Source organism: Ruminococcus sp. 8Y-12 (assembly GCF_058119865.1).
Genome location: NZ_CM176623.1, coordinates 173,014 through 230,684 on the forward strand (window position 1 = coordinate 173,014; position 57,671 = coordinate 230,684).

Genomic DNA, 57,671 nt, shown 5'->3' on the forward strand with positions numbered 1-57,671 from the left:
TGCCGATGTCTGTGATCATGGCGATCTCCCCCTTCAGGTATGCTGCCTTAATCTCATTGACCCGGATGTTTACAGCCCGGCTTCCGGTATACATGTAATCCTTTTCATACAGGGAGCGTATGGTTTGCAGTGTTTTTCGAATCTCATCACTTTCCGGAGACAGACTGCCATCCATATACTGGGAATAGGAGGCTGTATTTTGACAGAGGGATAGCAGTCCATTTCGGTACAGCCAGCCCCCGTGGCCCATATTGGCAGCATTTGCAAAGGGATATACACCTGTGCTTTTTACCTTTTCACATGCCATTTCAAATGCCGTATAATCCCACTCCTGCGGAATCACCACACCTGCCTTTTCCAAAAGCCTCCTGTTTGCAAGTATAACCGGGAAATTGTATTCCCAGGGTATGGCCTTGATTTCGCCATGAACGGTTCCTTCCTTGAGTGCTGCCTTATTGAAGCTGCTCTTCCAGTCCGGGTCCTCCTCCACATAGGGGGTCAGATCCATAGCCAGCCCCTCCAGCTTTTCCAGCCTGTTCATCGGAACGATCAGTACATCGCAGGGATCACCGGAGATAATCTGCATCTGAATTTCATTTTCTATGTTTTCCCAGTCTACCGGTTCTGCCTCTATCTCATATTCATCCGCGAACTCTTTTTGGAGAGCATCGAGCATTTCTCCAGTGGAGGTATATTCCTTGACTTGCCCATAAAACCTGAGTTTAGAAGGCACGTTCTCCTCTCTTACCTCCTTTTTTACTACAGGTGTACAGCCGGACATCAATAGCAGCGCCAGAAAAAGTCCTGTTATCCCCAATTTCTTTTTAAACAGTTTTTCCATCATCGCCTCCCCCTTCCGAAGACCGGGGTATCCTTACAAATACCCTGGCGCCCTCCCCTGGTCTGGAATAAAATGAAATTCCATATACCGCTCCGTACTTCATCCGTATTCTTTCCTGGATATTTCTCAGAGCAAAAGCTCCTCTCTCTTCCCCCTCCCCGTCCAGTATAAGGGATATCCGCTCTCCGTCGGTACCAAGGCCGTTGTCCTCCACCAGGTAGACCAAATCTGCCCCCTCGCAAAAGATGCGGACCTGTACCCAGCCGCCGCCCACCTTTTTCTCCAGTCCGTGTACATACGCATTTTCCACCAGAGGCTGGAGGATCAGCTTTAATACTTTGCACTTCTCTGCTTCCGGTTCCACATGAATCGATATCTGAATCTTATCCCCAAACCGGTTCTTCTGGATCAGAACATAATTCTGCAAATGTTCCACCTCCTGCTTTACGGTCACGATCTCTTTCCCCTTGTTCAGGGCATGGCGGAAGATATCGGAGAGTGCCTCAATCTGCTGTGCGATCTCGCCCTGACCTGCCACCACGGCCATCCACCGGATGGAATCCAGCGTGTTGTAAAGAAAGTGTGGGTTGATCTGGCTCTGCATATACTTCAGCTGGATCTCCTTTTGGCGTATCTCACTCTTGTACTGGTTCTGAATCAGATCCTGGATATAGTCCACCATTCCGGAAAGATTCCTGTTTAGCACCCCAATCTCATTCTCCCCATTGTCATAAATATGAATACAAAAGCAATCATCCCGAAACTCTTTTGTCTCTTTTGAAAGCAGCTCTATGGGCTGTATAATACTCTTCCTTTGGATCAGCACAAAGATAACGCCAAACAGGAGCACAAGCAGTACCGATCCGGCCATTACAAGATAAACTGCTCTGCTGCTCTGAAAAAGAGCCGCCGCTGAATCTGTCTTCACCATACACCAGGGCACCTGATCCAGCCAGTAGTAAGTGACAATATGCTTTCCACGCTGAAAATAACCTGCTCTCCCGTTCCTGATACCGCTTTCCTCCCATGAGGGATAGCCCAGTCCCACCTTTCTCTCATCCGTGGCTGAGAGAATCTGTCCTTCTTCATTGACAATGCAGATTTCTCCCTCTTCATCAGCCATACCTTCAAACAAGCTGCGCAGGTAGTATCCGTCTATGGTGATCCTCTCATATGCAATCGTCTCCAGGGTATAGATATCATTGACTGCTCTGTACAGGTGCAGCATATTACGTGTCCCGGAGTTTGCACCGTTCTCCTCCACATCAGCCAGGCACCAAAGAGGCATTCCCCCTAATCTGTGCAGGCTGGGAAGCAGACTCTCGTCCTCTTTTGCCGCATAATATCCGTACCGCAAAAATACCTGTTCCGGCTGAAATAAAGAGAAACCCGTAAGTTTATTTTTCAGACCTGCTCCTTCTGTAAGCCTGCTGTTCAGCGACCCTTTTATCAGCTCTATTTCCTGCGGATCTCCCTCCTCCAACTGCAGATGGATCAGTTCTTGAATATCCGGGTCTGCTGCTGTGCGGACAGACTTGTACTCTACCTCTGCCGTAAAGTCCTCCACCCCCGCCTTTGTCTGCTTCAGGATTTCCAGGTTTATATCACATGCCTTTGTATCCAGTCGCCTCTGCAGCCCAATGCCAACGCCAAGCAGTAAGATCAGCATGGGCAGCAGCAGAAACACAGTAAGGCTGAGCAAAAACTTCTGACTGATCTTTAGATCTTTGAGCCTTCTCTTCATTGCAGTCCCTTTTTCCTCCTGTATTCCGTGGGTGTGCATCCCTCAATCTTTTTAAAGACAGCGGAGAAATACTTTTCATCCCGAAATCCCACTTTTCCGGCGATCTCCCCGCTTAAATCCACGGACACTTCCAACAGCTTTTTGGCCTGCTCAACGCGGTACCTGTTTAAATATTCGGTAAAAGGCATCCCCATCTCCTGCTTAAACAGAGTGCTGAAATAGTTTCTGGACTTTCTTACTCTGGTGGAGAGTATATCCACTGTGATCTCCTCCTGATAATGCCCGTCAATATATACCAATGCACTCAGAATGACATTGCTGATCCCCTCCCTGTTCAGGCCTTTGGATAGGTGAAGAAGTTCCCTGTACTGTTCCTGTATCCACTGCTGGTATTGTCCTAAAAGAAGGAATTCAGGAATTTCCCTGATATAATTTTCTTTGACCCCAAGCAGCCTGCTCTCATCCATCCCCATCGTGGACAGAGTATCCACGAGTATCTGCATAAGGTTTATACAGATGCCCCTTACCAGACTGTAGGATGTGATCTCTTCCTGCTGCATGTGCACAAACAGTGTTTGTATAAAGGCCTCCGCCTTTTCAAGACAGTATCCGGACACATATCTCCTCAATTCCTGCAGCTGCTCCAGACTCAGGACTGTTTCCTGAATATCTGCATTCGACTCCAGTGTTCCGTCAACCCAAATGGCCCTCCCTCTGCACAGTCTGAAATGCAAAAGGGCTTCCGTTTCCTTTACAAGGCGGGGGAGTGATTCCAGTTTATCCAGTCTGCCTGCCGCTGCCGAGAGTGTGTACAGCCCTTTTTCTCTTCTGCGTGTGTTCTCTTCCGACAGAGCCTTCTGAACTTCAAGCAGAACCTGGTCTCTGGAATGGAGCATGTCCATGACAAAACACCATGCAAAAACCCGGCCCTTTTTCAGTACAAATCCTTTTTCCCTGCTCAAAAGCCAGTCCAGCACCTGTTCCTCCTGGCTGCATATCTGGTGAAGAAAAGAGGTGTCAAGCCCCAGCACTACGCAGAGGACTATTTCCCTGGGCCCTGCATTTGTAAACTCCGCAAGAGTTCTTATCAACTCCTCCCCGCCATCCCCGGAAACCAGCCAGAGCTCCAGCTCTCTCGCCTGCATCCTTCTGCGCTCCTCCTTTTTCTCCGACTCCTCCTCCCGAATTTCCCCTGCAATCCGGTCCACCAGTCCGGTCAGCTCCTTCACCTTAATAGGCTTCAGCAGATATTCCACCACACCGATATTGATTGCTTCTCTGGCATACTCAAACTCTGAGTACCCGCTGAGCAGAATCACACGGATCTCCTCCTGGACCTCCTTTGCCTTTTTGGCAAACTCCAGTCCAGTCATCCCCGGCATCCGGATATCTGTAATGAGAATATGAATTTTCTGCTCCCGAAGAAGCGTAAGCCCCTCCACCGGGTCCTCTGCGGTAAACACTTGTGTGACACCGTGGTCTGACCATGGAATCCCCTGCTCAATCCCACGTCTTATCTGTACCTCATCATCCACAATCAGAAGATAAAATCCCATTTTTCATCCCCCCTTGAGCGCCAATACAAAGTAAACCGTTATCCTACCATACTTATTCAGATAAAAGGCATCTGTATACAGAACGGGAATAATATTGGCAAATGCAATCTTATCACTTTTCAGTGTAATCTTCAGCCATCCAAATGTGTTGTTCCCTGTATTGATGGGATGAACATTCTCCCATCAATTTACACTTTCCCTTTGACGGATAATCCCATTTAGACACGTCCAGTACTCCAACTGAAGCAAAAAGCCTTTCCCGATAGCTCATATTCATATGCTGGGGAAATATAGTGAGGGATAGTTCCAGCAGGTGGATTAGGGCAATCCACAGGTAATTCAACTTCCAGCTTTTCATTCCAATCCTCTTTATTTATGTATTGGTACATTACAATGTCTTCATTATAACACAGGAATTGCCAAAAACAGAATCATGATTTTATTTGTTTCTCCCATTCCAAAGCTCTCTGCTGTTCTGCCCTGGGACAATTTCAGATTTTTCCATATTTTCCTTCTGAATCTTTTCTATACTCTGTGACTTGTCAGACGCAATTACATGGAACCGCGTAATTAAGATTGCAAAGCACAATAGGATTGTCAGAATCCTCATGTGTACTTTCTTTTTCATCCTCTCTCCCCAATCTTTCTCTCTGTTAGGCCTTGTATTTTCAATCAATAACCATAGAGAGTGTTATGGAACTGTTACGTGACTTTACCGCTCGTATTATTCACAGACGCAGATGCAGATCCTAGCCCGAAACTTTTCCTGCCTGCAAAAAAATATGTTAAAATCCTCCGTCAGAGTAGATTTTGTCACACTCCTCTTTCTTTTTTTTCATATACTGTTACAAATCCTAATTAAGGAGTATCCTAAAATGACTAATTATATAGTATTATCTTTAGAAACACATTTATTTTTTGCTAGGATAATGAAAGAACACGCCCTGTTTTTGATGGCTGGATTTCCCTGCAAAAATCAATCGTATATAGAGAAAGCTGACTGGTTTCGCATAGAGTTTGAATCCCTTCTCCAGGATGTAGTGTATTTCAGTAACGGGCGTATCAGCCGTGGTATCCTGGAATCTGATGAACTGGTCACCAGCTTTACAATACCCACGGAAGAGAGGACCGCCTGCCTGAGCGGAATCCCTATTGACACAGAGCTCTCCCAGCAGGAGCACAATCTGAACTACGGCTGTATGAGAGGAGAAAGCAGGGAATTATATCAAAAAGTCTATTGGATAAATGAGCGGGCCTTTAAGCTCCTGAACGGGCTCATAGAATTTAAGGAGGACCTTCTCAAAAATGTATGTAGCGGAAACCTTTTCACCTCAAACTACCCACTGCTGATTGAACACATCTTACGTGAAGCCAGACTATACCGTGATACCGTGCGGGAACTGATGCAAAACAGGAAGGTCTCCTATCAATGCCTCTACAGAAAAGAAGAATTTTGGAACCGCATTATGATGGAACACGCTTTGTTTATACGTGGTTTGCTGGACCCCTCTGAAGAACAGCTGATACACACAGCCGACGATTTCGCCAGCGAGTATAGAGAACTTTTAGAATTGGCAAAGCTTCAGGATTGCCGGGCTATGGAGAATCTGACAAAAAAATCACTGAAGGAAACATTAAAATACCGTGATTTTAAAGCAGCGGGCACAGAAGGTATTCTGAATTGTAAAATTTCTTCCATCATACTTCCCCTCCTGGCAGATCACGTTCTGCGAGAGGCAAATCACTATATACGCCTACTGAATAATGAATCTGTGCAAAGGAGAAATAATAATGGAATTATGTAATTATCCAAGCTTGGAAGCGACACGTTTCTATGAGATCGAGGCCATACAGATTCCAATCGTCTATAACAAATATGGAGATCATGATCCTGACGGTATTCTGTATGTATTGAAAAAAGACGCGGACAGAATCCGGGAAGGTGCGATACGCAACTATTCTCAAACAATACCCCAGCCCTATGAAGAGGTTAAACCGCTTGTCATCAGAGCGAATGTTGGTGAAAAAATTATGATTTGTTTCTCACATTCTCTCAATCGCTCCCTCTCCATTCACGTTCAGGGCCTACCTTATGATGTGCAGACATCCGATGGTTCAAGTGTGGGATTCAACAGAGATTCTACCACAATGCATCAAATCACTTACACCTGGTATGCGGCATGCGAAGGAGTGTATCTTTTCCATGATATGGGGGATACGAGGAGCAGTGAAGAGGGAACTAATATTCACGGACTTTTTGGAGCTATAATAGTCGAGGAGGCAGAGTCCACATGGCTGAATCCCGAAACAGGAGAAGAACTGGAAAGCGGCCTGTTTGCAGATATTTACCATCCGGCAAAACCTGCTTTCAGAGAGTATGCCGTATTCTTCCACGATGAATTGGAAATAAAAAATAAAGATGGAGCTCCCCCTGTTGATCCGCATACTGGTCTTTTGGCAGCCACCACTGGGATAAGTTACCGGTCTGAGCCTATGAGAAACCGTGTGCCCCTTACCGGGGACCACGCAGACAGCGGTGAAGATATTTCCATGAGTTCATGGACGTATGGTGATCCCGCACCCCCCATATTGCGGGCGTATGTTGGTGACCCTGCAAAAATCCGTCTCATTCACGGCGGTGTCAAGGAAACGCATATATTTCATCTGCACAACCATCAGTGGCGGCTCGAAGATTTAAATCCAAACTCTGCCATCATAGACTCTATATGGCTAAGTCCCCAAGAATGCCATACGCTAAACATTCTCCACGGTGCAGGCAGCCTGACTGAGACATTTGGAGATGTTATTTTCCACTGCCATCTCTATCCTCACTTCCACGAGGGAATGTGGACCCTGTGGCGGATTCACGACCGCCTTGAGGACGGCACCGGCAAACTGCCTGACGGAACTGAGATTCCCCCGCTGATTCCGCTGAAAGACAGAATTCCACCCAGTGCTAAGGATGCCCAGCACCCTGGTTATCCCAATTTTATAAACGGCGAATTTGGGGAACGTCCACTGCAGCCGCCTCTGGGAATCTTAAATTCGGATGGTTCCAATAAAATAACTCCGACTCCGTTAGAGCAAGAAAACTTTACCGACAATTTTACACCGGGTGCACTTTATGCAGAGACCTGTCCCTGTCACACTGTCTGCTGTAAGGAGACAAACGATACTTGCGAATGTGATGTAAAGGTTTTCGAGATTGCCCTTGTTCAAGCCAAAATCATATACAATCGCTACGGGTGGAATGATCCTCAGGGACGCTTCTTTGTGCTCAAAGATGAATTAGAGAGACATGGAGGACTTGATTCCTACGTGGAAAAAGTTTCTTCAGGACAGATCAATGTGGAGCCTCTTGTCATCCGGGCAAATGCCGGAGATTGCATTGAGATCCGACTTACCAATCTTCTTCCTGAATATTTGGAGGAAAGCCCTTTCCAACTTCGAACAACAACAGATATTGTGGGATATCATATTCACCTTGTAAAGTTTGACACCATTGTTTCGGACGGTGCAGCCAATGGATGGAACAATATAGCCGGAGCCAGAAAATATGAAACCTTGATAGAACGCTTTTTCGCCAATACAGAACTCCACACCGTATTTTTCCATGATCATTTATTCGCCAATTCCCACCAACAGCACGGTGTATTCGGGGCACTGCTCATTGAGGAAGCTGGCGCAACCTTCCATGATATTCGGACCGGTGAAAGCCTTGAGAGCGGCTCAAAAGCAGTCATCAGGAGAAAGGACGGTACGTCAGTGCGTGAGTTTGCTCTGTTTGTACACGATTTTGCTCTGCTGTTTGACAAAAATGGAGAGCCTCTCAATCCGCCGGTGGTTCCGGGATCACATGATGATCCGGGTGTGATGGGAATCAATTATCGCTCTGAGCCAATGCGCGAACGCCTCATCAACGGAAATGACCCAGCTTATGTATTCAGTTCCCATGTCCACGGTGACCCCGCCACCCCTCTTATAGAGACTTACCCTGGGGATGAAATGGTAATACGTCTGCTGGATGGTGCTCATGAAGAACAGCATGCCTTCAATTTAACCGGGATGTCCTGGAAGCGTGAAATAGACGATGCCTCTTCCCCTTTGGTTGCCTCCCAGACAATTGGCATTTCTGAGGTATTTAACATTCGCATTGATAAGCCCTATGCTCCAGGAGATTATCTCTATTATTTCGGGGGCATTGATGACGCCTGGCTTGGGCTCTGGGGAATTATTCGGGCCTACGACCGCCCCCAGGAACATCTCAAGCCTCTCTGTAAAGGAAAAGACCGTATACTTCCTCTGCCACCATGCCCTGGTAAAGACGCAGTAATCCGTAGATATGAAGTGGCTGCAATCCAGAAAAACATTCCCTACAACCAATATGGCGATCATGACCCTGACGGTTTAATGTTTATACCTTTGGAGGATTACGAGCTTGCTCTGTACAATAAAAATTATCAGCCAAAGCCCTTGATTCTGAGAGCCAATGCAGGTGATTGGATTGAAATCACTCTCCACAATCTGTTTCAGCTTCAAAAACCGATTCCCTATTTTGACTATCCGAGAGTACCGCTGGACTACGAGCATACACCTTCCATGCGCGTATCACTTAATCCGCAATTTTTAAACTATGATCCGGTTCGTGATTCCGGAGTCAATGTAGGGTACAACAATCATGAACAGACAGTAGGACCCGGCGAGAGTAAAAAGTATATCTGGCATGCAGACAGGGAATATGGTGCATGTATCATTCAATCATTTGGCGATATGAGGAACCATAGATATCACGGCTTATTCGGGGCAATCATAATCGAGCCTGCCGGATCGTTATGGTATCGCAATTTTTCATTTGCTAAATCAATTTATGATGAGGAAGCTGTCATCACAGCTCCGGGCATAGAGAGCTTCCGGGAATGCGTAGTCATGGTGCAAAATGGCATCCGCATGCTTGATGCCAATGGTGAGCTGGTGAAAACAGCTGTTAGCGACGAGGGAGAAATATTGGATGCGGAGGATACCGGAGAGAAGGGATACAACTACCGTTCTGAGCGTTTCGCAAACCGTCTAAGGAGAGACCGGCGCATTTCAAAGATTTTTAGCAGCAGAATACACGGTGATCCGGCAACGCCTGTATTTCAGGCTTACGCAGGGGAACGAGTTATATTCCGCACCATGATGCCTGCTGATAAACCCAGAAATGTGGGCTTCTGTATTCATGACAACGCGTGGAAAGAACAGCCGGATGACCCTTATTCCAGGGTAGTTCCTCTTCAGGGCGGTATCAGTATAGGAAATACGTTCAATATGGAACTCAAAAACCAAGCCCCCTGTCCGGGTGATTATCTCTACCGTTCTGGCAGTCTGAAATGGGATCTTGAGTCCGGTATGTGGGGAATCTTCCGAGTGTTGAAACAAGGCATCGGCTGTAAATGTAAAAACCTATGCCAAAAATTTATGGGATGTATGGGCACCAGGAAATAAATGGTTTGGCAGACAGCACACTTCTTAAAATGTGCTGTCTGCCTCAATAGATGCTATCTACTCTTTTACCGCGCCTCCGGTGACCCCTTCTATTATCTTATTTGCCAAAAACAGATACAAAATAAATGTGGGAAGGAACACAATCACAACCCCTGCAAACAGCCCTGCCCAGTCTCCGGAGTATTTCATGGATTGCACAATGGTCTGCAGCCCCACAGACACGGTTCTCAACTCCGTCTTATTTGCAAAAATCAATGCCATAAAATACTCATTCCAGATGTTGATAAAGTTGAAAATAGCCAGCGTAACCACCCCAGGCTGTGCCAGCGGAAACATCACCTTCCAGAATGCCTTGTCCGGTGAACAGCCGTCAATCACAGCGGCCTCCTCCAGAGCTTTTGGCAGGGACATGAAAAATCCGGTCAGGAAGTACACGCCAAAGGGAACGTTGATACAGATGTACAGCAGGATCAGAACCCACCTGGAACCGGTCAGCTGCATGGAAACTGCCATTTTATAGAGAGGCAGTATCAGCATTACCACTGGTATGGACAATGCTGTCACAAAGCTGTTGGTCAGCATCTTTTTCCCTTTAAAAGTGAATCTTCCCAGTATGTATGCGGCCGGCGCTGCAATCAGAGTCACTCCAATACACCCTGCACCACTGTAAATCAGGCTGTTTCCAAAATACACACCCAGCTTATGTTTTTCAAGAACTCTGAGGTAGTTTTCAAAATGAAACCCGCTTTTTAGCAGATCACCGCTGAAGATTTCCCCTGTGGTGCTAAACGATGCGATTATGATCCAGCCGATCACGACGATTGTAAAAGTCAGCCACAGCCCCAGACATAAATAGCTAGGAATTGATTTTGCACGAAATTTATTGTGCTCTCTGTATTTTTTCTTCATATGCATCCCCTCCTAATTTTTTTCGCTCTTGATCAGTTTATCCAGAACAAGATTTACAATCAATACCACCAGTGTGACAATCACTCCCACAGCCGCACCCATACCCACATTCAGCTCCGTGGACGAGGCGGACAGAGATGATCCAAAGACATTTTCATACATATATACAATCGGCGTCACAGTGGACAGCTCCATACGGAGTGAAAAGAGGGAAGAGTAGACGAAAAATCCCAAAGCCCCTGCTGTGTACAGCACAATGCTCCTCTTGATCGTATCTTTTAGCAGAGGTACCGTAATCTTTAAAAATTTCGTGATGGCCCCCGCACCGTCGATGGTGGCAGCCTCGTAATAGTCCTTTGAAATTCCGTCAATCCCAGCCACAAAGATCAGTACATAAAAGCCTACGCTGCCGAAGGTAAAGGCTATCATCATAGACAGGAAAAGATGATCCGGGCTGGTCCATTGAAACTGCGCCATCTTATCCCAATGCAGGGTTTCAAAAAGTGTTTTGAATAAACCGTACTGATTATTGAACACATACTGAAGCCACATGGTAACCAATGCCACTGCGCTGATCACGCTGGGCAGATATAGAACTGCTTTCCAGAACTGCTTTCCTTTGATATTAGATGTGAGCATAACGGAAAAGAGCATCGCCAAGCCCAATATGGCAGCACCTGCTCCGATCCATATTTTCAACACATTGATCAGAGAGCGGATAAATACCGGGCTTGCAAACAGTGTCTTGAAATTTTCCAGACCTGTAAACGTCCATTCACTCATACTGTCGGTCACAAATTCCACTTTATGAACACTCATCATGAGGGTTCTGATACACGGATATAGAAAAATTGCCAAAAAAACTAATACTGCCGGCGCCAAAAAACGCACCATAAACCATTTCTGTTTTTTCATGTAAGACTCCTTTTCTCAAATATTCTATAACTGTTCCGTACCTTCACAGTTACATGCAAAAATCCATTAAAAATCACCCTCGGTGATGAGATTTTTGCACTCCAGAATCATTTTCTTATAAGAAAAGACCCACTGGCGTGAGTCTTTTCTTTTTCATGGAACGCACGTAACTATTTTGTAGTTGCAGATACCATAGCCTCTACAAACTCATCCGCACTGCTCTCTCCGGCAACTAATTTTACGAAATTCTCTGCAAGAACAGGTGTCAGGTCCACATTTGACTCAATGTTTCCGCCTGGTTTGATTGCGCTTGTCACACTCTCGAAGGCCGGCTTTACAGCCTGCATGTCCTCTGACCATGTACCGCCCGGTATAGCTGAGATGTGTCCGGCAACCTGTACGAACTCCTCGTCATTCTCAGGAGTGAAGAAGCTGGATACGAATTCCATCGCCAAATCCGGATTCTCACATTTACTGTTTACGGAAATCATTCCAGAGCCTGCAACCCCCTCTGTCTCAAATTTGTTTTCACCCTCTGCTACATCCGGGAAGTTAAAAGCTCCCCATCGAAAGTCCTCTCCCGCTATATCTGCCACTTCATTGGGCAGCCATGTTCCGTTGTAGTAAATCGCTGCTTTTCCATTGGCTACATCGGCCTGTCCTGCAGGATAAACGTTGCCGGCTACATTTGCATCAAAGTAGCCTTTTCCTGCAAAGTCTTCAAACGCTTTTGCCATCTTTACAACCGCTTCGTCTTTCCACATCTCTCCGGTTGTGTCGCTTGCAAGCTCCGTAACCCAGTCCTGTCCTTTTTCCCGTGATAAGTACAGCCCGGGAAGCCAGTGTGCATACGCGCTGTCCATTGTGATGGGAGAATATCCAGCCTCTTTGATTTTTGCACAGACTGCATCGAACTCTTCCCATGTAGTGGGCACCTCAAGACTCAGTTCATCAAAAATACCCTGGTTATACATGAACAAGGTCATAAACGGCTGATATCCCACTGCAACCAGCTTATCCCCAATCCCTGTCTGAAGTCCCGGTGTAGACAGCAGCATTGGAAGAACGCTCTCCTCCAATGTTTTTCCGCCTAAAGCTGCATATGGTTTATTCACATAATCCTTTAAATCCAGACAGTAATCTTTGAGCTGATCACTGTACTGTGACGGATAATCGAAGATATCAATCTGCTCCCCGCCCTCAAGCGCAGGTTTTAATGTCTTACTCAAGTCACGTCCGTTCCACTGGATCTCGACTTCACACCCCGGATGTTTTTCCATAAAATCATCGGCAATTTTTTGAATCACCTCTCCCTGGGTCTCTGTCTCTGACCACAGTGACCAGTACACTAATTTTGCATCCTCCGCTTTTGCATCCTCCGCATCACCTGGTGTCTCTGCTGGTGTCTCAGCCTTTGTCTGGGCTGTTGTCTCTGCCTTGCCTTTTGTCTCAGTCTCACCTGTTGCTCCTGCATCCTTTGATGCTCCTGCCCCACAGCCTCCCAATACGAGACTTGCCGCAACTGCCATCGCAGCCATCGCTTTTAATTTCTTCATTCTGGTTTCCTCCTTGAATAGAATATTGTGAAGAAGTTCTCTTCGTTTGTTCTGACAATATTGTATTCCAGAAGGCCTTCTTTTCAAATGCAATTTCATATACTGTTCTTTTGGAAAATCATAAACACTCCTATTTTATCTGCCATTTAAAAGAAATATCCCACTTCTCAAGGGCTTCCATAGGGGTGATTACCCCAGCATATACCTCCTGCTGATAATCCCAGTAATCACTCCAGTCAATATCCGGAATCGTGTTCTGTAAGGAGGGCACTGTGCGTTTTGGCACAATATATTCATTCTGCAAAAACTGCTGATATTTAGTCAGTTTCTGGTTTTGATCAACGAAAACAGGCATATAGCTCCATCCCTCTGTAAAGACATCCATATTTTCCGGTTGGGAGAGCCACTCCAAAAAAACAGCCGCTTCAGCGCTATGTCTGGAATCCTTAAAAACTGAAAACTGACCTCCCCCCTCTATTATGGTCAGTACATCTTTCCCATAGGGAACCGGAAATACCATCAGGTCAATCTCCGGATTCAGGGTCTGTACCTCCTGAATGAAAAAGCCTCCCATGATATACATAGCCGCCTCCCCATGTGCCATTGCATTGGTGGCACTGGTATAGGTTGCATCCATATAATCTACATTTGTATATCCATCTTCCCTCAAATCCCTCATATCCTGCAAAATCTGTTCAAACTCCCCCACCTCACTCCATTTGAGCTTACCTGTTCTCAATTCCTCCCATACTTTCTCCGACACCAACTGAGGTGCTGTGATATTAAAGGGTACCTGGACTGTCCAGGAATCTTTATCGGAAGCGAACAGAGGAATGATTCCTCTTGCCTTCAGTTTTCGGCAGACTTCCCGGAATTCTTCCATATTCTTTGGAATCTCCAGATGATTAGCCTCAAATATTTCCCGATTGTAGACTACTCCCATTGCCGGTCCGGATTCCACAGGAAGACCATACAGTTTCCCATCCAGCATTTTACTCTCCCGCTGTTCCAGAATGACCCTGTCAAACCAGGATGCCTCCTCTGTCATCTCCACAAAGTGTTCCACCCCCACCTCCTTTATCACGGATTTTTCAATCCGGATTATATCCGGCGTCTCACGCACCTGTACCTTAGTCTTTACAACCTCCGTCCATGTATTATCCGGAATCACCTGGGGATCGATCTGAATATCCGGATGATCCTCTTCAAATTTTTTGATCAGCTGAATAAAAAAGTCCTTGTAATGCGTCTGCGGAAGCATCATTGTCAATACCACTGCCTCTTTGGGTTCACTGCCCTTCCCCTCCTTTGGCAGACCCATAACGATAAGCGAAAAGATAATCACCAAAATCAAACCACATGATAGATACACCATATTCTTCTTCATACATTCCCACCCTGCCTTCTACCAATATTCAAGCATGCCTCATCATGCCTGTTTCCTTTTATTATAATCCGACTCATTTCGAAAGCCAATTAAAAAATAGTAAACCATGTGTTGTAATATTTTAATCTGGCCTTTTAAAGATTGAATTTTTCTTTTCATATTGATAAACTTGTATCAGGAAGGGGTGAGTTACTGTGAACGTGTGAACAATAACAGGGAGGAAAACGTCAAATGAAAAAACCGCGAAATTATCCGCAAAAATTATTTTTAGCATATTCCTGTATTTATATGACTGCTCTTTTAATCTTCTTCCTGATTGTCCTGGGACTCTTTTACCAGCAGCAATACAAAAAAACTCAGGAAAATCAGAGTCAGATTGTTTCTAAAATATCCGAGCAGATTGATGTCTCTCTTCAAAATATGGACCAGATTGCAAACGGACTTTTATTTAATAATACCTTTCTGGAGCTGATGAAAAATTCAACTACCCAGCAGCGCTATAATGAGGCGAGCAAGCAGATTCTGAATACCTTCACCGCGCTGGATGCCCCGCTGTTTTCCACCCACCGCATTATCGCATTCAATGATTTCTATTACTACAATCTCTCAAAATCCGGTGAGAACCAGAGCTATATGAAACTGGCCATAGCAAACTGGCCATGGGCAGAATCACTTTGGGAGCATTCGGGCAAAAAGATTTTCATTCCGCCGCACCAGGACACCTTTGACGACCTTCCCTGCTATGTGTACTCGGTAGCGCGTCCTGTGAGTGTCGGCAGTGTCAATTACGGGACCATTGAAATCCAAAAGGATTATACTGAGCTGGAAAAGCTCTGCTCTTTGAACACCCAGTATGGGCAGATTGTGGTATATTCTCCGGATGGTCAGATCATTTACCCCCTAAGTGCGGGCTCGGAGAACACAGGATTTTTCAATCAGCTTTTTACCTCCTTGAAATCCGTGACTGAGACAATGTCCTCCAACACAGTGGCTCAAACCTATTATGAAAAAAATCATATTTCCTTATTGTACTCTGAGTATTCCGGCTGGATCACCGCACTCTACTGTCCAACTGCCCAGATGGTGCCGAATACCCCCCAATGGCTGCTGACCATCCTGATGCTGTTCCTTCTCTTTGCCATCAGCTTTATGGTTGCCATCCACATTGTTACTGACCGAATGACCGCCCCTCTGACCCATTTAAATGAGGCGCTCAAAGAGGTCTCTCTTAACAATCTGTCTATTGAACTGCCTCAGCAGTATGGCATTGTGGAGATCGAAAATATAAATCACTCTTTTCTCGTGATGTTTGAGCACCTGAAAAAATCCATTGCGGAGAATATACAGTCCCGTGCAAATGAGGAGCGGGCAAATTACCTTGCCCTGCAAAGCCAGATGAACCCGCACACTATCTACAACACCATCGGTATGATAGAGTCTGTCAGCTATATGAATGGGGATGAGGAGGTTTCCCGGCTTTGTATCTGCTTTTCACATATGCTGCGCTATATCTCTGATTTTAAACAGCAGCAGTACCTTGTGAGAGATGAGCTGAAGCATCTGGAAAATTACGCTGTCCTGATCCAGACCCGTTATGGAGACCGTCTGAAAATCACCACGGAAGCAGAAGAAGAGCTGCTTGATCAGGCCATTCCAAAGTTTACTCTGCAGCCGCTGGTGGAAAACGCAGTGAAGCATGGTTTCTCCCATACCCACTCACACCTCTCCATTCAGATTGTGATAAAAAGAGATGGATGCGGATGGTATATCCTGATCAGAGACAATGGCTGTGGTATGACACTGGAACGCCTCACAGAAATTTATGAACAGCTTTCCCATTGCGATGAGTGTCTGTCCACTAACCAGGATGTACTGAATATGAGGATCGGCAATCTAACACTCAGCAATATCTATATCCGCTGGCGTATCATGTTTGGCTCCCGCCTGCAGTTTACCATAGCCAACAATGAGGATTCCTGTGGCTGTTTCATCCAGCTCACAGTCAAAGAGGAGGAAATATACCATGATTAAAGTTTTTCTAGTAGAAGATGAAATGATTGCCCTTCAGGCTCTGGAGTGTAAGGTAACCCGTCTCGGCGCGCCATATAAGGTAATCGGCACAGCAATCAATGGAATCGACGCTCTGGAGCAACTGCAGGATTTAAGTCCTGACATTCTCATTGCAGATATCTGTATGCCTGAAATGGACGGGATCGCACTCCTTGAGCGTCTTTCCACAGATCGCCCTGAGATAATTACCGTAATCCTAAGTGGATACCAGGAGTTTGAGTATGCCAAGCAGGCAATGCGCTTTGGGACAAAAGATTACCTTCTGAAGCCCATTTCGGTGGAAGACCTGCAGAACTGTCTGGATGACTGCCGTAAAAGACTGGAGCAGAGAAAGAATCAGAATCTTGTGTCCCTGCTGATCGGTGAGAATACCTACTCTTTTTCCACGGATCACACTACAGATAAGTTTGCCGCAGCATACCTGATACTCTCCAATGCACTTTCCACCCTAAACAGCATCACTCATCCAGATGTCCCCTACATTACCAGCAAAAGCCTGGAAGAATACCTCTGCGGACTTCTCCCGGACAGTTTGGAGGTTCACTGTTTTGACGGTATCTTCTCCAATGAAAAAGCGCTTATTTTTTCCGGGGCCCACCTCAGTGAAACAAGACTCCTGCAGCTGCTCACCGGAATTCTCCCGAAGCTGGAGGCATTCTGCCAAAATTATTTGACGATGTATTTTTCATGTGTGGAAAATGCCGCATCGCTGAACAAGGTAGTATTCTCCGCCCGCTCTGAGGCTGTTCGGTGTATTATTTTGGGAAGGACACAGCTTTGCAGTAAACCGGCTGACAAGGAAACCCGCTGGCCCGGACTGCAAAGCCAGGCAGAGCTGTTTTTACTGCTTCTGAATCAGAACCAATTGTCATCACTTCATTCCCATATCCTGCAGCTCTTCCACGAATGGGCTGCTGCGAACCGGACTGCAATGTCCATTCAAAATGATTTACAATTTTTACTGGAATACTTCCGGCACAATGGTTCCTGTGACCCCTCTCTTAGCAGTGTGTTTTTAGCGGAGAACCTCTTATGCTTTTACCAGGATGAGGAGACTTTTGCAGAGAGCTTTTATCAGCTGCTCTTTCACTTTTCCAGTTCTGGACAGTCATCCGATTTCCGTTCTGCCTCAGAATTGGTTAAGGACATCGACCGTTATTTACAGGAACATCTTTCACGCCCACTGTCCCTGCAGGTCCTCTCTGACGAGTTTAATGTCTCCAAGGTTTATCTGTGCCGCATTTTTAAAAAATATAAAAACATGACACCAATCGACTACTTTAACCGTCTTAAAATATCCCGCGCGAAGCTGCTGCTCGTACAATTCCCGGATATGCCTCTGCGTGAGATAGCAGCTCTGCTGGGATTTAACGACATGTACTATTTCAGCAAAGTGTTTAAAAAAATCACTGGAAAATCCCCATCGGAAATCCGAAGTGAATCGTCTGCTGACTAGTACTGCATCCACGAAATAAACGCCCCATGCACTAGCCGCCAACCTGGTTGCCCGCAACAAGAAAGAAGAATATCCCCATCAGGAAAACACAATGCTCTTAATCATTGATTCCTGTGGGGATGTTCTCGTTTACCGGCTGTGACGGTTTACGCCATCACAGTACCTGTTATTTTATTTTTGCATATTTCTTATTGCTATACTTGGTGTAAACCTTCTCTTTGTCTATTGTCTTGTAAGCTCTCACGCGTACATAGCAGGTTCTTCTGCTCTTCAGCCTCTTGATCATCCTGGTCACTGTTGCTTCTTTCCGGATCGTAAGCCTCTTTGCTTTCTTAAACTTGCTGTTGTCTGCGTACTGAATTTCATAGCCGTGTGCACCCGCCAGCCTTTTCCAGGTTATCTTTACCTGTTTCTTCTTCGTACTCTTAACAGACTTCAGGTTTACCTTTTTGGCCTGGAATCTCTCTCTCACAAGCAGCTCTTTTGCTTCCTGCTTTGCATTCTCCGCCTCTTTGCGGGACACTTCCGCCAGCTTCTGGGCATCCTCGGAGGATTTTTTTGCTGCCTCCGACGCAATCTGGGCTGCCTCCGACGCTTTCCTGGCTGCCTCCGCCTCTGCTGCCAGTCTCTCCAGCTCTGCCCTCTGAGCTGCTGTCTGTCTGCGCTCTTCCTCCAGCTGCTTTTTAAGTTCCTCCAATTTTTCTCTGGCTTCTTCCGCAGCCTTCCTTGATTCCTCTGCTTTCTCAGCGGCCAGCTTTGCCTCCTGCTTTGACAGGTCTGCCGCTTCCTTTGCCGCGTCGGCTGATGCCTGGGCTTCCTCCGCAATCTTCTTTGCTGCCGCGATTTCAGCCTTGGCCTCTTCCTGCGCCTTCACTGCTTCGGCCCGGGCCTTTTCGGCTGCTTTCATGGAATCCTCCGCCTTCTCCTGTGCTGCCTGGGACGCCTCCTTAGCCGCCTGGGCCTCTCTCTGGGCAGTCTGTGCTGCCTTCTTGGCTTCTTCCATCTCCACCAGCATGTTGTCCAACTGCTCTTTTTGTTTCTCTAGCTCTTCTCTTTCCAGTTCCAGGTCTTTAGAGGCCTCCTCAAATTCTGCCTTGGCATCCTCTGCCGCCTTTTTTGCCTCATCAGCTGCCTTCTCGGCTTCCTCCGCCTTTTGCTTTGCTTCCTCCGCTTTCCTCTGTGCTGCTGCTGCCTCATCCCGGGCTGCCTGGGCCTCTTTTCCGGCTTTATCCGCCTCCGACTGGGCCTTATCCGCCGCTGCCTGAGCCGCTGCTGCTGCCTTCTGTGCTGTCTCTGCCGTCTCCTGGTTCTTAGCTGCCGCCTGCATTGCCCCCTCAGCCACTTCTCTCGCCGCATCCGCCGCTTTCTGGGCTGCCTTTGCCGCTGCCTCCAGGTCTGTCGTATCCAGCACCAGCCCGGCGGCTGCCTTCATGATCGCTGCTGCTGCCTCCTGGAACTGTTCTGTTGTGGCATCCGCCTGATTTTTCAGTTTCTCAGCCGCTGCAAGGGCTTCTGCAAGGGCCATTGCGCTGTCCTCTGTGTACACTGTGGTGTCCAGATTCTGGTATGCCCTGTAAGTAATCTCAAATAATTCCGGTACCTCCGGCTCAGGGGTATCGGACCCGCCCACTTCTTCTACCAGAATGTCATCCAGTACAATGGGGGCGGGATTATCCATAACCGCAACAGACACATTCTGGCGGTGGATACCAAACCACAGCTCATCAGACTCTGCCGTAAACTCATGGGCATATACTTTCGTCTGGGACGTTGGCTCTAGTGTCTCCCTGTAAATCAGGTTGGAGGGGTTTGCTCTCTCTGAAGAAGTCAGCCCGGTAGCTCCCACTCCCAACACAAACTGGTAGTCATCCACTGGCTGTGTCTGATACTTAAAGGTCACTCGGTAGGTCTTTCCCGGTGTGAATCGGATGGTCTGGGGCAAAGTCTGTACTGCGATTCCCTTTGCACCGATTCCAATGACCTTAATGGCCCTGTCCCCATTTAATGTGTCATCCACATCCACGGTAGTTGGGTCCCACTTTTTTGTTCCATTGTTGGTGTATGGTGCATGTCCCAGCTGGATGGATACCCGTGTCTCATGGATTCCTCTTGCACCGCCTAGGTTAAACGGATAATACCCCTCATAGGTAGGTTTATATTTGTTTAAGTCATAGTCATTTAAGCTGTACGTCCCCTGGTTCTCTGCCAGTTCGAAATCTTGATAAAAGACTACCTTATCTGCGGCGTAACCTTTCTCCGGATTGGGCAGCTCGGTTTCAAATACCCGCACGTTGTCAAAACGCACTTTGCCTTCCCCCGCCTCTGCATGCAGCTTTAAGGTAACACGGTCTTTTCCCTGCGGAACTTCAAAGTTAACACGCATTCTCAGCATGTAAGTACCAATCTTCGAATCATACTCATCGAAGTCCAACAGGATGGATTTATCCGCATAGTTGTCAAAGATCTCTTCCCCGTTATCAATGATAATTGAAGCTTTTCTCTGCTTGCCCTGCTGGATTTCCACCATGACAGAAGCCGCATAGGTTCCGGGTTTTAAGCCCTTTATTTCCTGGCTCACCTGGGTCTCGTCGCTTCCGCTCATCACAAGCTCATAATTTCTCTGCTGTCCAAATGCAACATTTCTTCCCCAGCCCACCAGCTTTCCTACTTCTGTATTGTCGAACTCTGTATCATTTTTCCGGACTTGTGGAGTTCCCTTATCAACTGTCCAGCTTCTTAGATCCCCATAGTTAAATCCCGGATCTTTTACACAGCTGCCGTTTCCATACGCAACGTCCTCTTCCTTGGCGGCCTCGCCTTTGTAGATTACGTAGGCTGTCTTTGCCTGTATATCAGAGAGGGTGATGCTTCCGTCCACTACATGGATCTCCTGCTGTTCCACTTTTCCCAGGTCGGTCAGACGATACAGGTATACTGTCTCCACGCCACTCCAGCTGTTCGGAATTTCCCAGGTAGTAGTTCCTCCATTTTTATTCCAGTGATAAAGCTTTATTTCCTTCTCTTCTGTATCGGGATTGTTTATCTCTCCCTCATCCCATGGAATCAGATAGCTATCCTCATTATAAATGACTTTTCCGTCCTTTTTAATGGTACGTTTATTGCCATTATCCGCATCCCGGAACACTTCCACATTATCTTCAAACCAGATGTGCGTTGCCCAGCCTGCATCGTCCTTTTCCATACGCAGTATCGGAAAATGCTGCATATATTTAGACGGAAGATTGTTGTCAAATACAGCCTGCATTGCTGTATCGAACCCGTTATTTGTAAGTTTCTGGGGCCACCCTTCATATGTGGTCGTATCCGCACCCATGAGCAGGTTTGCGCTGTTGGGATGACGATCCTTGCAGCCGCCCTTTTCCTCCTCTGATGCAAAATTGTCCCAGCGGTCCTTTGTATGGTTGAAAATAAATCTTGCAATATCGGATGCGTAGGCTTTAAGATTTGTGGGACTGTATGATTTCTCTACCGCCCAGTGGGACCAGACGGCCTCAGCCTCATTCTGATATGGCCACTCTACAAAGTAGGCAAAGCCTGCTGCCTTGTAATCCTCTGCCAATCTTCTGCCCTTCCAACCACCGCCTGAGAATACATCGCTGTAAACAAACCCTAAGCTCGGTACTGCCTCCTTAAATCCCACGAGATCTTTTTGCCGCTCCAAGGTAAGGGCATTAAACTGTACATCCGGTATATACACCTGCTGCAGCCAGTGACCGTAAGCGGTATATCCTCCTCCTACAGGAGTGATGCCGTCAGACTGCATCATAATCTTCTCCGGGCGGAAGGATCTGGCTTTTCCATAGATTTCGGTAAAGTTTGTATGTACACCCACCCAGGAATTGTATTTGTTGGCTGCCTCATCTACATATTTCTTAAAATCTTTATAACCGCCCAGCTTGTCGTCATAGTAACCTAAATCAGCCCAGTTCCCTTCATTGTGGTATTTATTCAGTACCAGCTGACCAAGGCCGTCGGTTGCCAGAAATACTTTTTTTGTCTCATCCAGAGATGCCAGATATGGGTAATTTCCTTCGCCTGCCTGCGGGAACACAAGCCTCTGTACAACAGCATCCGGGATGTTCTCCATACCGATGGCGGTCTGCATAATATCACGGAATGCAACGGCGCTATCCTGCCAGTCTACCTTTCCATCCTTATTCAAATCCTCTGCAAAAGAGATATACACCAGAGGAAGTTCTTCCGTATACTCTGCCTTGTAAGTTTTGGTCACTACCGCACCGGATTCCCCGTAATTTCCTTCGATATCCTGGAATGTCTTTGTATAGTCCTTTGCACGGTATTTCCATGCTCCTGACCAGAGACTGGTCATATAACCGGCTCCATCCTTCACAGTCTGTTTAAACAGCCTCTCCTCCGCTGAGCTTCCGCCTGTACCCTCGTTGTCCGGCATGGCATTGCTGCGGATGCCTGCTGACACCTTTTCATTGGACAGGAATGCATATAGGTATGCCTTATCCACCGTGTCATTTACAGGCCGGTAGGTAGTCAGATCCTCGTACACATCTCCTGTCTTGGTGATATCCGATTCCATCTTAGATCCTGCAAACGAAGCCCCCTTTTCCAGACTGGATACGGAAAGCAGCTTCTGGTTTGGAATTTCAAAGCTAAAGATTCGTTTATCATCCCCGCTGCCCTCTTTGATCTCAGTAACATCCATTTTAAAGTCATTCTCATCTACGGCAAAGGTCAGTGCAATCTCTGCTTCCAGTTCATTGATTTTCAGCTTGTATTCCGCTTTGGCATCACTTACTTTTTTATAAGTTACTTCTGGTTTATACTCCTTGCCGTTTAACTTTACGGTATCCAGTAAAGTAGTGTTCCCCTGCATGACTCCGCCGTTTGACAACAGCTTATATTCATATACCTGAGGGAAGCTCTTGTCAATCATGACTTCCAGCTGGTCATTTTTCAGAATCTCCATGTCTTCATTGGGAGTAACTGAAACCTCCACCGTATCCCTGATTTCAGGGTTCAGAGCTGAGTAAGCCGTTACGGTTGCACTTCCCTCGGAGAGTCCCCGTACCACACCCCCGGAAACAATAACCACGTCCGTGTTAGAGGATTCCCAGTCAATTCTGGTATTGGAAAGTTCATCCGCAGTGTATGAAAGTTCCAGAGTGGTTTTGTTTTTCACAGAAACCTTCTCCTCAGTGATATCAAACGAGGCCACCGGAACCGCAATACTCTCCACAAGCTTCAGGCAGTCCATACGATACATACCCTGGTCACCGGCCGTTCTGTCCACACCGACTTTTACCTTATCGCCCCCCTTTAGGGTAAGTGCCGCACTGGGTCCGTAATTAAAATCATTCATGCTCGTCCAGGGCGGGGCCTCCAGACGGGCTGCGTTTTGACCGTTCACCCAGATGGTCATATAGTCCGTTGTTATCAGATATGTATCCCGCGCATAACGTACTGACAAATCATATTCCGCCTCTGCAAAGTCTGTTGGCACAGTAAATTCTACCCCGGACCCATTTCCGCTGTCGTAGAAATTATCGGCAAATTTCCCGTTTGAGGCCGCAGAATTGCTTTTTACCGCAAGAGGCTTTTCCGTAACCTCACCATGAATCAGTATGCCATCCTCCGCCTCCAATACCGTCTGGGATAAGGAAACGTCTGTTACCACCTCGATCCGCGCCAGTGCATAGACAGAAGGGGTTTTTTTAAGCCTGCCCATGATGCGTGTACTTCCCTGGCCTACGGCCGTTGCCACATCGCCCTCTATTTCAATGACCTTCTCATCTTCTGAGAAGAACTCAATATCTTCCGTCTTTCCCACATCCAAAAGCAATTTTGCAGTGGCATCCTTTGGCATTCTCAGCTTCTGATAGGTGAACTGAATCTGCTCCGAAGGATCAGCCGCACTCTGGCTCTCCAGTTCAACATAGTCCATTCGCAAAAATCCCTGGTCTCCTGCTGCTGTGTCCACCTTAAGAGAGATCACATCCCCCTTTGCCAGACTCAGTGCAAAGGGCACTGAATGTATCGTAATATTCACATTATCACTGTCCGCTCTCAGATTCAAAGACCCTACCTTCTCGTCATTTACATAGACACTGATCTTGTCTTCTTTTTCGTAATATTCCCTGGCATATCCCAAATATAACAGGAATGCGTTCTGTGACTCATTTCCCAACTGATTGGTAAACCGGATTCCGGAACCATTTCCAGCCTGTTCAAAGCCGCTCACATATTTTCCGCCGCTGGCGCTCTGCAGCTCCTTCACCGCGACACGGTTTGCCTCCCCCGTGCTGTTCTCCCCCTGAAGAAGCTCTGCATCTTCCGCCTCCATATGCTCTGCCGTAATCTCTTCTGTCCCGTATATTCTGAGTTCATCAATGGAGGTTCCCCAGGTTCCGTGTTCAACAAAATACAGGCGGACATATCTTCCATATCCTTTCACAGAAAATTTCTGTATTCCGTCCACGCCCTCCCCTGTGTAGATAGACCGGAAATTTTCTCCATCCCCGGAAACCTGTACCTGGTACTTTGCGGCATGTACGCTGCCTGAAGACCAGTCTATCTCAACCTCTGACAATCCATATGTCTTATTCAGGTCTATGCAGACCCAGTTTCCATTGTTCTTATTGTCTCCGTCGTACCAACGTGTACTTGGGTCACCGTCATTGACCAATTCCGGTTTGTACTCATATGTAACATCACCCTTTGTCTCTGTGGTCCACTTACTTGCCGTTGCCACTCCCTGGGAACCAATCTCCTTAACCTCACTTTTCTCATCTGAGGTATCCTCGTCCGGCCATACCGGCGGCTGGGACTCATAGCGAATTTCCATTTCCCCATTACTTGCAAACACAGGCAGATTGTTCACTCCTGCCGATGATGCCATCACTGCAAAAGCCAGAAACCCACTCAACAGTCTTGCATATTTCTTTCTCATTTTTCTCTTTTCTCCTTTCAGCACTTTGCTATTCCCCATTTTTCTGTCTCCTTTCAATAGTCCAATTGCCTGTTCTGCTCTCCCCCTCTCGCTAAATTGCTTCTCATATACATTACTTTATTTAAAAAAAGCACAATTGAAAATGGAATATTATATACTGCGGCTTGTAATTTATTGCCTTGGCGCTTACCATATTTTGAAATGGTTTCTCCCGGTCTTTAGCTCCGCAAGAGGCCCTGCCCATACATCTGAACTGGTTCTTCGTTTTCCGGTGTAATCCTTCTCAAACACGATTTCACTCCCATCCGGATTTTCATAGGGCGTTTCTGTAATGCGAGGCACACCCAGCATACTCGTCCGGCACGGTTCTGCCCGAAATGCTCCAAGCGCTTCAGGTACCTCCAGATCCAGGTAGATTCCCTCCGGCTCTTCTCTAAAGTCCACCTCAAGATAATCTGGAATGATCTGCTTTCTCTCTTCTCTTTCGAAGGCTTTTGCTCCATTTATATACACATTCTCATTAATATAGACAGGCTGCCTCACCTTATTAAACTGTTCATGGTCTTCATTTCCAAGGGAAACCACTGTCTGTGTATATTCTTTCATAGATACCGGATGTCCCCTATATCCCAGGGTTCCGCACTCCTCCTCATCCTCTTTTGGGTTTCCCGCAAATATATTCTGATAGAGCCTGTCATCTCCGCTGTACACAAACGCGACTCCCGCAATATCCGTGGTGTGTGCATAGTGATACGGTGTAGAACGGTCCAGAACCGGCTGGCGTCTCATAATACCCATACATAGGTTTTGAATGTATGCTCCGCCCTGAGCTACATTGTCAAAGTTATACTTTGAGGCGAAAATATTATTGTCCACCATATACGGGCCGTGTGTAACCTCAACCATCAAGTCTCTGTCATTCTTCCTGTAGAGATTTCTGCTTACCCTGGTTCCCTGTGCCTGCCAGTCAAGCCAGGTTCCCAGGGTGCAATTATGAATATAATTGTGAACGATCTGTACGTCAATGGCTGCATGCAGTTTAATTCCCGCAATCTCATAGCCAAAAAACTCTTGCTTCACCGCTATATTGTAAATATGATTATCGCTTATTTCACTGAACACACATCCCAAATGCCCTACAATACCATTCTGGCCGCAGTCAAAGATCTCGTTTCTGCGGATACAATGCGAACCAATCCATTCTCTGTTCCATCCAAGCTGTTTCCCTTTGAAAACAGCCTCCATCTGGTACTGATACCCCGGTTTTCTGTGGGTGGCGGTACATAAGTTGTGCCCTGTAGATCTCTCTTTTCCAATACTGACGCCGCTGCATTTCGCATCATGTATCACATTGTCTTCAATAATCCACCCTTTGCTCCAGTTGGTTCCCACCATTCCCGGCTGATCTGCCGTGGGAGGTGTCCACGGGCACGCCGCCTGTGCGAACTCAAATCCGCGCACCGTAATATAATTCTTGCCTGTCTCTTCCGGATAAAAGCAGCATTTTCTCACATTGATTTCAGTAAACTCCTGGTTGGGATCTCTGCCCTGAAAATTTGCATAGATGGTAGTTGTATTTTCATCCACCTGTGCAAACCATTGGTACACCGAATCCTCAGGGTGAAGCAGTGGCTCCGGCTCCCCTGTCCATGGCGGATTCATTCCCATCTCCCGCCTTACAGGATTCTTCAATTCCTCCAAAGCTTTGGCTTCATAGAATGACTTTCCATTCATATAGACATCACCCAGATGTACAGAACCGTCATCCGGATAGAGTAGCCAGTCTCCTGACAGGGATTCCTTATATGGGTTGTAATCTCCAAACACAGAATTATCTACCAGGGTTTTCCACACATTCCCCTCCTCATGTTCCCACTCTGAGACCTGTTCCGATCCTTTGATGATTACCTGTTCCCCCCTGGCTGCCTCGTAGATAATTCTCTCAAAAGGACTTCGTCCGCCATTCCGTGGCTTTACCCACTCCCGGTAGATTCCCCCATGAACTATAATCCGGTCACCGGATACAGCAGTCTGCGCTGCCTTTGATATAGTTAAAAAAGGCGCCTTTGCGCTCCCGGTTGCCCCATCACTTCCACTTTTTGAGACATGATATTCACTCACACTGTTGTCCTCCTCTCAAAACTCCTCCAGCATATCTATAGTTATTCTCCTTGTTATCAGACGGTACTTTTTCTTCATATCCTCATACATCTTTCGGATATCATTCTCTGTTCCCGTAAAGCTGCATTTCACACAGTAATATGTATCATCCTTTTTTTTATGGAGTATTACATCATTTTCCCTTGCAAAGCATACAGGGCATCGGTATATTAAATTCTTCTTCTGATTTTCAGACATGTGACCACTTCCTTTTCCTGTTCTGTTTCCCCTTCCAGCGCCATCGTATAATATGGGCTGAATACATATCCCTCCTGTGCATACCCGCTTTCAAAGCTTTCCTCCACTGCCTCCAGCATGACAATGGTATCGATTGGCGGGATTTCTGTGCTTACATACCCCGGAGCCGTTGTCTCAATCCTTCTCGCCTTATACTCAAACTTTAGCGCCTTCTGGTGTTTCCCAGCTGTTTTCAACACAATACTGCTTAAATCCTCAGGATATTCATTTGTCCCGTAGCAGCCCTTTAAATACTCACTGAAATGGATTTTCCCCCTTACCTCCTTCAGCTTTCGTCTGATTGTGATCATCCCCTTCTTTTCAAAGACATAAGTGGTGCATACCTTCGCCCCCGCACCATCTTTGAAGACAATCGGAATTTCTCCAATCATAAGTTCCACCTTCTCCCCCTGTCTGTTCACATTTTCTATTTTGGTGGGATAATCAGCCAGATCCCGCCTTTCGTCCTGGTGCTCCAGCATAAAAGTGGTCCTTGCTCCATCTGCATAATGGTAGGCATTTCCACTCCTGTACTGGGAGTGAATCAGATAGGGATTGCTTCCTACCGCCTTTTCCGGACGGTCCGCTCCTGTATACCGCTCCTTTTTTGCAATCAAAGGCCGAAAATCTCCGATGGAGCCTCCCTGGCATAAATCCACTGTCACCCGCATATAGGGATCGCTGTACCAGAAATAGCTTTTCCCTGATCCGTAGAGGATCTCCTTCGCATCATACACCTGAGGGCAGCCAATGGGAATATTCTCCACGTACCAGTGGGCAAACTCACTCATATACATATCCTGAAGCTTTCCCTCTGCCCTCAGTCCGGCAATATACTCTAAATACCTGAGGTATAAGTTCTGAGTCACCTCATCGCTGTCCTGAACATACGCACTGTCCCGCAGCCAATTGGGTCCCACGAAAACATTGGTGTAAGAATAACCATCATTATATCTCTCCTGATAGCGGTATACATCCAACAGATTAAATACATAGGGTGCATTCTCTCCGTCATTCGCCATGGCCCGCTGTATATTTGCAGGATGGCTGGCAAAGAAATCATTTCTCCCCTCATAGGACAATACCAGATCCCTGCTCAGATGGGGAAGTGCGACAATACCGTTCCAGTCCTCCTCATCCTCAGCGGGCCGCAGAGAATTTTCCTTTGCAGGATACCAGGGGTTCCAGGGCATCCCCTCATTAAATATGTACCAGGAATTGTTACATCCGTGGAATACCTTTACTCCCTCCTCAAAACAGCCCGCAATGCTCACCTTTACTTCAGGATAGTAGGTTTTCAACATCTTCATGCTGTAGGCATCCATGTGATAGCCTCCCACAGCGGTAGGACAGTATCCGAAAACTTCCTTAAATTTTTCTATCACAAGCTTCAAAATCCGTTCCTTATTCTCCTCCGTGTGCAGCCACAAGAACGGCTCCTTACACAGAAAGCTTTGATTCATGCGCTCATTTGCAATCTCTCCGAACCACACTCCCACCTCGTCGTTGTAGAGACTCTGATACTCTTTTACATTTTCCACAATTTCCTCATCAAACAGAAAATCGTATGGCATCAGGATTGTCACCTTTAACTGCAGATTATGCGCCATTTCCTGCTGCAGCTTAAACATCTCATACTGTCGTCCAAATGCCGGCCTGTGAATTATATTTACAATCATTTTCTATCCTCTTCCTCCTACATAAATGCTGTCAACTTCTTGATCACCATAAGATTTAAGTTCCAGAGACCATCCGCCTCTGTCTCTATATCCAGTCTTATCACCCCGCCATTCTTATGAACAACCATGAAAACGCCTGTCTCATAACCATCTCTTTTTGTCTGGATTACCGTTCCGCTTTCGTCCTGGCTCTTTATCCTGGTAAGGGTATCCCTTCCGCTTCCTCCACTCACCACTAGGAACTCATAAATTCCTTTTGGAAGCTCCACTAAGAAGGCGTTCCTTTTACTGCCGCTCACAAAGTCCTGCAGCAGTACATTTCCTCTGCCGGTGTCTTTTGCCTCTGTCTGATTCCCTAAAAATCCAATCCCCTGCTCAGTACAATACTCCATATCCCCGGTAAGCTTCAAAAATTCTTTTTCTATTTTTTTCTGGGGCGCATAGAGGGTCCTGCCTTCTATTCTCCTCATCTCATTTTTCGGCACGCCAAAGCTGAATTTGTATATGGTCATATTGTGATACCGATCGTTGGCCATATAGTAATCAAATAAAAAGCTGTCTATCATTTTCACCGTATCCGTGTACCTGTCCTTTCCGCAGAAAACTCTGCGTCCCAGATGACTCACATAGCTGATATCCGTGTGATAGCTCTGCTCCTCCTGTACACAAGGCTTTGTGTCTGCAAACAGAATGTCATAGGTTTCCCCTGGTTTTGTCTCCACTGTAAGGCAGTTGTCCTTTTCCAGGAAAAACTCCCGGGGTTCCCCCCTCACAGCAACTGCCGCCACCGGTTCCCTCACCTCAATCCGCAGAGTACCCCCAAAGAGGCTTCTGATTTGAAGAGTAACCATCCTTCCCCCGCGCATGTCAGCGGATACCTCGAAACCTCCTTTTGCCAGCAGACGGGAAATACTGCAGTACTCCCACCTTACGCTGCTCTTTTCTTCCCTCTCCGCCAAGGGCTTTTGCCGGTGCTTATCTCTCCAGGGCTCTCCCCCTCCGTCCGGTACTGCCGGAAAGACATGGATCACCCCATCGTGGCTCTGCAGCAGCATCTCGTTAACCGCAGACACGATCCCTCCCACGCTCTCCATCATGCAGGGATAGTACAACTGCCCCATTCCCAGCTCCGCGGGACAATGGTTAACCCAGCGGTCCGTCTCCTCCGCCCCCATTCCATTGGCACGCAGCACCAGATCCAGGCCCTGTTCATACAGCACGCGCAGCGCGGTATTTCCATCCCCCGCTCTTGCTGCAGCGGATGCGATCCAGCCGAATGGGAATACACCGATTTCTGTGTTCTCAGACACAAACCTGACAGAATTCCTGGCAATTTCCCTCTCTGTTTCCCGGCTGTACTGCGTCATTTCACCCGCTGGAAAGACAGGCATCAGCAGGGAGGGATGGCGCAGCTTCATCTCTGGGGGCGCCAACTCGGAATCCCTCAGGATAACCCCATATCTTCTAGTTTTCGAGAGCGGGTACTTTGGCCATCGGCTCAACAGCTCGGAAAACATGGCTCTGTCCTCCTTCGACTCCCCCAATATCTCATTGGCCCAGATACTGATCTTCAGCAAATACTTTACTGCAGCCAGGGTAATTGTGGAATTTCGCGTGATGGGCCCCTGCTCCGGTGAGACATCCGGGAAAATGTAATAAGTATTCTTTTCAGGGTCCAGCCGCACTATTCCTTTTACAAAACAGAGGATATCCCGAAAAAAGGGGTAAGCCTTTTCCCTCAGGAAGGTTTCATCCAAAGTATATTCGTAATACCACCAGAGATGCTGGGCACACCAGGGCAGGATGCAATTGTAAAACTCATGGGGATAATCCATTGCACAGCCATCCAGGTGATAAAACTCTTCCGCCCGCCTCCGTGCCATCTCTGCGTAAGCTAACAGGCCTTCATTGAACGCCTCTGCAAGTTCCATATGATTCGCGGTGTACACACCCCAGAAGGCGGACTGTATATTCACATCCCAATACCACATACTTCCCCAAAGAGTCGGCTGGCGGATATCCCACAGGCCGTTCAGCCCGCAGGCATGCTCAGACCGCCTCCCGCCTTTCCCGCTGCAGCAGCCCATTACATAAAGGTTCAGGTACCATAGTTTCTCTAAGAAACGATCCGGCAGCCGAATCCCACCTTTTTGGAAAAACATTTTCCAGTGCTTCTCGTGTATCTCCAGATCTTTTTTGAGGTTCCTCTTTATTAATGCGCAATTGCGAATGCCCTCTTCCTCCAGATCGCAACTCTGCAGTTCTGTGAGCACATGGGTCAGTACAGAGATCTCCTTTCCGGGGTTCTTTAAACACAAACACATCTTGTTTCCACTGACCTCCATCTTTGCCTCTGCTCCAATCAGACGGAAAAACACACAGAACTGAAAAGGCGGGGTTTTCCCGTCTTCTCTATTCCCCGGATAAAAAGAGGCCCGGTAGCCGAATGTGTCTGGATCTGACTGAAAAAAACGATAGGCATATCCCTGGCGGTTCCGCCTTATGGGATATGTAATTTCCAGAGCACTCACTATATCCGTATCAGACTGGCAGATAGTAGTGAGAATCACATCCTTAGAGACCAAGGTTTTTGTGGCAATGGACAATGCTCTTTCCTTATCTTTTGCGTACAGCTCAATTTCTGCCTTTTCTATATTCAGCTGCAACCGGAAGTCATCCTCCAATTTAAACTTTTCATCCAGCAGTACGGAAAACTCCCCTGTGGGCGGATGGCTCACTCCCGCGTTCAGCTGTGCGTCCTTTACCTCATCTGCATCCGGCCATATGGTTTTCCGGTAATGCCAAAATGCCTCCTTCTCACAATTTCTTGTCATTTCCTTAGCCGACCGCACATAGCTTTCGTAGGATCTCTGAGGCTCACAACCGTTGCTCCTGACATACTGCTCATGGATGCTGTAATAGACCTCATAATGGTTCATAGCTGTTGTATAGAAGCGGTCTTTGAAATAGACCATTCCTCCAAACACGCCGTTTCCTGTGGGCAGTGCCTCGTTCCAATCATTGTAAGTATTATCAAATATTATGGAATGCATGTTTTCCCCCCTTTAAAGACAAAAATAAGAGTACCAGTCAGTATTACACTGATAGATACTCTTATTTTATCGGCAGCTGCGCAATATAAAAATGAAAAATCATACACGAAAGGATGTAAAAACTTAGCCACCAAAGACCTGCGGAACCGTTATATCTTTACATTCTAAACTTTTTCCATATCTCCTGAATTACATTTTTCCTTTTAAAAATAAACAGCCCCACAAAGCAAAGAAAACTGATTCCTACACACAAAATGGGGGCATAGGGTATCTTTACCACTCCGCCAAGGAGCAAGACAAGCGGAATCAGGCCAAAAGCACTGGCCTGCATAATATAAAAGAGATACTCCTCCTGCTCTAAATGTCTTACCCAGGCAATCACCGGCATGGAGCTTAATACCAGCAGAGATGCCACCGGCATCACATAATCCACGGACCAGCCCCTCCAGCCGGTAAAGGCATCCCACAAAATACTAATGACAGACAGAAAAAGCAGCTGCCACATTTCATTTTTCAGCAGATTCCTTCTCTTTTTGTATGCCACTGCCACCATAATCCAACCACACAGGCAGCCTCCGGCAACAAACCCTGACCAGCTGATATTATCGGAAACCATGTAGTTAATCATACCGCAGAGAACCGCGGCTGCAATACAGAGGAAGGTAAATATCTGAAACAGCTTTTTCCCAAGGCCTCCACGCTCCTGCTCATAACCCGGAAAATCGTTCTTCTCCACCTGGCAGGATAATCCCTGCTGCTGCAGATGGTTCAGGAAATTCCGCTGGATATTTGTGCTTGGAATCTTTGAGGTAAAACCCAGCACCAGCCGATCCGCATAAGAACAGGTGCAGAGCTGTAATTTTTCTGTGCTGGTGAACAGGCCAAACTGCTCTATATACGCCTCATATTCTGACGGCATCCTGATCACTCCCACATTCGAGAAGATCGCCGTAATGCTCCTTCCCCCAAGTGTGGTTCCGGCCATGAGAAAAACCTTTTTTATCTCCAGAGGTACGATCCGCAATAATGGATTTTTCTCCAGCCGGACCAGCTCATTCATCCTCATATCAATCCGTTCTTTCACCAGCTCCTGCTGGAACAAATTTTTAATATGTAAGAGGACTTCCTCAAACCTGGTATTCTCCTTAAATTCGTATCCCACCTCGATCCATCCAAAGAAATTGGTCATAGATTTTGATGGAAAATAATTTCTGAGGTTCACCGGCACCATAAGGCTGACCGGCTTCCCCCAATGCTTCCTTGGCACCTCCTCGTGAATAGACCAGAGCATCATAGCTGTCAAAAATACCGTGATGGACACCCCGTACTCCCTGGCCTTTTTCAGAACCTCTTTCACCGAGAGGACCACTTCCGTAATATGCATATCATCCTGAGTCAGCATCTCGCCCCTGATCTGATAGGCAGCCTTTTTCTTCTCCCGCATCACCGGCTGCTTGGGGGAGTAATACTGTGAAAAGCTGTCCTCCTCCTGATCCCCTTCCGTCACCCTGCTGTCTCTGTCCAGCTCCGGAAGCTCTGCTTTTGGATGTACAAGCATCAGATAATTCTTTACCAGCTCCCGCAGAAATTCCATGGCCCCTGTTCCATCCGTGAGGGCATGGAACACCTCAAAATTAATGCGGTTTTTATGGTAGGAAACCTCAAACAACAGACTCTTTTTATCGGGAATATAAATTTTGCTGCAGGGAGGCCTGTTCTCCGGTGTTGCCATTGCCCGGATCGGTCTGTTCTCCAGGTAAAACCAGAAAAGTCCTTTCCGGAGTACAGCCTGAAACAGGGGGAATTTTTCCATAGTCCCATCCAGAGCCTCCTGCAGAAGCTCCCCGACCACTGCCTCCTTCAGCTGGCAATAGAAGCGAAATACACGGGTATCCTGCATTCCCGTCACTGCCGGAAATGCCAGTGCGGCGTTATCCAGTTTTCTCCAATTTGAACGTCCGGACTCCAACGTTTTTCTGCCCCCTTTTCGATACACCTATTTCCATATAGTATAGCACGAAAGGGGAAAAGATGCACCGTAAAGAAGCTATTTGGGACAAGTATATCTCGGAAGTCCTTTGCTGTGCTTACCATACTCAATCGCCTCTTTGGGGCAGCGGCAGATACAAGCCATGCAGTGCGTACAGTCTTTCCCCCATACAGGCTTGCCGTTTTCAATGCGGATATTCTTGGTCGGACAGACCTTTTCACATTTTCCACAGGCAATACAGGCATCTGTTGCATAAAATTTCTTTGCGTGAACGAATAGGGGGTAGAAAATACTGTTTACAATCCCACTGTTCATTTTATCACCCAGAGTGATTTGCGGTTCTGAAAATGCTTTGCTGTTTTTAATCAAACCTATTGCTCTGTCAATCTCTCCTTCTGCCTTTTCTATGGTTCTAAACGCTTCTTCCCTTGCAGGTGTGGAAAACATGGCAATATAATTTTCAGGCATTACGATCCCGTAACATCCCAGGTAATTCATACCCTTTTTACCGCACAATGCTTTCAGATATCTCCCCGCATTTCCGATACTTCCCCCACAGGTCATAATAAAATATATATTTTTGTTTCCCGTCAGTTCTGTCTTTTCCAGCCACCTCTCTAAAATATGCGGTATTCTCCAGGCATAGGCAGGGGCGGTGATTACCCACGGTCTGTCCGAGTGTATCCCGGAATAATCCTGGCTCCGTATTTTGTCAAACAAATTGGTTATATCATCGCTGATTCCGTTTGCTATTCTTTTTGCAACGTATTCGCTGTTGCCCGTTCCGGTAAAATATAAAATCATGGTGACCTCCTAATCAATGTGCTGTATGCTTTCATAGATCAGATTGACTAAATCTGCAATACCTTTCCATTTGGTCTCATCCGCACTCAGATAATAATAGTTTCTTGTTCCTTCCCTGCGCATTGCCACAATCCCCGCTTCCTTCAGAATTTGAAGATGATGTGACACGGAAGGCCTTGTCAGATGCGTTTTTTCTGCAATCGGTCCAACTCTTATGCCTGATAAACTGCTCTCCAAAAGCACAAGCAGAATAATTTGTCTTGTTTCATCACCAATAGCAGTAAAAGCTTTTCTGTTCTTCTGAAAACCGTCAATAATGCTCTCTATTCTTTCCTCACATTCCATTGCCATTACCTCACATATACCTCACTTCCAGGCTTTCACGCTGTACCGAACGAAGATATTTCACTTTCGGATAACCCAGTACAAGCGTTGCCGCTACCCGCTTTCCTTTCGGAATCTGCATTGCCTTTTTTATTTTTAACGAAGCATTTGCAGCCATGGTAAAGAATCCGCTGAATAATACTCCGAGTCCGTTTGCCTCGGCAACAAATTCCATGTTCTGTGCCGCAAGCAATCCGTTTGTCTTATTCTTTGCCAAAATTACAATTACAATCGGCGCCTGAAAAAAGAAAAAATGTTCCGTAATTTTGATTCTCCTTGCCATGGAACTGGCCAAATCTGCAAAGGGCTTTACTTTTTTAAATATGCCAACAGCCATTTTCTCGATGCGGTCTTTTTCTCTATCCAAAACCACAAATGACACATCCTGCGTATTCTTTGCCGTATGGGTAAGTCTGCCTGCTTCCAAAATCTGTTTTATTACAACACTCGGAATTTCTTTCTTTTGAAATTGTCTGATACTTCTCCTGAAGCGGATGACGTCTAAAACCTCCTGGGGATCTAAACGTATTTCACCAGTCTTCTCAATCTGTTTCTCTTCATAACCGCTCACAGACACCGCCATTTTGGGGCAAACTGCGGTACACTGGCCGCACATCACACAGTCCTCTGATAGGATACCCGCTTTCTTATTTTTAATTTCTATATTATGCGCAACACATACCTTGGAGCACAAGCCGCATCCAATGCATAGATCTTTATTAATCTCCACTTTATGCTTTCCCATATCCAATTCCCCTTTCGTTAATGTTTGTTAACCATTATACAAAACATTATCCTGAGATGCAACATTGGTAAAGTGATTCGTTACCGAGTACAAAAATAGTAGTGTCAGTTTGCTTGAAACGGGGACACTTTTAATGAAAAAGAAAAAAATCGACATCAAATCCACTACTGGACTCTTTGCCGATTCTTCGTCTTTCCTGTCTGTCTTTATTTCTGTTGTATGCCTTTCCATTTGGCACCGTCCTGGTTACCGGATTCAATCCATTCCAGGTATGTCGTTGTCCGGAATAATATTCCTTCTGTGCTTTCTTGCTTCGTTTGTCAATTGACACATAAGTTTTCATCCTGTCTTCTTACCTATAACGTTCACTTTCTTAGCTGTTTTACGAAACAGCTTTTTATAGGCTTTCAGTCTCTTTTTGGGGACTTTCACACACATCTGTCTCGTTCCGTGGTCGATGGCTGTCTTAACGGTCTTCAGTTTTATTCCTTTAACAGTGAGGACGCAGCCTCTCTTAGCATAACAGAATGCATGCTTTCCAATGATCATTACTCCGGTTCCAAGTGAGATTTTTTTCAGGTTCCTGCATTTTTCGAATGCGTTATTTCCGATTGTTTTCACATTTTTCCCCAGCTGTACGGAAGTAAGCTTTAGGTTTTTATAAAATGCCTTTTTAGAAACAGCGGTTACTTTGTAGGTTATACCACAGTATTTGATTGCATCGGGAATTTTTACGGCCTTTTCTTTTATATCTTTCGTTCCTGTGCAAGTTATTGTGTCTTTGCCGTTTATTTTATAGGTAAGCTTGTTGGAATCAGTATAAGTAGTTTTCCATTGAGCGTACAGAATAATGTTTCCGGTAATTTTAATCGGATTACCTGGCAAGTAAATTATGCCTTTGCCGTCTGCTCTGGTGTTCCAGCCTGCAAAAAAGCGACTTGAGCTGACCGGTGCCCCCTTTACGATTGCCGTGCTTCCGGGCTTATAACTATTCTGGTCAATCGGCAGGTTGGATACGGCGGTATTTGACTGATAGATGACCTTAAAATCTCGCTTTTTCTTAGCTACTTTTACATCGCAGACTGCACTAACCTCACTTCTGACACTACTGCTCACTGTAATCTTGGCCGTACCGACGCTTTTTGCCGTAACCATTCCATGAGCGTCTACTGTAGCCACTGTCTCATCACTGCTGCTCCATACCAAACTTTGATCTCCCGCATCTTTTGGAAAAATAACTGCCGTTAAAAGTCGTGTATCCCTTTCCTCCAGATATATATTACTTTCCTTTAGCTCTATAATCTCAGGATAAATATCCAGTGTCTGAACTTCTGCGTCAATCCAAAAATAAGAACAGGCCGCGTACAAATCATTATCTGTACTAAGAGCAATTGTATTGTCAATCATATTCCATCTGCCGTTTATAAAAGCCAAATTCCATGCATGATTACTCGCGTCAGAACTGACATATACACAGGGAATACCTACTGCATATAGCATTGCACGGGTCAATATCGCGATTTCCATACATCCGCCCTTTTTATTTTGCAATACCTCATCAGCATAATGATAACGTTCCTGCCAAATATCATAGATAATGTTGTTTACAATCCACTCACATATGGAATTCGCTTTCTCCTTGTCAGCCGCAATGTTTTCTGTAAGCTTTTGAGCCCATTTTTTACTTTCTTCCGCTCTAAGATCAGACCTTTTATTAAAACTATTTTCGTATTCCGTGGCTAGTCTGGTTTCTAACATTCCTATCACTTGTTCGTACGCGTGGTAATTATGAACCGTATTTTGGGGACATATATGGTTGAAATATGCTCGATTATCTTTATACATCATGTCAATTACATACCAAGTCAAATAATTTCCATCTTCTTTAGGTAAATAAAGAACTACCTGATAGTAATACGGTTTGTTTGACAATTTCAGGCTTTCTTTCGGAATAGTGATCTGACCTCTCCCGTTTTCATACTGCGACGTATCTGTATAAACAATCTCTGTATACATCCCATCGTCACTATTAAAAGCATATTTATCCAGCACATCAATTCTTGCAGTTCCTTTCCCCAAACGTCCCTTACTCCGATTGGGATAGGGTTCATTATACATATTAAACTCTATGCATATGGTGAAATCCTCGTTATAGTACAATACAACCGGCTGTTTTTCATAACCATCATAATACTTATCAGCCCAAAGAGCATTGTTCTCATCCGTATATATTTCAGCTGCCGCCTCTGTTTTGAAAGAAAAGCTGCCCCCCAAGAATGACAATAATATAACGCTTAATATCATATAATAGATTCTGCGTATAGGTAGCACATTACTTTTTGCAAAAATAGTTTTTGCAGATAATAAGTTAAATATCTTGTTCATAGAATCCCCCATACATCCACAAAAGGTTATTATACCTTTTTTCAGTGCGTAGATTGGCCTCAAGTCAGCGGAGATTTCTGATTTCTTTTCGCTGTCAGCAAGTCTTCTCTTGCACGATCCAATCTATATCTGCACAAAGTACCGACATCAAGCTGCATAAAGTACAATCTCCACAATGTTTTCTCCATAGATTGCCCGATCTGTTTCAGCCATTTGGTGTGGAATTTTATTCAATTCACTTCTTAATCACATTTTATTTCCCCCTTTCCACAACTTTTTTTATACTTCTATTTATATTATACCTGATATTTCACTCACTTAACAGCTCTTATTTTTAAAAAGCTCATGGAACATAATCATTCCATGAGCTTTTCTTATATCTCTATACAACTTTACATATCTTGTTCCAGTTGGGACAATGGTACACTTTTCGTTACTGTTCACAGTAACCACTTTTCACCTCTCAAATGCCCATTTCCAAAGCCGCTTAATACAGCTTGGCGCCTGCCGGAATCCGGTCATCTACCATCAGCAGATTCAGTCCTTCGCGACCATCCACCTCGTGAACCGCAGAGATGAGCATCCCACAAGAAGCAATTCCCATCATCGGTCTTGGGGGCAGGTTTGTGATTACAATACAAGTTTTTCCAACCAGCTCTTCCGGTTCGTAATACTCGTGAATACCGCTTAAAATCACGCGTTCTGCGTCTGTTCCATCGTCTAAGATGAATTTCAAAAGCTTCTTGCTCTTCGGCACTGCTTCGCAGGCTTTTACCTTTACCGCTCTGAAATCAGACTTTGCGAATGTCTCAAAATCCACAAATTCCTCAAACAGCGGTTCGATTTTCACATTAGAAAAATCCATCTTTTCTGCTGGTTTTTCCTCTGCTGTCACAGCCTTTGCAACCGGCTTTTCTGCCTTTTTCGCAGTATCGGAACCGCCGATGCTCTTCATGGTCGGGAACAACAAAACATCCCGAATAGCCGGTGAATCCGTCAGCAGCATCACCATGCGGTCAATACCAAATCCGATTCCCCCGGTAGGCGGCATCCCCACCATCAGCGCATTGAGGAAGTCCTCATCCGTATGGTTTGCCTCCTCATCGCCCTGGGCTAACAGTTCTTCCTGGGCCTTGAAGCGCTCTCTCTGGTCAATGGGATCATTCAGCTCTGAATAGGCGTTTGCCATCTCCCAGCCATTCATAAAGAACTCAAAGCGCTCTGTATACTCGGGATTTGACGGTTTCTTTTTTGTCAGGGGTGAAATCTCAATGGGGTGATCCATCACAAAGGTGGGCTGAATCAGATGCTCCTCCGCATACTCTTCAAAGAAGAGGCTCAGGATATCGCCCTTCTTGTGCCGTTCCTCAAAGGCAATGCCCTTTTCTTTAGCCAGTGCCTTGGCCTCCTCTGTTGTCTTGATCTCGTCAAAGTCAATCCCTGCGTATTTCTTCACCGCATCCACCATGGTAATGCGCTCAAAGGGTTTGCCCAGATCCATCTCCACACCGTTGTAGGTGATGGTAGTGGTTCCAAGTACCTGCTGGGCCACATGGCGGTAAAGCTTTTCGGTCAGGTCCATCATTCCGTTGTAATCTGTGTATGCCTGATAGAGCTCCATCAGGGTAAACTCCGGATTATGCCTGGTGTCCAGGCCCTCGTTGCGGAACACACGGCCGATCTCATAGACTCTCTCCATACCGCCTACGATCAGCCTTTTTAAGTACAGCTCCAGGGAAATACGCAGCTTCAGGTCCTCATCCAGGGCATTGAAGTGAGTCTCGAATGGTCTGGCAGCAGCGCCGCCGGCATTTGCCACCAGCATTGGGGTTTCCACCTCCATGAATCCCTCCCTGTCCAGGAAATTTCGGATCTCCTTGATGATCTGAGAGCGTTTGATAAAGGTATCCTTTACCTCCGGATTCATGATCAGATCCACGTATCTCTGTCGGTAACGCAGATCTGTGTTGGTAAGCCCATGAAATTTCTCCGGCAGAATCTGCAGGCTCTTGGAGAGCAGGGTCACCTCCGCCGCATGGATGGAAATCTCCCCGGTTTTGGTCCGGAACACCTCTCCCTTTAAGCCCACAATATCGCCGATATCCATCTTTTTAAATGCCTTGTATTCTTCCTCACCAATGCTGTCCCTCGCCACATAGGACTGGATATTGCCCTTTAAGTCCTGAATATTGCAGAAGGAAGCCTTGCCCATCACACGTTTGGACATCATACGCCCTGCCAGACTGACAGTCTGGCCTTCCAATGCCTCAAATCCGTCCTTCACTTCCTGGCTGTGATGTGTTACTTCATATTTTGTAATCACAAACGGATCTTTCCCGTTTTCCTGGAGGTCTGCCAGCTTTTCCCGGCGCACCTTCAGCAGCTGATTAATATCCTGTTCCTGTGTATTCTTCTGTTCCGCCACTTTATCCTCTCCCTAATTTGATCTCTGAATTTCCAACACCTTGTATTTCATCTGTCCGGCTTCGGTCTCCACTACGACCTCTTCGCCCACCTTAGCACCGATCAGGGCCTTGCCCACTGGTGATTCATTTGAAATCTTACCCTGCAGACTGTTCGCTTCAGAAGAACCCACGATCTTAAAATCCATCTCTTCCTCAAACTCATCGTCAAAGACTTTCACCTGACATCCGACACTGATCTTATCCAGGTCCACTTCGTCTTCCACAATAACTTCTGCATTCTTCAGAATCTTCTCAATCTCCTCGATCCTGGCCTCAATATCTCTCTGTTCGTCCTTGGCTGCATCGTACTCTGCATTCTCAGACAAATCTCCCTGTTCTCTCGCTTCTTTAATCTTACCTGCTACTTCTTTTCTTTTTACGACCTTTAAATCATGCAGCTCCTCTTCCAATGCTTTTAATCCTGCATAGGTCAGCAAATTTTTCTTTTCTTCCATCTCTTATTCTACACCCTTTCACATTATGCAGTTTCTCATTCCATTCGCAGTCGGCAAGTTAGTGCCAGCGCCCGTCACCCTCTGCGTGACAGATCCCTCCTGGGTGCTGTAACTGTGGCCAATGCTCAATAAGTCTGCTTAACAATCACAGTATTATATCCTATCACTGTAAAATTGTCAAGATTGACGGCAGACTTTACACAGTTTTAATATATGGAGAGCTTGTTTTAAATATACCAGCACATACGCCCTTTGGGTCAAAAGCTCTCCTCCAGGAGCTGCTTCAGCCCCTCCATCGTCTCTATCTCATTGACTCTCCCCCTGAGCTTTGAGGAGCGGGGATAACCTGCTGTATACCAGGCCACATGCTTTCTCATCTCACGAATCCCCGTATACTCTCCCTTATACTCCAGCTGCAGCTGACAGTGGCGCAGTATCGTTTCCTTAATCTCCTGCCTTCCGGGCCGCGGGGGGATCTCCCCGGTCTTTATATAGGAAGAGATCTCCCTGAAAATCCAGGGGTTTCCTCTGGCTGCCCTGCCAACCATAACCGCATCACATCCGGTCTGTTCCATCATCTGCTTTGCTCTCATGGCAGATGTCACATCCCCGTTTCCGATCACCGGGATGCTGACAGCCTCTTTTACCCGGCGGATGATTTCCCAGTCTGCCTCCCCGGAGTAATACTGCTCCCTGGTTCGGCCATGCACCGCAACTGCCGCAATTCCGCAGGCCTCCGCAATCTTAGCAATCTCCACTGCATTCACATGATCCGGGTCAAATCCTTTTCGGATCTTGACCGTCACCGGTTTGCAGGTGGCCTTCACCATCTTTGTCAGTATCTGCTCCACCAGTTTGGGATTTCTCATAAGCGCTGACCCCTCCCCGTTGTTCACCACCTTGGGCACCGGACATCCCATATTGAAGTCCAGGATATCAAAGGGGCGCTCCTCAATGACCTTTGCTGTCTCACTGATGATATCCGGGTCTGACCCGAAAAGCTGCAGAGCAATGGGATTCTCACCCGAAGCGATCTGCATCAGGGCCTCCGTATTTTTGTTGTGAAAGGAGACTGCCTTGGCGCTGACCATCTCCATGCTGAGCAGCCCCACACCCTGTTCCCTGCAGAGCAAACGAAAAGGCAGGTCAGTTACCCCTGCCATCGGCGCCAGCACACACGGACTTTCTATCTTTACCTTACCGATCTGTAGTTTCATAGTCTTCACCTAAAAAGAATACTTTATAATACATTTCCAGCGCCTCAAAAAGTTCCCTCTTTTCCATCTGAACTTCTTTGATTTTCAGCACGCTGCCAATCTCATCATAACTAAAATCATCCTCTCTGTACTCTGTGTGCAGACACAGGGCGCCCTCCTCATCATATTCTAAGGTCAGCACACCTCCCACATCCTGGGTGTAGAGTACACAGAGCACCTTCAGCTCATCCTGAATACTCTGGGGCAGCGCCTGAAAACGGTCGTTTAGATAAAACTTCTCTTCATAAGCGCTGGCTCCGCACAGCACCACTCTCTCTGAATCCATGGGTCCCTCCCTTTCGTCTTATTATCGCTGACAGGCTGCCGGGCTATAGCTATACATAGCCGTAAATCCCCCGCACGGACACCTCCCCTGCGAACACGGCGGACACTTCCTTGTCCTCCCTCTCCACGAGAAGTTCTCCCTTTTCATTGATTCCTCTGGCAATTCCGTTATACTCATTGCCAGGCTCCAGCACCCGGACCTGGCGGTCCATATTTGCCAGCATGTCATTGTATTCATCCCGCAGCCCGGTCATATCCTCAGTCTCCAAGAACCTTTGGTAATACTGTTCAAAATGGTTCATACAGGAGCGGATCACCTCTGCCCGGTTCAGCTTTTGCCCCGCCTCTATGGACAAGGAGGTCGCTACCTCACTGATCTCCTGGGGAATTTCATCTATATTTACATTGATTCCGGCTCCGATCACCAGATAGTGGATTGCGTGCAGTTCAGCGCTCATCTCTGTCAGTATTCCACAGACCTTCCTGCCGCCCACCGTCACATCATTGGGCCACTTAATCTGCGCCCTGACTCCCGCCATCTCCTGACAGGCCGCTGTGACGGCCATCCCCATAACCAACGTCAGCATTGAGGCCTTCTCGGGGGGCATGGAAGGACGGATAATGAGGGTCATGGCCACAGCCTCACCGGATGCAGTGGTCCAGCCTCTGCCTCTTCTGCCCTTCCCCCCTGTCTGCTCCTCCGCAATCACCAGAGTGCCGTGGGAAGCGCCCTCCTCAGCCAGGCGTTTTGCAGCGTTGTTGGTAGAGTCCACAGTCCTGAAATACTTAACCGTGCGCCCTGCCCACTCCGTCTCCAGCAGACTCTCCACCTCCTCAGCGGAAACTACGTCCGGAAAAGCCGTGATCCGATATCCCTTGTTGGGTACTGCCTCAATCTCATAGCCCTCCTCCTTCAACTGGTTGATTGCCTTCCACACAGCCGTCCGGGAAACCCCGAATCTGAGACAGAGCTCCTGCCCGGAGACGTAATCCTTCTCGTTTCTCAAAATATGCAAAATTTCACTTTTCATCACAAAGCACCTTCAACTATCAAAATCTGCATCACAAACAGCACCAGGAGTGCTGCGGTCAGGATACCCAGCACAGCACCCAGGACATAGTTCTTTTTTCTCAGTCTCAGATACGTCAGGATACCATTAACCACAATCCCCATCCCGGTTACCAGAACAAAAAATCCCGGTGCACGCTCTAAATCCAGAAATGCCATCACAGCGCATACAATAAGAATCAACCCCGCCACACTGCCCAGAAATTCCACATCCAGGGTACTTCTGCCTTTATCCGTCTTCATTGTTCCTCTATTCCCCGAGTGTGGCCAGCATGACCGCCTTGATGGTATGCATTCTGTTTTCCGCTTCCTCAAATACCTTGGATTGCGGAGATTGGAATACTTCATCTGTCACCTCCATATCCGTAAGGCCGAAGCGCTCTCCCATCTCTTTTCCAATCTTGGTCTTTAAATCATGAAAAGCAGGAAGACAGTGCAGGAAAATTGCTTGATCCCCTGCATTTTTCATCACCTGGGCCGTCACTTTGTAGGGGGAAAGCTCACGGATACGCTCCTCCCACACCTCGTCCGGTTCTCCCATGGATACCCACACATCCGTGTAAATCACGTCCGCATTCCGGGTTCCCTCCTCCACATTCTCTGTTAAAGTGATACTGCCGCCGGATGCTTTTGCGTACTCCTGACAGGTCTTTACAAGATCACTCTCAGGAAAATATTTTTCTGGGGCGCACGCGGTAAAGTGCATCCCCATCTTGGTGCAGGCGATCATCAGGGAATTACCCATATTGTACCGGGCATCTCCCATGTACACCAATTTTCTGCCCTTCAGGTCTCCTAACTGCTCCCTTATGGTCAGCAGGTCAGCCAGCATCTGGGTTGGATGGTACTCATTCGTCAGGCCGTTCCACACAGGCACTCCCGCCTCGCGGGCCAGCTCCTCTACGATCTCCTGGCCAAACCCCCGGTACTCTATCCCCTCAAACATGCTCCCCAGCACATGGGCCGTGTCCGAGGTGCTCTCTTTCTTTCCGATCTGTGAGCCGCTGGGATCTAAATAGGTGGTTCCCATTCCCAGGTCATGGGCCGCCACCTCAAAAGCACATCTGGTCCTGGTACTGGTTTTCTCAAAAATCAAAGCCACATTTTTTCCTCTCAGGGAATCCACAGGAACTCCCCGCTTTTTCTTATCCTTCAGTTCTGCCGCCAGATCCAGCAGGTATGTAATCTCCTCGGGTGTAAAATCCTTCAGTGTCAAAAAATTGCGTCCTTTTAAATTCATTTTTATCTCTCCTTTTCCTGTAAGCTGCTTCTTTAACTGCATCTATCCGGACCGTTCTGCCCAATGGACAGAACTTCCGGATAGTCGGTAGTCTATTTGTAACTGTTGCATTTCTTACTAGTGATCTTCCCTAATCATCCTTCCCCACCTCAGTCAGAGATTTTACAAGTCCTGCCACATTTTGGATCTCGGATGGGATAATGATCTTCGTTGCTTTTCCATCTGCAACTTTGGTCAGAGCCTCAAAGCTCTTGAGTGCCAGGACTGCCTCGTCCGCACCGGCTTCTTTGAGGAAACGCAGGCCGTCCGCATTGGCTTTCTGCACTTTCAGGATCGCCTCAGACTGTCCCTCTGCCTCACGGATCATCTTCTCCTTCTGTGCTTCCGCATGCAGGATCGCCGCCTGTTTCTCAGCCTCAGCATCCAGGATTGCCGACTCCTTTTTACCTTCCGCTACCAGAACCGTGGACTTCTTCTCACCTTCTGCGCGCAGGATTGCTTCCCTTCGCTCACGCTCTGCCTTCATCTGTTTCTCCATGGCATCCTGGATCGCTGCCGGGGGAATGATGTTTTTAAGCTCCACCCTGTTAACCTTGATGCCCCATGGGTCTGTAGCGATATCCAGGGATGCACGCATCTTGGTGTTTATGGTCTCCCTGGAAGTCAGGGTCTCATCCAGCTCTAAGTCACCGATGATATTTCGCAGTGTCGTGGCCGTCAGATTTTCGATTGCCATGATCGGGTTTTCCACACCGTAGGCAAACAGCTTAGGGTCTGTGATCTGGTAGAAAACCACGGTGTCAATCCTCATGGTGACATTATCCTTTGTGATTACGGGTTGGGGTGCAAAGTCCACGACCTGCTCTTTTAAGATGACTCTCTTGGCCACACGGTCAATAAACGGCGCTTTCACATGAAGTCCCACTCCCCAGGTGGTCTTATACCCTCCAAGCCGCTCAATTACCATAGCGTAAGCCTGGGGTACAATCCTGATGCACGAAATCAGAATAAGCAATACAATAATAACCAATACTGCAATTAACAACGGTGCTAAAATACTTCCAAAGGTTGCATCCATCTCTCTTCCCTCCGTCTCTACTTCTGTAACAGTTCAGCCAAGCTGTCCTGTTACCTACTTCTGGCTGCTTTCATTAATAGGTTCCACGATCAGCTTGACACCGCTGATCCGCAGGACAGTGACTGTCGTCCCCTCGGGGATCTTTACATTGTCCTGCTCTGTTCTGGCCGTCCACTCTTTTCCTTCCAGACGCGCCTGCCCGGTGGCTGCCAGATTGTCAATCTGCTCAATGACCACCGCTTTCTTTCCGATCAGCTCATCAATGTTTGTTCTGACCTTGTTTTTATTAATATATTTTGCCGCAAAGGGTCTTGTAAAAATCAGTAAGATTATGGATATTGCCAGGAACAACACTACCTGAAGAATGATACTTCCGCCTAAAATGGAGGCGATAAATCCTGCAACCGAGCCTCCGGCAAACCAGATCGTAGTCAGCCCCATGGTGGCAATCTCAATGATTACAAACAGTACAAGCAACCCCAGCCAACAAATGGATTCCATTTCCATAGTAAGCCTCCTTTCCTGTTCTCTATAATATTACTATATTATCTTTCAAAATACAACTAAAACAAATTTCCATAGGTATGAAAAATAACTGCAAAAACCGCCGTGCCGAGGCTATTCCTCTGACACGGCGGCTGCCGGTTCATATCTTAATGCTTTTAATAAAACCAGTGATCTCCGATCTTAGTTCCCTTGCCCGCACTGTTGTTGAAATACAGTGCTCCCGGAACCGGATTTTCTCCGTTTAAGGCCGCCTGTGCCGCCTCGTAGCAGTCACTGGGGGCTCCACTTGCAAGCACCTGTCCAAGCCAGCCTGTGATAGCAGGGGCAAACTGTCCGCTCTGATAAATCACATCCGAAATGGTACTTGGATAAGAACTGCTGGCAATACGGTTCATAACAACTGCGCCTACTGCTACTTTTCCTTCTCTGCTCTGGTTACCTGCCTCACAGTATATGAGCGCTGCCAGCAATGAGAGGTCATCTGAGCTCGCTGCGGTAACTGTCTCCTCTGAGGGAGTGGTCTGGGCTGACCCGGCGCTGCCTGGATCTGACACGGAAGCATCCGTGCTGCTGTTATCCCCTCCGGATGCGGCGTCACTCGATCCGCTCTGGCCCGTATAGCTGTTGTCTGATGCGGAACTGTCTGTGTATCCGTTATCTGCTGTTCCCGGATCTGTATAGCTCTGGTCTGTGCTGCCCTGATCTGTATAATCCTGACTAGCGCTCTGGTCTCCGGATGCATCATAACCGGAACCGTCCTCTGCACCTGCAGAAGCGGTTGTATCCCCGGACGCATCCGTTTGGCTGTAAGCCTCCCCGCCGCCTGAAGCTGTCTGTGTATATCCGGATGTCTCAGGTGATGTAACCACAGGGATGGCTCTCTCCAGCATAGTGGTCTTTTGTACGTCCTCAGCGGGAACATATGCTACCGTGACATCGTCCATCTGTACCGCACACCAAAGCCCCTCCTCTGAGATCAGCTCATACTCACTTCCCCCATCCGCTTTATTCAGGATTGTGGAACTGGAGTTTGGGTTGGAAAATAGGATGACATCATCCCAGGAAACTTTCACTCCCTGTTTTCCGTATACGCCGGCCAGCGCTTTGGCTTCCTCTCCGTAAGCGAGATACTCATTCTTTATGTATCCCTCCACGCCACCGGAGATGATGTGTGACCATTCCTGGCCTTTTTCAATCACGTCCGCGGATGCTGCCTTGGGCAGATATCCCACGATCGCACTGTCCGTTGAGGCGTTTGCTCTGATGTTGACCTGTGTGGATACATTGGCCACCGCCCTGTAGGACCATACTGAATTCTCTATCTCTGCATCCGGTGATGCTGCCATAACTGCCATGGACGTAAACATGGAAACCGCAAGTGCAGATACGGTACAACCGAGTACAGGTTTTATTTTACCCTTCATTTTAACCTCCTGAACAATTGCTCCCCGAAATATTATTACATTCCGTTTTCAATTGTTACGAAATTATTAATTATTGTTACGGTTGTATTGTATACCAGTTACAGCTATTTGTCAAGTTTTTTTCAAAATGGAGATTATTGGGATCTCCTTCTCTGCCTAAAGGCCTCATAGACCAACAGGGAGGAGGCAACGGCGGCATTTAAGGACTCCACGCTTCCACACATGGGAATCCGGATATATTCCTGGGCCAGAGACGCCAGACTGTCTGAGAGACCATTTCCCTCGTTTCCGATCAAAAAGGCACATCCTTTGCAATAGTTGGGATCATCATAAGCCTGCTTTCCCATAAGGTGTGCGGCATAGGCAGTGATGCCCCTACGGTTCAGCTCGGGCATCACACTCACCAGATCCCCTGTTCGCAAAAAGGGCATGCGGTAAATGGAACCCATTGTAGACCGGATGGTTTTTGGATTATATATATCCACAGTGTCAGAGCTCATGATCACCCCAGTTACTCCAGCCCCCTCCCCTGTGCGCAGGATGGTCCCCAGGTTTCCCGGGTCCTGAAGATTTTCCAGCACAAGCACAAGGGGATGCTTGCCGGCCAGCACTTGTTCCAGTGTATAGTGCTGCTGCCGGATGACAGCCATGATTCCCTGGGGTGTCTTCGTGTCCGCTGCACTCAGAAACACCTGATCATCCAGGACTTCCACATTCCTCTGCCCCTCCAGCTCCCGCGCTTCCGGACGCATGGAAAAACTATGAGAAATATATACTCTCTCCACCAGCTCCCTGGGAGCCTCCTGAAACATCTTGATTCCCTCCGCCACAAAAACCCCTTGCTCTCTGCGGGCCTTCCCCTTTTTCTGCAGCTGTATCAGATTCTTAATCTGAGGATTCGATACGCTTGTTATCATGCATGCTTCTCCTTACTCTTCGCTATCTCCGGCTGATTCCCACCAAATATTCTGTTGTCAATATCCTGAATGGTAATGCTTCCTAGTATCTCCTTACACTGTCCGTTCATCTTATCATAGATTTCATCCATAATGCCAGCCATCCCCGATGCCACCAGGCACTTCATATCACTGCTTCCGGAATGCCAGGAGGAAGTGACCACCTCCGCCTCCAGCGCCTCGCAGATCTGCCTCAAACTGATATCCGCCGCACTTCGGATCATCATATACCCTCCATTGAGCCCCTCCTTTGTCCCAACTATTTTTTCCCTCTTAAGTTTCGCCATAACCTTGCGGATACGAGCCGGGTTAGTACACACATTTTCCGCAAGGGACTCGCTGGGCAGAGTCTCCCCCTTGTGATTCAGAAATACCAGGGCATGTACAGCTACTGCAAACTCACTTGTCATCTTCCCACTCTCCTCTTTTTTGCTCTCTGTTTATAGAACCAAATATTTTACTGTTATTATATTGGTTACATTTATACTGTAATTATATTTGTTACAGTATGGTTTGTCAAGTGTTTTCTGCCCGCGTAAATTCTGCATCCTTCCGTCATCCAACGGGTACCTATTATACTTGGCAAGGCACTCCCGGTTGGTATTCCCGCAGGATACACACCCCGGTATCGTACAGCCTGGACATGAGGGAGGCTGGGCTGTCGGCCAGCAGCATGGGCTCCCTGCCCTCCTCAATGATGGTGATCCCCTCCTGCAGCCTGTGTATCCTCATCCTTTGGGCATCCGCCTCCGATATCCCGCCTTCTGTACACATCTGCCTTAGCATACCTTCATACCTCTCAACGGGTATCTGATCCGTAAACTTTTCAATACATAAGATCGGAATATACGGCACTGAGGGGTCCATCAGGTTTTTATAGATGGCATGCTCACCCAAAAGCCTCAGAAGCTCCTCACTGGAAGAAAAGGTGATGCAAATCTCCCTGTTTTTTGTCAAATCCAGCTCCTGGTATCTGAGCAGCTTCTGACCGAGAAGATGCCCAGCGGGACACCCGCTTAAATCAGCATGATGGAGGCTGTCCCAAAATGCCCTGTCCGTAAAGTAGAGAAAATCCGTACCTGTATGATGCCCCTTTATCCATTCCAGAAGCCTTTCCCTGGATGGATATTCCCCCTGTTCCCTTTGAATAAACTGTTCTGACAAAAATCCTGCCATAAATTCCAGGATGGATACATGTCTGTTAAAAAACACCTGGGTAAATGAATAGTACCTGTTCATCAGAAATTGATCCGCTATGGAGATCCCCTTTGCGTGCACACCCACAATCTCCGCCCCCTTGTAGGAGGTTCTTGTCAAACTGCGCAGAAACAGTCCCAGCTCAAAACTACCATAGCTGGTTCCGGAAAAGGTGGCATCCCTCATGATATAGTCAATCCTGTCTGCGTCCAGCTCTGAGTGGACCAATTGAACCAGGCCGGAAATCTCAGGATTCCTCTGAGTGCTGCCCACAATAATGGAACAGATGTTATCTATATTAATCAGCCTGCTGCCTCCGCAATATTTTTCAATAATAGCGGGAATCTCCCGGTCACTGCGTATCACTGCCTCTGTGATCCGTTCATGGTGATAGGAATTGGAGGCCTCCTGCATGAAATCCATTTTCCGGTGACTCAGCGCCGCAAGCCTTGAAATCACCTTTCTCTTCTGATTCCCCAAAATATCCTCCGGTTTCTCAGACAACTGCATGTAAGCCCGCTCTCCCACATGAGAAAGGGGATAGTGGCCCAAATCGTGCAGCAGTCCCGCCAGGCGCACAAGCTGACGCTCCTCATCCGTATATCTCAACTGAATGGCCATCTGGTCCGCAATATGCATAACTCCCAGGGAGTGGATAAACCTGGTGTGCTCAGCCCCCGGAAAGATCCAGTTGGTCAGGCTCAGCTGCTTGATACTCTGAAGCCGCTTAAACACAGGCAGCTCAATGATCTCCCGCTCCACATCCGTGTATTCAATAAACCCATGTACATTGTCCAGTATCTTGTCCGTAAAGTTCAGCTTATATCCATCCATAAAATCCTCCTGTACAAGCGGTTCAGTCCGCTTCTGTTCCCTCCCGGAAAGTTTCCGGGCAAAAAAGAATCCCGCTCGCGGGATTCTCCGCCTGCGGAGCATTTTTTATTTCATAGGACGAACTTTCCTATGAAACAAAAAAGCAGCGCCAGTCCCCCCGGCGCCGCCTTACTCTACTGTATACGCTTTAAATCATCGTTGTTGCCCACAGTCAGGATAATCTGATGCTCCAGAAGGGGAATGTCGGGGTCGATATTCGCATTGATCTTTTCGCCATCCCTCACGGCAATCACATTCACTCCATACCGGCTGCGCACATCCAGCTCCCTCAAAGACTTCTTGGCCCAGGATTCCGGGACTTCCATCTCCACCATGCTATAGGTAGAGGAGAGTTCAAAAGTATCCATGAATTTACCAAAAACCATGTTCCTGGCCACGCGGGAACCCATCTCTTTTTCAGGCATTATGATCTGGTCCGCCCCCACTTTCTGAAGCACTGCTGCATGTGTGGCGGATGTGGCTTTTGCCAGCACATAGGGAATTCCTGCCTCCTTGGAAAAAATCGTAGCCAGTATGCTGGCCTCCATATTGTCCGCGATGGCCACCACAGCGCCGTCCATGTTCCCAATCCCCAGGCTCTTATATACATCCGGGTCCGTGACATTGGCCTTTACTGCAAAGGTCACATCGTTTGCTATATCCTCCACGATATCCCCGTCCAGATCCACAGCCAGCACCTCACAGCCATTGTTACACAGGGAAGTGGCTACGCTGTAGCCAAACTTTCCGAGTCCAAACACAACAAACGATTTTGCTGCCATACCTTTTCTCCTCACCATCAGACAGAGAGGGCCTTACTCACCTCAAACTGATATTCATTGATATTTTTCTGCATAGCCAGAGCTTCATCAATATCAAAGTCTGTGTACTCACCGTCTTTGTACCCCACCACGCGGTTGGTCTTCCCTTCCGCAAGAAGATCTACTGCATAGGCTCCCATCATGGAAGCATATACACGGTCTTTACATGTAGGGCTTCCGCCTCTCTGCATATGACCCAGGATCGTGGCCCTCGTCTCCACGCCGGTGGCCGCCTCGATTCGTCTGGCCATACTGGTTGAGTGGCCGATACCCTCAGCATTGATGATGATATGATGCTTCTTTCCCCGTTTTCTGTTGTTGATGATATTGTTGATCAGCTTCTGCTCATCATAGTCATACTTCTCAGGAAGCAGGATATCCTCCGCTCCGTTGGCGATTCCGCACCAGAGGGCAATGTAACCCGCATTCCGGCCCATCACCTCAATGATACTGCAGCGCTCATGGGAGGTGGAGGTGTCACGCACCTTGTCAATGGCCTCCATCGCTGTATTTACCGCTGTATCAAATCCAATGGTGTACTCTGTACATGCAATATCCAAATCTATTGTTCCCGGAACACCTACGGTATTGATACCCAAAGCCGCCAGCTTCTGGGCTCCGGCAAAAGAACCGTCACCGCCGATCACAACCAGACCGTCAATGCCGTGCTTTCTGCAGACTTCAGCGCCTTTTCTCTGCCCCTCTTCCGTGCGGAACTCCGCACAACGGGCTGTATAGAGGATCGTACCTCCCCTGGCTATGGTATCTGATACATTGCGGGCTGTCATGTCAATTATCTCCTCATTCAAAAGCCCGTTGTACCCTTTTAAGATGCCCTTTACCTTCAGTCCTCTGGAAATGGACTTGCGGACTACGGCCCGGATGGCCGCGTTCATACCGGGGGCGTCTCCGCCGCTGGTCAAAACTCCTATTGTCTTTACTTCTTTTGCCATATTTAATACCTCCGTGATCTACGAGTATTTTGTGTCTTTTGGTTCGTCATCCTACATCATTCTAATGCATTTTTCCAAGTTTTTCAATAGACTTTTCCACAACTTTTATGTTCTCCGGCCCAAAATATTCCGTCAACTTATGCAAAAGTTCCTGGTTTATCTGAATTCCCCAGTTCTCCGAGAGCCTTTTAATTGACTTGGGCGACTTTACATAGATCACCACCTGGTCCCTGCCCTCCTCCTCACGGATAAATCCAAAGAGCGCGTCCTCCTGGTTTTTGTAGTCCTCCATGCTGGGAAACTGTACCCACAGCTCCCTTGGTATATCCTCAAAGCTCCATATCTTTTCACAGATCATCTTGCTGTCCTTCTCATCTTCACCGGACACCCTGCCCCGGATAAAGACCTTACGGTCCTCCTCCAAAAGGCCCCTGAACTGTTCATAATCTCTGGGGAAAATCACAACCTCCACGGTCCCCACCAAGTCCTCCACAGTGATAAACGCCATGGTCTTATTGGTGCGTGTATATTTTACAGTCTTTGCGGTAATCATACCCCCTACCACAACTTTTCTGCCGTCCTCCATCTTGGCCTGTCCGCTCTCCTCATCCAGAAGAAAATCGGAGGTCACAGCTGATATATTTTTCTTCCACAGCTGTTCATAGTCTTCCAGAGGATGCCCGCTGATATACACGCCCAGGACCTCTTTTTCAAAAGCCAGCAATTGTTCCTTATCATACTCTCCCACATCTGGAAGCCGGATATCATAGGCCTGCTTTTCCTCCTCACCCACAAAGTCAAAGAGGGTGAGCTGGCCGGTCATGGCGTATTTCTTCTCCTGGTTCACGCTGTCCATGATTTGGACGTAGATCATCATGAGCTGTTTTCTGGTTCCCCCCAGGCTGTCCAAAGCCCCGGATTTGATGAAATTTTCAATGGTACGCTTATTCACTTCTTTTCCGGAAAGGCGTTCGATAAAGTCTCTCAGTGTTTTATACCGGCCTCTGGCCTCCCGTTCCTTCACAATGGCCTCAATCACAGGACGGCCGATACTCTTGATCGCGGAAAGCCCGTAGCGGATATTTTTCCCGTCAACGGAAAACGCTCCTTCCCCACAGTTGATGTCCGGCGGCAGGATGGCAATCCCCATCTGACGGCAGGTCAGAATGTACTCCGACACCTTTCTGGGATTGTCAATCACGCTGGTCATTAGAGCTGCCATGAACTCCACGGGATAGTAGTGTTTCAGATACGCAGTCTGGTAAGACACCACCGCATACGCCGCGGCATGTGATTTGTTAAAGGCATACTTGGCAAAATCGATCATGTCATCATAGATCTTATTTGCCACCTTCTCAGGGATGCCGTTTTTGATGCACCCCGGAACTCCCTCCTCCTCATTTCCGTACACAAAGTTCTGCCGCTCCTTCTCCATCACCGCAGCCTTTTTCTTGGACATGGCCCGGCGCAGGAGATCGCTTCGTCCCAGGGTGTAGCCTGCCAGCGCCCGCACAATCTGCATAACCTGCTCCTGGTATACGATACACCCGTACGTGGGCTCCAGAATGGGCATCAGCTCCGGACAGTCGTAGGTGATGGTATCCGGGTTGTTCTTTCCCCTGATATATTGGGGAATAAAGTCCATGGGGCCCGGACGGTACAAGGAGATACCTGCAATGATATCCTCCAGGCTCTGTGGCTTCAGCTCCTTCATAAACCCTTTCATACCACCGCTCTCCAGCTGGAATACTCCCTCCGTCTTTCCCGTTCCGATGGAGTCCAGCACCGCCCTGTCATTGTAATCAATCCTGTCCATATCAAGGGCTCTGCCTGTACTTTTCTCCACCAGTTTCTGTGCGTTCTGGATCACGGTAAGGGTGCGCAGTCCCAAAAAGTCCATCTTCAAAAGCCCCAGTTCCTCCAGCGTGGTCATGGTAAACTGGGTGGTGATAGAACCATCGCTGGCCCTTGACAAAGGCACATACTCATCTACGGACTTCTGACTGATCACCACACCCGCCGCGTGCATGGAAGTGTGCCTGGGTAGTCCCTCCAGCCTTCTGGACATGTCAATCAGATTTTTGACCTGCTCATCGTCGTGATAGAGCTGCCTTAGCTCCCCATTCTGATTCAGCGCTTTGTCAATGGTGATATTCAGCTCCGTGGGAATCATCTTTGCAATGGAATCCACCATGGCATAGGGCAGATCCATGACCCTGCCCACATCCCGGATTACACCCCGAGCCGCCAGGGTACCGAAGGTTACGATCTGAACCACCCGGTCCTTTCCGTATTTCTCCACCACATAGTCTATGACTTCCTGTCTTCTCTCGAAGCAGAAGTCGATATCAATATCCGGCATGGATACGCGCTCAGGGTTTAAGAAACGCTCAAACAGCAGATTATACCTGATGGGGTCAAGCTTGGTGATACCCAGGGTGTACGCCACCAGACTTCCAGCCGCGGACCCCCTTCCCGGGCCCACAATGATATCATGGTCCCTGGCAAACTTGATAAAGTCCCATACAATCAGAAAGTAATCCACATACCCCATGGTCCGTATTGTGTTCAGCTCATAGTTCAGCCTCTCCTCAAGCTCCCCGTTCTGGATCTCATACCGCTCCTTAAGCCCTTCAAAGCAGAGCTTGTTCAGATATTCCCACGAACTGTATCCCTCCGGCACATCGTACTTGGGCAGTTTGGTAACGCCGAACTCAATATCCACATGGCAGCGCATGGCAATCCTGTGAGTGTTCTCCAGTGCCTCCTTTGCGTAGGGGAACAGCGCCTCCATCTCCTCAGGGGATTTCACAAAATACTGGCCTCCCTCATAGCGCATGCGGTCCTCATCCGCAAGTTTCTTTCCGGTCTGGATGCAGAGCAGAATATCGTGGGGAGCCACGTCCTCCTCGTAAGTGTAGTGCACGTCATTTGTGGCCACCAGCTCAATGCCCGTCTCCTGACTCATGCGCAGAAGCTGCTGATTCACCAGCTTCTGTTCCGGTATTCCGTGATCCTGCAGCTCCAGGAAAAAGTTTCCCTTACCAAACACCTCCTGGTACCGGAAAGCTGATTTCACTGCATCCTCGTAGAGCCCCCGCACCAGATATCTTTGTACCTCCCCGGCCAGGCAGGCGCTGAGGGCTATGATCCCCTCATGATACTGCTCAAGCACCTCCATATCCACTCTGGGCTTATAGTAAAATCCCTCCACAAACCCCTTGGACACGATTTTCATCAGGTTGCCGTAGCCCTGGTTGTTTTCCGCAAGCAATACCAGATGGTGATAACGGTCCTCCCCGCCGGTTGTCTCTTTGTCAAAACGAGAATTTGGCGCCACGTAGACTTCACATCCAAGAATTGGATTGATCCCGGCGGCTTTTGCCTCCCGGTAGAAATCAATGACGCCAAACATGACCCCGTGGTCCGTGATCGCAGCGCTGTCCATTCCCAGTTCCTTGACCCTGGCCACGTACTCTTTTATCTTATTAGATCCGTCCAACAGGCTGTACTCCGTATGGACGTGCAAATGTGTAAAATTCAAAGCTTACCTCTCTCTCATATCCTTATCTCAAATCAATATCTCCTGAAGAATCATGATAATCAGGGCAACCGCTGCCGCAATGATAAAGCAGGGGGTTACAAAGCTTTTCTTATGCCCCTCAGGCAAGGGATGCCTGGAAAAGCACCAACGCATATGCGCCTCTCTCTTACAGTGCTTTGTCATCCAGATGAGCACGCCTATGGCCAGCGCAGTGGCAATCACTGCCATAATACCATAGTACAGAACTGCATCCACCATCTCATTTTGTGTGAGAGCCGTATTGGTCTCCTGTCCCATACTGCTCACAAATTCTTGCAGGGGCTGCTGCACTGCCAGCAACAGTACATTCCACCCATTGATTACAAAGTGGGCTGTTATGGAAGAAAAGATGCTTCCTGTGATTTCCACAAAAATACAGAAAATTATACCCAGAACCGCAGCATAGCAGAACTGATTCAGATTCAGATGCATGATTCCAAATGCCAGCCCGCAGGCTACTGCGCCCAATATGACTCCCTTTTCCCGGTAGGCGTGGTACAAGACACCGCGGAAAATCAGTTCCTCCACCACTGCCGGAACCACTGCCATGACAAAAAGATTGACCAAAAACGGGTTTTCCATCAGCTGCTGCCCCGTTCCATTCACAAAGTTGGTGGCAAACATCATAGACAACAGATTGATAAAGGTCACTAAAGGCAGCAGCAAAAAGGCTGCCAGCGCTGACATCAATATGGTTGAGATGGGAAGCAGCTTAAAGGGAATCCACTGGCTGGGACGAATCCTCTTAATCAGCAAATATCCCACCACCGGCAGAAAATAGACCAACTCTGAAACCACCAGAAGCTGGGCTGCGCTCAACCCCCGGAAAAGCCATCCCAGCCCAAAGCTGGAGGCCAGTGCCCAGATCACCATAAATAATAACAGCCTGTTTATACTCTTTGTTTTATTCATATTCTTTTTCCAATACTCCGCTTGTCTTTTTAGCCAACACGTTCAGCCACTTTCTGCTCTTTCCAGCAGCATCCGGTGTTGTCCAGATATCCAGAACCTTCACACCCGGCTGCCGTTTCAGCATGGCGTAAGCACCCTCCTCCGTATAGTCGTGAAAAAAACGGTTCCCGCGAATTTCCTGTGCCGTACCGTACTGGAACGACATGTAGAGAATCCCCCGGGGCTTCAGCGCTGCAATAACTTTTCCCATGATGCGGTCCATATCTCTCTCCTCCACATGCAGGAGGGAAGCACATGCC

Annotated in this window: 42 protein-coding genes (2 of these 42 only partly in view); 4 read left to right on the forward strand and 38 right to left on the reverse strand. The window is 47.4% G+C overall.

The window, feature by feature from the left end:
- From AC0THY_RS00665 to AC0THY_RS00685, 5 genes are all read right to left on the reverse strand, one after another.
- Positions 1 to 844, reverse strand: the 5' portion of a protein-coding gene (locus AC0THY_RS00665) for an ABC transporter substrate-binding protein (protein WP_489992552.1). It extends 404 nt beyond the left edge of the window; 844 of the gene's 1,248 nt are visible here — the first part of the coding sequence; it begins with the start codon at positions 842 to 844; its stop codon lies off the left edge, out of view.
- Entirely contained in the window at positions 825 to 2,585 is a 1,761-nt protein-coding gene (locus AC0THY_RS00670) for a sensor histidine kinase (protein ID WP_489992553.1), read from the reverse strand. The genes AC0THY_RS00665 and AC0THY_RS00670 overlap by 20 nt, the downstream gene beginning before the upstream one ends.
- Positions 2,582 to 4,141, reverse strand: a complete 1,560-nt coding sequence (locus AC0THY_RS00675) for a response regulator (RefSeq protein WP_489992554.1) — start codon at positions 4,139 to 4,141, stop codon at positions 2,582 to 2,584. The genes AC0THY_RS00670 and AC0THY_RS00675 overlap by 4 nt, the downstream gene beginning before the upstream one ends.
- Before the next feature lie 112 nt (positions 4,142 to 4,253).
- Positions 4,254 to 4,499 (reverse strand): hypothetical protein, encoded by a 246-nt coding sequence (locus tag AC0THY_RS00680; RefSeq protein WP_489992555.1) that lies wholly within the window; start codon positions 4,497 to 4,499, stop codon positions 4,254 to 4,256.
- Between the two features lie 81 nt (positions 4,500 to 4,580).
- Positions 4,581 to 4,769 (reverse strand): hypothetical protein, encoded by a 189-nt coding sequence (locus AC0THY_RS00685; protein WP_489992556.1) that lies wholly within the window; start codon positions 4,767 to 4,769, stop codon positions 4,581 to 4,583.
- A 247-nt stretch (positions 4,770 to 5,016) separates the two neighbouring features.
- Here AC0THY_RS00685 and AC0THY_RS00690 point away from each other — a divergent pair, with 247 nt between their 5' ends.
- Entirely contained in the window at positions 5,017 to 5,946 is a 930-nt protein-coding gene (locus AC0THY_RS00690; protein ID WP_489992557.1) for a DUF2935 domain-containing protein, read from the forward strand.
- Positions 5,933 to 9,625: a multicopper oxidase domain-containing protein gene (locus tag AC0THY_RS00695; protein WP_489992558.1), complete on the forward strand. Its 3,693-nt coding sequence runs from the start codon at positions 5,933 to 5,935 to the stop codon at positions 9,623 to 9,625. The genes AC0THY_RS00690 and AC0THY_RS00695 overlap by 14 nt, the downstream gene beginning before the upstream one ends.
- Positions 9,626 to 9,682: 57 nt before the next feature.
- Here the strand turns inward: AC0THY_RS00695 and AC0THY_RS00700 are convergent, their stop codons facing one another.
- From AC0THY_RS00700 to AC0THY_RS00715, 4 genes are all read right to left on the reverse strand, one after another.
- Positions 9,683 to 10,534, reverse strand: coding sequence for a carbohydrate ABC transporter permease (locus AC0THY_RS00700; protein ID WP_489992559.1), 852 nt, complete (start codon positions 10,532 to 10,534; stop codon positions 9,683 to 9,685).
- A gap of 12 nt (positions 10,535 to 10,546) precedes the next feature.
- Positions 10,547 to 11,449: a carbohydrate ABC transporter permease gene (locus tag AC0THY_RS00705; protein WP_489992560.1), complete on the reverse strand. Its 903-nt coding sequence runs from the start codon at positions 11,447 to 11,449 to the stop codon at positions 10,547 to 10,549.
- A 170-nt stretch (positions 11,450 to 11,619) separates the two neighbouring features.
- On the reverse strand, positions 11,620 to 13,005 hold the full coding sequence (locus tag AC0THY_RS00710) for an ABC transporter substrate-binding protein (protein ID WP_489992561.1): 1,386 nt from the start codon (positions 13,003 to 13,005) through the stop codon (positions 11,620 to 11,622).
- Positions 13,006 to 13,135: 130 nt separating this feature from the next.
- Positions 13,136 to 14,392 carry an ABC transporter substrate-binding protein gene (locus AC0THY_RS00715; protein WP_489992562.1) on the reverse strand — a complete coding sequence of 419 codons (1,257 nt, stop codon included), beginning with the start codon at positions 14,390 to 14,392 and terminating at the stop codon, positions 13,136 to 13,138.
- Between the two features lie 231 nt (positions 14,393 to 14,623).
- Between AC0THY_RS00715 and AC0THY_RS00720 the strand changes: the two genes are divergently transcribed.
- Together AC0THY_RS00720 and AC0THY_RS00725 are read left to right on the forward strand one after the other, a co-directional pair.
- On the forward strand, positions 14,624 to 16,423 hold the full coding sequence (locus tag AC0THY_RS00720) for a sensor histidine kinase (RefSeq protein WP_489992563.1): 1,800 nt from the start codon (positions 14,624 to 14,626) through the stop codon (positions 16,421 to 16,423).
- Positions 16,416 to 17,918 carry a response regulator transcription factor gene (locus AC0THY_RS00725; protein ID WP_489992564.1) on the forward strand — a complete coding sequence of 501 codons (1,503 nt, stop codon included), beginning with the start codon at positions 16,416 to 16,418 and terminating at the stop codon, positions 17,916 to 17,918. Before AC0THY_RS00720 ends, AC0THY_RS00725 begins: the two co-directional genes overlap by 8 nt.
- Positions 17,919 to 18,084: 166 nt before the next feature.
- Here AC0THY_RS00725 and AC0THY_RS00730 read toward each other — a convergent pair whose 3' ends face one another.
- The 29 genes from AC0THY_RS00730 to AC0THY_RS00870 all read right to left on the reverse strand — a co-directional run.
- Positions 18,085 to 24,900: an endo-alpha-N-acetylgalactosaminidase family protein gene (locus AC0THY_RS00730; protein WP_489992565.1), complete on the reverse strand. Its 6,816-nt coding sequence runs from the start codon at positions 24,898 to 24,900 to the stop codon at positions 18,085 to 18,087.
- Positions 24,901 to 25,047: 147 nt separating this feature from the next.
- Positions 25,048 to 26,982 (reverse strand): right-handed parallel beta-helix repeat-containing protein, encoded by a 1,935-nt coding sequence (locus tag AC0THY_RS00735; protein ID WP_489992566.1) that lies wholly within the window; start codon positions 26,980 to 26,982, stop codon positions 25,048 to 25,050.
- A gap of 15 nt (positions 26,983 to 26,997) precedes the next feature.
- On the reverse strand, positions 26,998 to 27,219 hold the full coding sequence (locus AC0THY_RS00740; RefSeq protein ID WP_489992567.1) for a hypothetical protein: 222 nt from the start codon (positions 27,217 to 27,219) through the stop codon (positions 26,998 to 27,000).
- Positions 27,192 to 28,937, reverse strand: a complete 1,746-nt coding sequence (locus AC0THY_RS00745) for a DUF3863 domain-containing protein (protein WP_489992568.1) — start codon at positions 28,935 to 28,937, stop codon at positions 27,192 to 27,194. The genes AC0THY_RS00740 and AC0THY_RS00745 overlap by 28 nt, the downstream gene beginning before the upstream one ends.
- Positions 28,938 to 28,954: 17 nt before the next feature.
- Positions 28,955 to 31,990, reverse strand: a complete 3,036-nt coding sequence (locus tag AC0THY_RS00750; RefSeq protein WP_489992569.1) for a glycosyl hydrolase family 95 catalytic domain-containing protein — start codon at positions 31,988 to 31,990, stop codon at positions 28,955 to 28,957.
- A 157-nt stretch (positions 31,991 to 32,147) separates the two neighbouring features.
- Complete coding sequence (locus AC0THY_RS00755; protein ID WP_489992570.1) at positions 32,148 to 33,959, reverse strand: DUF6320 domain-containing protein; 1,812 nt, start codon at positions 33,957 to 33,959, stop codon at positions 32,148 to 32,150.
- A 78-nt stretch (positions 33,960 to 34,037) separates the two neighbouring features.
- Complete coding sequence (locus AC0THY_RS00760) at positions 34,038 to 34,784, reverse strand: EFR1 family ferrodoxin (protein ID WP_489992571.1); 747 nt, start codon at positions 34,782 to 34,784, stop codon at positions 34,038 to 34,040.
- Positions 34,785 to 34,793: 9 nt separating this feature from the next.
- A complete protein-coding gene (locus AC0THY_RS00765; protein ID WP_489992572.1) occupies positions 34,794 to 35,129 on the reverse strand; it encodes an ArsR/SmtB family transcription factor in 336 nt (111 codons plus the stop codon).
- A 10-nt stretch (positions 35,130 to 35,139) separates the two neighbouring features.
- Positions 35,140 to 35,913, reverse strand: coding sequence for a nitroreductase family protein (locus AC0THY_RS00770; protein WP_489992573.1), 774 nt, complete (start codon positions 35,911 to 35,913; stop codon positions 35,140 to 35,142).
- 130 nt (positions 35,914 to 36,043) lie between these two features.
- Entirely contained in the window at positions 36,044 to 36,244 is a 201-nt protein-coding gene (locus AC0THY_RS00775) for a hypothetical protein (protein ID WP_489992574.1), read from the reverse strand.
- An 8-nt stretch (positions 36,245 to 36,252) separates the two neighbouring features.
- Positions 36,253 to 38,298, reverse strand: coding sequence for a transglutaminase domain-containing protein (locus AC0THY_RS00780; RefSeq protein ID WP_489992575.1), 2,046 nt, complete (start codon positions 38,296 to 38,298; stop codon positions 36,253 to 36,255).
- A gap of 487 nt (positions 38,299 to 38,785) precedes the next feature.
- The gene (gene lysS, locus AC0THY_RS00785; protein ID WP_489992576.1) at positions 38,786 to 40,723 is read right to left on the reverse strand and encodes a lysine--tRNA ligase; all 1,938 of its coding nucleotides are present in this window, start codon (positions 40,721 to 40,723) and stop codon (positions 38,786 to 38,788) included.
- A 12-nt stretch (positions 40,724 to 40,735) separates the two neighbouring features.
- Positions 40,736 to 41,218: a transcription elongation factor GreA gene (gene greA, locus AC0THY_RS00790; protein WP_489992577.1), complete on the reverse strand. Its 483-nt coding sequence runs from the start codon at positions 41,216 to 41,218 to the stop codon at positions 40,736 to 40,738.
- A gap of 257 nt (positions 41,219 to 41,475) precedes the next feature.
- Positions 41,476 to 42,435 carry a tRNA dihydrouridine synthase DusB gene (gene dusB, locus AC0THY_RS00795; RefSeq protein ID WP_489992578.1) on the reverse strand — a complete coding sequence of 320 codons (960 nt, stop codon included), beginning with the start codon at positions 42,433 to 42,435 and terminating at the stop codon, positions 41,476 to 41,478.
- Positions 42,416 to 42,760 (reverse strand): DUF6145 family protein, encoded by a 345-nt coding sequence (locus AC0THY_RS00800; RefSeq protein ID WP_489992579.1) that lies wholly within the window; start codon positions 42,758 to 42,760, stop codon positions 42,416 to 42,418. The genes dusB and AC0THY_RS00800 overlap by 20 nt, the downstream gene beginning before the upstream one ends.
- Before the next feature lie 49 nt (positions 42,761 to 42,809).
- Entirely contained in the window at positions 42,810 to 43,790 is a 981-nt protein-coding gene (locus tag AC0THY_RS00805; protein WP_489992580.1) for a biotin--[acetyl-CoA-carboxylase] ligase, read from the reverse strand.
- Positions 43,790 to 44,071: a DUF6637 family protein gene (locus tag AC0THY_RS00810; RefSeq protein WP_489992581.1), complete on the reverse strand. Its 282-nt coding sequence runs from the start codon at positions 44,069 to 44,071 to the stop codon at positions 43,790 to 43,792. The genes AC0THY_RS00805 and AC0THY_RS00810 overlap by 1 nt, the downstream gene beginning before the upstream one ends.
- 7 nt (positions 44,072 to 44,078) lie before the next feature.
- Positions 44,079 to 45,068, reverse strand: a complete 990-nt coding sequence (argF, locus tag AC0THY_RS00815) for an ornithine carbamoyltransferase (protein ID WP_489992582.1) — start codon at positions 45,066 to 45,068, stop codon at positions 44,079 to 44,081.
- Positions 45,069 to 45,198: 130 nt separating this feature from the next.
- Positions 45,199 to 46,146, reverse strand: coding sequence for an SPFH domain-containing protein (locus tag AC0THY_RS00820; protein WP_489992583.1), 948 nt, complete (start codon positions 46,144 to 46,146; stop codon positions 45,199 to 45,201).
- A gap of 54 nt (positions 46,147 to 46,200) precedes the next feature.
- Positions 46,201 to 46,653: an NfeD family protein gene (locus tag AC0THY_RS00825; RefSeq protein ID WP_489992584.1), complete on the reverse strand. Its 453-nt coding sequence runs from the start codon at positions 46,651 to 46,653 to the stop codon at positions 46,201 to 46,203.
- Between the two features lie 155 nt (positions 46,654 to 46,808).
- Positions 46,809 to 48,077 carry a cell wall hydrolase gene (locus tag AC0THY_RS00830; protein ID WP_489992585.1) on the reverse strand — a complete coding sequence of 423 codons (1,269 nt, stop codon included), beginning with the start codon at positions 48,075 to 48,077 and terminating at the stop codon, positions 46,809 to 46,811.
- A 134-nt stretch (positions 48,078 to 48,211) separates the two neighbouring features.
- Positions 48,212 to 48,994: a TrmH family RNA methyltransferase gene (locus tag AC0THY_RS00835; RefSeq protein ID WP_489992586.1), complete on the reverse strand. Its 783-nt coding sequence runs from the start codon at positions 48,992 to 48,994 to the stop codon at positions 48,212 to 48,214.
- Positions 48,991 to 49,443, reverse strand: coding sequence for an RrF2 family transcriptional regulator (locus AC0THY_RS00840; protein WP_489992587.1), 453 nt, complete (start codon positions 49,441 to 49,443; stop codon positions 48,991 to 48,993). Before AC0THY_RS00840 ends, AC0THY_RS00835 begins: the two co-directional genes overlap by 4 nt.
- Before the next feature lie 163 nt (positions 49,444 to 49,606).
- Positions 49,607 to 51,064 carry an HD domain-containing protein gene (locus AC0THY_RS00845; protein WP_489992588.1) on the reverse strand — a complete coding sequence of 486 codons (1,458 nt, stop codon included), beginning with the start codon at positions 51,062 to 51,064 and terminating at the stop codon, positions 49,607 to 49,609.
- 173 nt (positions 51,065 to 51,237) lie between these two features.
- A complete protein-coding gene (locus AC0THY_RS00850) occupies positions 51,238 to 51,885 on the reverse strand; it encodes a potassium channel family protein (protein ID WP_489992589.1) in 648 nt (215 codons plus the stop codon).
- A gap of 17 nt (positions 51,886 to 51,902) precedes the next feature.
- A complete protein-coding gene (pfkA, locus tag AC0THY_RS00855) occupies positions 51,903 to 52,877 on the reverse strand; it encodes a 6-phosphofructokinase (RefSeq protein WP_489992590.1) in 975 nt (324 codons plus the stop codon).
- Positions 52,878 to 52,938: 61 nt separating this feature from the next.
- Positions 52,939 to 56,421 (reverse strand): DNA polymerase III subunit alpha, encoded by a 3,483-nt coding sequence (locus AC0THY_RS00860; RefSeq protein WP_489992591.1) that lies wholly within the window; start codon positions 56,419 to 56,421, stop codon positions 52,939 to 52,941.
- Positions 56,422 to 56,448: 27 nt separating this feature from the next.
- The gene (locus tag AC0THY_RS00865) at positions 56,449 to 57,372 is read right to left on the reverse strand and encodes a CPBP family intramembrane glutamic endopeptidase (protein ID WP_489992592.1); all 924 of its coding nucleotides are present in this window, start codon (positions 57,370 to 57,372) and stop codon (positions 56,449 to 56,451) included.
- Positions 57,365 to 57,671, reverse strand: the 3' portion of a protein-coding gene (locus tag AC0THY_RS00870) for a class I SAM-dependent methyltransferase (protein ID WP_489992593.1). It continues 299 nt past the right edge of the window; only the last 307 of its 606 coding nucleotides appear in the window; its start codon lies beyond the right edge, outside the window; its stop codon occupies positions 57,365 to 57,367. The genes AC0THY_RS00865 and AC0THY_RS00870 overlap by 8 nt, the downstream gene beginning before the upstream one ends.

Coding starts and splice junctions, on each gene's coding strand:
- AC0THY_RS00685 (WP_489992556.1), bottom strand. CDS start 4,769: ATGAAAAAGAAAGTACACATGAGGATTCTGACAATCCTATTGTGCTTT.
- AC0THY_RS00805 (WP_489992580.1), bottom strand. CDS start 43,790: ATGAAAAGTGAAATTTTGCATATTTTGAGAAACGAGAAGGATTACGTC.
- AC0THY_RS00750 (WP_489992569.1), bottom strand. CDS start 31,990: ATGCATTCCATAATATTTGATAATACTTACAATGATTGGAACGAGGCA.
- AC0THY_RS00845 (WP_489992588.1), bottom strand. CDS start 51,064: ATGGATGGATATAAGCTGAACTTTACGGACAAGATACTGGACAATGTA.
- AC0THY_RS00730 (WP_489992565.1), bottom strand. CDS start 24,900: ATGGGGAATAGCAAAGTGCTGAAAGGAGAAAAGAGAAAAATGAGAAAG.
- AC0THY_RS00710 (WP_489992561.1), bottom strand. CDS start 13,005: ATGAAGAAATTAAAAGCGATGGCTGCGATGGCAGTTGCGGCAAGTCTC.
- AC0THY_RS00680 (WP_489992555.1), bottom strand. CDS start 4,499: ATGAAAAGCTGGAAGTTGAATTACCTGTGGATTGCCCTAATCCACCTG.
- AC0THY_RS00830 (WP_489992585.1), bottom strand. CDS start 48,077: ATGAAGGGTAAAATAAAACCTGTACTCGGTTGTACCGTATCTGCACTT.
- AC0THY_RS00840 (WP_489992587.1), bottom strand. CDS start 49,443: ATGACAAGTGAGTTTGCAGTAGCTGTACATGCCCTGGTATTTCTGAAT.
- AC0THY_RS00835 (WP_489992586.1), bottom strand. CDS start 48,994: ATGATAACAAGCGTATCGAATCCTCAGATTAAGAATCTGATACAGCTG.
- AC0THY_RS00820 (WP_489992583.1), bottom strand. CDS start 46,146: ATGGATGCAACCTTTGGAAGTATTTTAGCACCGTTGTTAATTGCAGTA.
- greA (WP_489992577.1), bottom strand. CDS start 41,218: ATGGAAGAAAAGAAAAATTTGCTGACCTATGCAGGATTAAAAGCATTG.
- AC0THY_RS00760 (WP_489992571.1), bottom strand. CDS start 34,784: ATGATTTTATATTTTACCGGAACGGGCAACAGCGAATACGTTGCAAAA.
- AC0THY_RS00695 (WP_489992558.1), top strand. CDS start 5,933: ATGGAATTATGTAATTATCCAAGCTTGGAAGCGACACGTTTCTATGAG.
- AC0THY_RS00770 (WP_489992573.1), bottom strand. CDS start 35,913: ATGGGAAAGCATAAAGTGGAGATTAATAAAGATCTATGCATTGGATGC.
- AC0THY_RS00800 (WP_489992579.1), bottom strand. CDS start 42,760: ATGGATTCAGAGAGAGTGGTGCTGTGCGGAGCCAGCGCTTATGAAGAG.
- AC0THY_RS00850 (WP_489992589.1), bottom strand. CDS start 51,885: ATGGCAGCAAAATCGTTTGTTGTGTTTGGACTCGGAAAGTTTGGCTAC.
- AC0THY_RS00740 (WP_489992567.1), bottom strand. CDS start 27,219: ATGTCTGAAAATCAGAAGAAGAATTTAATATACCGATGCCCTGTATGC.
- AC0THY_RS00720 (WP_489992563.1), top strand. CDS start 14,624: ATGAAAAAACCGCGAAATTATCCGCAAAAATTATTTTTAGCATATTCC.
- AC0THY_RS00745 (WP_489992568.1), bottom strand. CDS start 28,937: ATGATTGTAAATATAATTCACAGGCCGGCATTTGGACGACAGTATGAG.
- AC0THY_RS00705 (WP_489992560.1), bottom strand. CDS start 11,449: ATGAAAAAACAGAAATGGTTTATGGTGCGTTTTTTGGCGCCGGCAGTA.
- AC0THY_RS00865 (WP_489992592.1), bottom strand. CDS start 57,372: ATGAATAAAACAAAGAGTATAAACAGGCTGTTATTATTTATGGTGATC.
- AC0THY_RS00715 (WP_489992562.1), bottom strand. CDS start 14,392: ATGAAGAAGAATATGGTGTATCTATCATGTGGTTTGATTTTGGTGATT.
- AC0THY_RS00690 (WP_489992557.1), top strand. CDS start 5,017: ATGACTAATTATATAGTATTATCTTTAGAAACACATTTATTTTTTGCT.
- dusB (WP_489992578.1), bottom strand. CDS start 42,435: ATGAAACTACAGATCGGTAAGGTAAAGATAGAAAGTCCGTGTGTGCTG.
- AC0THY_RS00810 (WP_489992581.1), bottom strand. CDS start 44,071: ATGAAGACGGATAAAGGCAGAAGTACCCTGGATGTGGAATTTCTGGGC.
- AC0THY_RS00765 (WP_489992572.1), bottom strand. CDS start 35,129: ATGGAATGTGAGGAAAGAATAGAGAGCATTATTGACGGTTTTCAGAAG.
- AC0THY_RS00780 (WP_489992575.1), bottom strand. CDS start 38,298: ATGAACAAGATATTTAACTTATTATCTGCAAAAACTATTTTTGCAAAA.
- AC0THY_RS00675 (WP_489992554.1), bottom strand. CDS start 4,141: ATGGGATTTTATCTTCTGATTGTGGATGATGAGGTACAGATAAGACGT.
- AC0THY_RS00670 (WP_489992553.1), bottom strand. CDS start 2,585: ATGAAGAGAAGGCTCAAAGATCTAAAGATCAGTCAGAAGTTTTTGCTC.
- pfkA (WP_489992590.1), bottom strand. CDS start 52,877: ATGGCAAAAGAAGTAAAGACAATAGGAGTTTTGACCAGCGGCGGAGAC.
- AC0THY_RS00725 (WP_489992564.1), top strand. CDS start 16,416: ATGATTAAAGTTTTTCTAGTAGAAGATGAAATGATTGCCCTTCAGGCT.
- AC0THY_RS00700 (WP_489992559.1), bottom strand. CDS start 10,534: ATGAAGAAAAAATACAGAGAGCACAATAAATTTCGTGCAAAATCAATT.
- argF (WP_489992582.1), bottom strand. CDS start 45,068: ATGAATTTAAAAGGACGCAATTTTTTGACACTGAAGGATTTTACACCC.
- AC0THY_RS00825 (WP_489992584.1), bottom strand. CDS start 46,653: ATGGAAATGGAATCCATTTGTTGGCTGGGGTTGCTTGTACTGTTTGTA.